Origin of the sequence: Streptomyces sp. TRM70350 (genome assembly GCF_019219825.1) — a bacterium.
GTDB lineage: Bacteria > Actinomycetota > Actinomycetes > Streptomycetales > Streptomycetaceae > Streptomyces.
In genome coordinates, this window is the sequence record NZ_JAHUXH010000007.1 from 284,045 (window position 1) to 338,454 (window position 54,410).

Sequence of the window (54,410 nt, forward strand, 5' to 3'; positions counted from 1 at the left end):
TGCCTCCCCGGCAGCCAGAAGGGGGACACACCATGCCAGCCCTCGCTCTCCTCTCCGCGGTCTTCGTCGTCGGCTTCGAGCAGATCGTCGCATGGCAGTACGGCGCGACCGGCGTGGTCGGCCTGCTCCTGCTCACCGTAGGAATCAAGGCGAAGAGCCCGGCCGTCAGCTCCATCGGGGCGGTCGTGCTCGCTCTCCTCGTGACCGGCCCCGCCAGGTGAACGACCCGCACCTCCGGGAGACGTCAGTTCATGAGCACCAACTCCGAACTGATCGTCTCCCACAGTGCGTTGAACCAGAGGTGCGACTGCTCGACGAACGCCGCGTCGCGCAGCCCGGCGCCCTGCTCGAAGGCGAACAGCATCGACCGGGTGCCCTCGGCGTCGTACAGCTGGAGCTGCTCGTGATCGATCTCCTCCTCGCGGCGCCTGAGCGTGTAGTACGCGAACAGCGCCTCCGTGCCGTTGAGCAGGTACAGCTTCACCGGCGGTGTGAACGGCAGGGCGCGAAAGGAGACCCGCACGTCGATCCCGTGCGTGGAGCGCAGCGCCAGCAGATTGTGCTGGAGCACCTGCCCCTGGGCGTTGCGCATCGCGAGCCACCGCCGGTGCAGCCGGTCGGCGTCCGCCGGGTCCACCGCTGCCGGGAAGGCGAGGTCGATGTCCCGGCTGGGCAGCAGGACCCGTACGTCGACCTTGGCCGGTTTCAGCTCACCCGCGTGGATCCGGCGCAGCGGCTCGCCCATCGAGAGCGTGAGCGATATCGAGGTCAGGCAGAGGGCCTCGATCGCCACGTGCGGGGCCGCGAAGGCGGCCGCTATCCGCGGGGCGAGCGCCACGGTGGTGGGCTGCGGCGGGGCTTCCGGACCGGCCGGCGCCCGCTCGGGGTCGGGGGCCACCGTCGCCGGGCTCCCTTTGGACACGTTGGTGAGCAGCCGCTCCTCCTGCAGGATGCGCAGGGCCTGGCGGACCGTCCCGCGATCCACGCCGAACTCCTCGGCCAGCTGGGCCTGGGTGGGCATGCGCCGGCCCGGCTGCAGGACCCGGTCCCTGATCCGGGCGCGCAGCACGTCGGCCACCTCGCGGTGTGACATCTGTGGCGGCTGTGGCCTCTTCCGTCCACTGACGGAGACGTGTTCCCGGTCCACAACCAAACACTACAACTTCCCGCCATCTTGTGGCAGTTCAGAGGTGGGTGGTTATGAGTCGCTTCCAAGTGGAGATACGTACAGTGGAGTTGGTCACCAACTTCGGCAACGTGGTCAAGAATCCCGAAGGTTGGCCACCAGGGCGGAGACCAGGAACACCATGATCGGCGGGCTGACCGGGCTCCCTTCCGGAGGGGAGCCGGGAGTTCGGTCGCTCGGCACAGTCACAACTGCACAGCGACAACTGAACAAGCAGAGTGCACAGCCACAACCGAAGAGCACGCTACGGATAGCGGAAACACGGAAAACACCCACCCGCCCCCCGGCAGGAAGGAGCACTCAGAACAGGTCCGGGCACCAAGGCCGCCTGGACGTGCGCAGCAGGGCGTCGGCCGAACGGGCGGCGCCCGCTCGTTCTTCCCGCACCCGGCCCAGCGCCGCCAGCCGCACCGCCGACTCGTCGCCCAGCCACAGCGCCGCCAGATCGGCGACGTCCAGCGTGAGGTCGGCGCTCTCGGTGCTCGGCGCGCAGGACGCGCCCTGCGCCGACGCCTGAAGCCGGTACCGCCCACCCGAGAGCCCTCCCGCGTCGACGACCTCCAGCACCAGCGACCCCGAGCCCTCGTACGTCCGCGCCTGAAGCGCCCGTACGACGTCCAGCACCCGCACCCACAGCCAGTCGGACTGCACGGTCAGCCGGGCGGCCCGCGGGTCCGGCAGGAGCAGCGGCAGCAGGTCGTCCGGGGCCCGCCAGCCCGACTTCACCTGCGTGATCCAGTCGATGGAGCACAGGAAGTGCCACAGGGCGCGCTCGGCGGCCGGTGTCACCGCGATCAGCCAGTTCACGTCGGCCGTGTTGTGCGGCTGTTTCCTGTGCCAGTTGTCGTCCGACTCGTAGGAGACCAGACCCTCGACCTCGCCGGTGGCCGAGCGGTACAGGGCGTAGTAGGGCTCGGTCCAGGAGCCGCCGAGGCGTACGGCGCCGGTGTTGACCCGCCACCACAGCTCGTCGCGGCTGACCGCGCCTGGCTGGGCCCGGCGCAGGCGCTCGTGCAGTTCGGGGCCGAGCTTGCGGACGTCCTCGGCGTCCACGAGGTCGATCCGCCCGCCGTCCGCCGGGCCCGACCAGCGGCGGTCGAGGCCGGTGCGGGTCACGTCGACGGTCCACTCGGCGGCCCAGGTGGCCGGGCCGAAGCCGTAGCGGCCGTAGATCGGGTACTCGGCGGCGATCAGCGTCGCGACGACGTCGCCGCGCTCCTTCGCCGCCGTCAGGTCCTGGGTCATCATGCGGCTGAGCAGGCCACGGCGGCGGTGCGTCGGGCTGACGGTGACGTTGGAGACGGCGTCGGCGGGCACGAAGGCGCCGCCCACGGCCGTGATCTCCTGCGCGAAGGAACGGAACGTCGCCACACACCGGTCCCCGTCGAACGCCCCCAGCAGCCGCCCCGGCACGAACTGGGGGCGCCGTGCCTCCACCTGCTCCTCGGTCAGCGTGGGCTCGCGCAGGAACCCGACGTTCATGGCGCGATGCCAGTCCTTGAACTCGGCTTCGGTGATCGGGCGTACGGGCAGCTCGTCGCGACGCGTCATGAGTGCACGGTAGGCATGCGACGGGGCGGGTGTCGCGGGGTTTTCTCCCGCCCCGGCCCCACCGCATCAAGCCGTCACATCAAGCCGTCACAAGCCGTCACACCAGTCCGTCACACCAAGCCGTCACACCAAGCCGTCACACCAAGCCGTCACACCAACAGGTCGTCGACCTGCGCCTCCCCCTCCCGATACCGCCGCGCGATCTCCGCACTGCACTGGTCCGTGGTCCGCTGCAGCCGCTGCCGCCGCCGGGAGACCTGCTGCTCGTACCGCACGAGCCGCCCCATCGCGGTGGTCAGCTCCAGGTCGGTACGCGCGTCCAGCGCGGACAGCTCGACCTCGGCCAGCATGTCCGCGGCCAGCCGCCGGTACTCCTCGTTGTGCGGGGTGCCCAGCGTGACATGGCGCGCGGAGGAGCGGTGCCGGGCCGGGGCGTCCGTGAGGATCTCCGGCAGCCGCTCGACCACCGACGGCTCGGCCGTGTCCGGGTCCACCGGGGACGCCGGGCCCCGGCGCGCCAGCTCCGCCCGCAGGATGTCGATCCGCCCCTGGAGCAGCCGTCGTACATAACTGAGATCCGCCTCGTCGCGCTGGGCGTCCCGGCGCAGGGTGCGCAGTTCGGCCAGGCTCAGCGCGGTCAGATCGGGCGCGGGCGGATCGGGCGGCAGCTGTGGGCTGTCGGTGCGTTGCACGGGTGGCCGGAGTGATTCCTGCGCTCCCGTGTGGGTCAACGAGACAGCCCCAGGCGGCTGCCCGGTACTCGGTGTTCTCATGTGCCTCTACCGTCCCCTCGACCGGCTGTGGCAACATCGTGCCACCCCAAGTGGCCGCTATGTGACCGAGTGCCCCCGAACAGCCCCAGATGGGGGCTTAGGGATCAAAAAGAATGCTGGTACGGACCAAAGAATGCTGGTACGGACCGCCTGCGAAGCCCGGTGATATCGCCCGGCATGATGGTCGTATGCGTGCAGTGGTGCAGAGGGTGGACGGCGCGAGCGTCGTTGTTGACGGCGAGACCGTCGGGGAGATCATCGGTGAGGGGCTGTGCGTCCTGGTCGGCGTGACGCACGAGGACACCAAGGAGAAGGCGGCGCAGCTCGCCCGCAAGCTGTGGTCGCTGCGGATGCTGCACGACGAGAAGTCGTGCAGCGACATCGACGCCCCGCTCCTCGTGATCAGCCAGTTCACCCTGTACGGCGACGCGCGTAAGGGCCGCCGCCCCACCTGGAACGCGGCCGCGCCCGGCGACGTGGCCGAGCCGCTGGTCGACGAGGTGGTCGCGCAGCTGCGCGCGTTGGGCGCGACGGTGCAGACGGGCCGGTTCGGCGCGCGGATGCGGGTGTCGCTGACGAACGACGGCCCGTTCACCGTCCTGCTGGAGATCTAGGACCGATCCAGGGGGACTTCAGGGTTCTACGACGACTTCCTGGGCCGCGGCCGTCGTGTCCGCCACCAGCGGCGCGTCCACCGGCACGTTCCGCTTCACCAGCGCCAGCGCCACCGGGCCGAGCTCGTGGTGCCGTACGGACGTCGTCACAAAGCCGATCTTGCGGCCGTCCGGGCCCTCGTCCGCGAGCCGCAGCTCGGTGCCGTGCGTCGGCAGGTGCACCTCGCTGCCGTCGAGGTGGAGGAAGACCAGCCGGCGCGGCGGCTTGCCCAGGTTCTGCACCCGGGCGACGGTCTCCTGCCCCCGGTAGCAGCCCTTCTGCAGATGCACGGCGGTGCCGATCCAGCCCAGTTCGTGCGGGATGGTGCGGTGGTCGGTCTCGAAGCCGAGCCGGGGCCGGTGCTGCTCGACGCGCAGCGCCTCGTACGCCAGGATCCCGACCGCGGGCCCGGCCTGCGCGGCGTACGCCTCCAGGTCGGCGCGCGGGAGGAAGAGATCACGGCCGTACGCCGTCTCCCGTACGACGACTCCCTCCGGCACCTCGGCGATGGAACCGGCGGGCAGGTGGACGACGGCGAAGTCGGCGGTGCGGTCGGTGACCTCGACCCTGTAGAAGAACTTCATGGACTCCAGGTACGCGATCAGCGCGTCCTGGGTGCCCGGTTCGACGTGGGCCCAGACGGTCGTGCCGTCGTCCACGAGGTAGAGCGCGTGCTCGATGTGGCCGTGCGCGGACAGGATCAGCGCCTCGGTGGCCTCACCCGGGGGCAGCTCGCTGACGTGCTGGGTGAGCAGCAGATGCAGCCAGCTCAGCCGGTCCTCGCCGGAGACGGTGACGACGCCGCGGTGGGAGAGGTCGACGAAACCGGTGCCGTCGGCGAGGGCGCGCTGCTCGCGGAACAGGTCGCCGTAGTGGGCGGCGACGCCTTCGTCCACCCCTTCGGCGGGGACGGCGCCGGGCAGGGACAGCAGGGGGCTTTTCATACGGCAAGCCTACGACGTGGTACTTGAACCCTTCAGGGAACAGTCCTGGCACCGGCCGAAGATCGCGAAGTGCTTCATGTCGGTGTCGAAACCGAACTGCCGGCGCAGCTTGGCCGTGAACTCCGCGGCCACGTCCACGTCGGCCTCGATGACGTTCTCGCAGTCCCGGCACACCAGGTGCAGGTGGTGGTGGCGGTCGGCGAGGTGGTACGTCGGCGCCCCGTGGCCCAGGTGCGCGTGGCTGACCAGCCCCAGCTCCTCCAGCAGCTCCAGCGTGCGGTACACCGTCGAAATATTGACCCCCGACGCCGTCTTCCTCACTTCCACGAGGATGTCGTCGGGGGTCGCGTGCTCCAGGGTGTCCACGGCTTCGAGCACGAGCTGCCGCTGCGGCGTCAGCCGGTAGCCGCGCTGCCTGAGGTCACTCTTCCAGTCGGTGCTCACCACACCCCGAGTCTAGGGCCACCCGGAGACCTACTTGAAGAAAGCGATCCCGTCGTCCGGGAGGTCGTCCGGCAGTGCCTTCGCCCAGCGCTCGACGTCCTCCGGGGTGACGACCTTCTTCAGCTGGGCCGACATGTACGGCCGCAGCTCGACTTGGGGGGTCTGCTTCTCGCCGACCCACATCAGGTCGCTCTTGACGTAGCCGTACAGCCGCTTGCCGCCGCTGTACGGGCGGGAGGCGGCAGTGCGCGCGACGGCGTCCGTGGCCAGGTCGATCTGCGGCTTCTGGTGGGCCAGCTCGCCGTACCAGATCTCGATGACACCGTCGTCGCGGGTCATCGTGACCTCGACCTTGCGGTCGGCGTCGATGCGCCAGAAGCCGTGCTCGGACTCCAGCGGCCTGACCTTGTTGCCGTCCTTGTCGAGCACCCAGGTCCGGGAGTGGTACTCCAGGAAGTCCCGGCCGTCGTGCGTGAAGGAGACCTCCTGCCCGAAGTTGCACTTCTCGGCGCCGGGGAAGTCGTGCACGCCCGCGCCCGCCCAGTTGCCGAGCAGGAAGGCGAGGGGGACGAGGTCCTTGTGGAGGTCGGACGGGATCTCGATCATGAGCAGCTCAGACGTCTCGGTGCGGGTGTGGGCGTGGGTCAGCGCTGGCCCTGGTACAGCTTCTTCACGGCCAGACCGGTGAAGGCGAGGACGCCGACGCAGACCAGGACCAGCAGAATTTCGAAGAAGAGGATCACGGGGTGCTCCTTGGTGAGCGGGGTGCGTGGTGCACAAGGCCGTGCTCCAGCTTACGCGGCGGGGGCACGGCCCTCTGTGTGAGGTACGCCCTCAGCCCGTACGAGCTGCCGACCTCCCGGCCGACGACGGCGACCCGATGGATCTTGATTACGATTCCATCATGGCGAAGAAGCTCGTGATCAAGGTGACGGCGGGGGCGGACGCCCCCGAACGCTGCTCGCAGGCGTTCACGGTCGCGGCGGTGGCCGTGGCGAGCGGCGTGGACGTCTCGGTCTGGCTGACCGGCGAGTCCGCCTGGTTCGCCCTGCCGGGCCGGGCGGCCGAGTTCGAACTGCCGCACGCCGCTCCGCTGCCCGACCTGATCGAGTCGGTCCTCGCCGCCGGCCGCCTCACCCTGTGCACCCAGTGCGCGGCCCGCCGCGACATCACGGAGAAGGACGTGATCGAGGGCGTGCGGATCGCCGGGGCGCAGGTGTTCGTACAGGAGGCGCTGGGGGAGGACACACAGGCGCTCGTCTACTGACCGGCAGCCCCAGCGGCCATCGGCGTCACCGCGGCTTCTTCTTGCCGTCCAGTTCGTCCCACCACTCGTCCGACTGGGGGTCACCGGAGGGGTCGTCCCACCAGCGGTCCTCCGGGCCCCGGCGGTTGGCGATCACCGCGGCGACGGGCGGGATCACCATCGCGACCACGCACATGCCGACGGCCACCGGTGTCGACCACAGCCGTACGACTCCCCAGGCCAGGACGAACAGCGCGATGCAGGTGCCCATCATGGCGAAGTAGACGTGCCGTCGCCGCGCGTACATGTCTCCAGCGTAGGTCCGCGCACACGGAAGGGCCGCGTCCCAGGTGTCCAACCCGCGGGACGCGGCCCTTCTGCTCAGCTGTTCGGCGCCGGGTCGTCAGACCGCGATCGCGACCTCCGCCAAGCCGCCCTTCTGGGCGACGACCGTGCGGTCGGCGGTGGCGCCACCGGGCACCAGGGCGCGGACGGTCCAGGTGCCCTCGGCCGCGTAGAAGCGGAACTGGCCCGTCGCGGAGGTCGGCACCTCCGCCGTGAACTCGCCGGTCGAGTCCAGCAGACGGACATAGCCCGTCACCGGCTCGCCGTCGCGGGTCACCTGACCCTGGATCGTGGTCTCACCGGGCTTGATCGTCGAGGCGTCGGGGCCGCCGGCCTTCGCTCCACACATGTCTTTCTCCAGAAGGGGTCTGACCGGAAGGTCGGTCGGGATGGATTACTTGTTGGCGCCGAGCTCGATCGGCACGCCGACGAGGGAGCCGTACTCGGTCCAGGAGCCGTCGTAGTTCTTGACGTTCTCCACGCCGAGCAGCTCGTGCAGCACGAACCAGGTCAGCGCGGAGCGCTCACCGATACGGCAGTAGGCGATGGTGTCCTTGGCCAGGTCCACGTTCTCCTCGGCGTAGAGGGCCTTCAGCTCCTCGTCCGACTTGAACGTGCCGTCGTCGTTGGCGTTCTTCGACCACGGGATGTTGCGGGCGGTCGGGACGTGACCCGGGCGCTGCGACTGCTCCTGCGGCAGGTGCGCCGGGGCGAGCAGCTTGCCGGAGAACTCGTCGGGCGAGCGGACGTCGACCAGGTTCTGCGAACCGATGGCGGCGACCACGTCGTCACGGAAGGCGCGGATCGAGGTGTCCTGCGGCTTGGCCCTGTACTCGGTCCTGGCCCGCTCCGGCACCTCCTCGACCAGCTCCCGGGCGTCCAGCTCCCACTTCTTGCGGCCACCGTCGAGCAGCTTGACGTTCTCGTGGCCGTAGAGCTTGAAGTACCAGTAGGCGTACGAGGCGAACCAGTTGTTGTTGCCGCCGTAGAGGATCACCAGCGTGTCGTTGGCGATGCCCTTCTCCGACAGCAGCTTCTCGAAGCCGGCCTGGTCGATGAAGTCGCGGCGGACCGGGTCCTGGAGGTCCTTGGTCCAGTCGATCCGGATGGCGTTCTTGATGTGGTTCTTCTCGTACGCGGTGGTGTCCTCGTCGACCTCGACAATGGCGATGTTCGGGTCGTCCAGGTGCTCCTGCAGCCAGTCGGCGTCTACCAGGACGTCGCTGCGGCTCATGCTTTCTCCTCCGGGGCAGTTGCGGCGGGGCGTGCGAGTGCGAGGGTGCGCTGGTGCCGGTACGGCCGACGCGGCGCACGAGTGCCCTCAGCAGGGCAGGGGGTGAAATGCGGAAGTCGAGGGCTTCCGCTCAGAAGGGGCGACAGAGCATGGCGGCAACGCGGCACAGGTCTACTGCCCGCCGCTTCGTGAGATCCGCCTGTCGCTTCATGGCGTCGAGCTTAGGGACGGTTGGGCGGGCGTGTCACCGGTGTGTCGAATGGTGAGACGTAATCGTCCGGGATATGGGAACGCAAAGCGCCCGGCACGCCGTGGCACGGCCTCCGGGCGCTTGCGTACGCCGTCACATCTGCGGTACGGACGGGGGTGTCTCGCCTGTCGGACAGACGGCTTGGTGTCCGGCCCGGTCCTACCCGGCCAGCCGCACGTTCGAACCCCGCACCGAGATCTCCACCCCGTTCTGCGCCGCCTCGACCTTGTCCAGCTGGACGCCGCCGGGGAGGTCGTCGATGGCCTGCTGGAAGTCGGTGATCTCACGGACCGAGCTCTCGGCGAGGTCCAGGCCCGCCAGGTCCGGCAGGGAGTCGGTGCGCACCTCGACGGTGTCGCCCTTGACGCTGACCGTGCTGAGCACGGACATCTGCCGGGTGCCGATGACGGGCGCCTCGGCCTCCAGCCCGACCTTGATCTTGCCGTTGCCGCCGTCGGACAGGCTCACCACGCGGGCGGTGATGCCGGGGGCGACCTCCGTGGGCTCGGACTTGGCGGCCTTGAGCAGCTCGTCGTAGGCGATGGTCGCCGTGCCGGTCGCGGAGGCGGCCGTGGCGGAACTGAAGTCGCCGGAGAAGTCGACGCCCTTCATGTTCGCCCGCAGGTCGTCGATCCGGATCCGCTCACCGTCGCCCGCGGCGGCCTCGTAGTCCTGGATGCCCACCTCGACGTCGTCCAGCGTGCCGCCGGCGACCTGGGTGAGGAACGGGAAGCCGTTGATGGACACCTCGGGCGTGGCGGACAGGCCCTCGGTGGTGCGCAGCCGGTCCGCGACCTCGCCCTCGGCGAAGTTGACCGCGAGCCGGTCGGCGGCCACGAACAGTCCGCCCAGGATCACGACGACGATCAGAAGTATTCGCAGCGCGCGCATGTTTCCCTACCCAGGCGGTCAGTCACGGACGACGGTCACCGTAACGCCAAAGGGAACACCCGCCGACACATTGTCGATCACCTGTGACAGGCGATACGTCAGACCAGCGCGCGCCCCAGCACCCACAGCACCGGCGCCGCCACGCTCAACGGCAGGGCCACACCCGCCGTGAAGTGGACGAACCGGGACGGGTAGTCGTAGCTCGCCACCCGGTGCCCGATCAGCGCACAGGCCCCGGCCGCCGCGCCGAGCAGCGCACCGCCGTTGCCCACGCCGGTCATGCCGCCCACCGCGATGCCCGCCCCGGCCGCCGCGAGCAGCGCGACGACCACGGAGGCCGGTGTGGGCAGCGGCAGCGCCCGGGCCAGGACCGCCACGGCGACCGCGGCGGCGCCGACGGTGACCGCGTCCGGCTCGGCGGCCAGATGGCCGGTCGCGATGATGGCCAGCGCGGCCGAGACGACCGTCGCCATCAGGCCGTACATCCGCGTGTCCGGGTCGGCGTGCGAGCGCAGTTGCAGCACGAGCGTCAGCAGCACCCACACCCCGAGCGTGCCGAGGATCGCGGCGGGCGCCTGCTCGCGCCCGGCGACCAGCAGCGCCACGTCGGCGGTCAGCGCGCCCGCGAACGCCAGCGCGATGCCCTGCCGGGCCGGCCACATGCCGTTCAGCCGGAACCAGCCCGCGGCCGTGACGGCCTGCAGCAGGACCAGCGGGACGAGCAGGGCGTACGAGCCGAGGGCCGCGCCACCGGCCAGCAGCAGGCCGAGCACCGCGGTGAGCGCGGCGGGCCGCAGCCCGGGCTCGATGATCGGGGAGCGCCCTTCGAGACGGGCCCGCTGAGCGGCCGTGAGCGGCGCCTCAGGGACCGGCTGGGGCTCCTCCTCGTACGACTGCCGCGCCCACTGCCCGCTCTCCGGGGGCTGCCGCGGGACGTACGCCGGGGTCGGCTGGGCCTGCGTGTCCCAGGTCTGGCCCTCCCACTGCTGGGTGTACTGGGCGGCGGCGTACGGCTGCTGGTACGGGGGGTGTCCCTGCTGGTACTGGGGGTGTCCCTGCTGGTACTGCGGGGTCTGCTGGTGCGGGGGCTGTCCCTGCTGGTACTGCGGGGTCTGCTGGTGCGGGGGCTGTCCCTGCTGGTACGGGTCGTATCCGCCGTCGTACATGCCCTCGTACGGCTGGTTGCTCATCGGTGTGGTCACCCTCCTGCGAACGGCGGGAGCACCTCGACCGTGCCGCCCTCGGCCAGCCGTACCGTCTCATGCCCGCGGGTTCCCACGGGGTCACCGTCGACGAGGAACGAGCATCGCTGCAGGACGCGCACCAGTTCCCCGGGGTGTCGCTCGCGCACGGCGTCGAGCGCCTCGGCGAGCGTGGCCGCGTCGAACGGCTCCTCGGCGATTCCGGCCGCGGCCTTCGCGGCCGCCCAGTAGCGCACCGTGACCTTTGCCATCTCGTCCTCTAGTCCATTGGTCCATCGCTCTGGTCAGTCGGCAGAACCGGCTGTGATGAACGCCAGGCTAGCCCGCCGCACCGACAGCCCAGTCCCCGATCCGGTCCAGGAGTTCGTCGGTGGCCGCGTGTTCGGCGTGGCCCATGCCGGGCTCCAGCCAGAGTTCGCCGTGGTCACCGGCGGCCGCGGCCAGCATGTGGGGGTGGTCGACGGGGAAGTAGCCGTCGCGGTCGCCGTGGACGATGAGCAGCGGCGTCGGCGCGATCCGGGGGACCGCCTCGACCGGCGAGAGCGGGACGGCGTTCCAGCCCCGGTGGTGGATCCGGGTGCGCAAGCCGTAGCGGCCCAGCAGGCGGCCCTCGGGGCGGGTCACCAGCCAGTGGACGCGGCGCATGGGGGCCGTACCCCGGTAGTACCAGCGGGCCGGGGCGCTCACCGACACCACCGCCTCGGCCTGCCGGCCGTGCAGGGCCGCGTGCCGGAGCACCACCGAGCCCCCCATGGAGAAGCCGACGGTCACCACGCGCGCGTGCCCCTGTTCCCGCGCCCACGCCACCGCCGCCGCCAGGTCGAAGACCTCACGGTCGCCGACGGTGGAGCGCCCGCCGGACGCCCCGTGGCCCCGGAAGGAGAACGTGATCACGGCGCCGTACCGCGCGAACGCCCTGGCGACCCGTCGTACGTGCGGCTTGTCCACATCGCCGGTGAAACCGTGCGCCACGACGAACGCCGGATGGCCGGAGGGCGGCGTCAGGGTTTCGTATACGGCCGCACCCGGTTCGTATACGGCGTCGATCCGCACACCGTCTGCGGTGTGCAGAAACGTCCGCAATGGTGCGGGTCTGCTCGCCCCGGGCGTCTCATACTTCGGACGAACGGTGGTGGATCGTGCCACTTGGCCTGCCGGACCGTTGCTCATGTGGGCTATTCTGCTGGGCAGAGGACTCGGGCAGCGTAGCCCCCGGGTCCTTTTGTGCTTTCGGAAGCGTTGTATACGAGGCGGAACACCGCAGGTGACCGCAGGTGTACGGGCCCCGGGAACGCAGAGCAGTGCCGCACCGCACAAACGTCCTCGCAGGGACCGAGGAGGAACCAGACGTATGAGTTCTCTGCTGCTCCTGACCAACGCCCTCCAGCCGTCGACGGAGGTGCTCCCCGCCCTCGGTCTGCTGCTGCACAACGTGCGCGTGGCACCGGCGGAGGGACCCGCCCTCGTCGACACCCCGGGCGCCGACGTCATCCTCGTCGACGGCCGGCGTGACCTCCCGCAGGTACGCAGCCTCTGCCAGCTGCTCCGCTCCACCGGCCCCGGCTGCCCCCTCATCCTCGTGGTGACCGAGGGCGGCCTCGCCGCCGTCACCGCCGACTGGGGCATCGACGACGTCCTCCTCGACACCGCCGGACCCGCCGAGGTGGAGGCACGCCTGCGCCTCGCCATGGGCCGGCAGCAGATCGTCAACGACGACTCCCCGATGGAGATCCGCAACGGCGACCTGTCCGTGGACGAGGCGACGTACAGCGCCAAGCTCAAGGGGCGCGTCCTCGACCTCACCTTCAAGGAGTTCGAGCTCCTGAAGTACCTCGCCCAGCACCCGGGCCGCGTCTTCACCCGCGCCCAGCTGCTCCAGGAGGTCTGGGGCTACGACTACTTCGGCGGCACCCGAACGGTCGACGTCCATGTACGACGGCTGCGCGCCAAGCTCGGCCCCGAGCACGAGTCGCTGATCGGAACCGTCCGCAACGTCGGTTATCGATTCGTTACGCCGGAGAAGGTGGACCGCGCCGCGGACGAAGCCAAGGCCAAGGCCGCCCGGCCAAAGCCGGAGGATGCGGACGAGACGGCCCCGCTGGGCGCCGCTGAGGTCCCGGCCGACGCGTAGCGCCCGCGCGGGCGCTCCTCAAGGGGTGCGCCCGCTCGCGCGCGGGCGGGCAGAAGGCGCCGTACGCCCTGCCCAGAGCCGGTCCATCCGCGTAGACTCCGCGCGTGGCCAAGGTGACTCGGGATGATGTGGCGCGGCTGGCGGGGACCTCCACCGCGGTGGTCAGCTACGTCATCAACAACGGACCCCGGCCGGTCGCCCCGGCCACGCGCGAGCGTGTCCTCGCCGCCATCAAGGAGCTGGGCTACCGGCCCGACCGGGTCGCCCAGGCGATGGCCTCCCGGCGCACCGACCTCATAGGCCTGATCGTCCCGGACGCCCGCCAGCCGTTCTTCGGCGAGATGGCGCACGCGGTGGAATGGGCCGCGGCCGAGCGCGGGAAGATGGTGCTCGTAGGGAACTCCGACTACGTCGGCGAGCGCGAGGTCCACTACCTGCGGGCGTTCCTCGGGATGCGGGTCTCCGGGCTGATCCTGGTCAGCCACGCGCTGAACGACCTGGCCGCCGCCGAGATCGAGGCCTGGGACGCCCGGGTCGTCCTGCTGCACGAACGCCCCGAGGCCATCGACGACGTCGCCGTCGTGACGGACGACCTGGGCGGCGCCCGGCTCGCCGTACGCCACCTGCTGGAACACGGCTACGAGTACGTCGCCTGTATGGGCGGCACCGCGCAGACCCCGGCCGTCGGTGACCCGGTCTCCGACCACGTCGAGGGCTGGCGGCGCGCCATGGCCGAGGCCGGGCTGCCCACCGAGGGACGGCTGTTCGAGGCGCCGTACAACCGCTACGACGCGTACCGGGTGGCCCTGGAGATTCTGTCGGGCCCGGATCGCCCGCCCGCCATCTTCTGCTCCACCGACGACCAGGCCATCGGCCTGCTGCGCGCGGCACGCGAGCTGCGGATCGACGTGCCCGGGGAGCTGGCCGTGGCCGGCTTCGACGACATCAAGGAGGCGGCGCTGGCGGATCCGCCGCTGACCACGATCGCCTCGGACCGGTCGGCGATGGCGCGCGCGGCGGTGGACCTCGTCCTCGACGACGGGCTGCGGGTGGCGGGGTCGCGGCGGGAGCGGCTGAAGGTGTTCCCGTCGCGGCTGGTGGTGCGGCGGTCGTGCGGGTGCACGTGACCGCTGTACGAGGCTGTATGAGGCGTCCCTGAGAGACGCCGCCGACCTGCGAGAAGCGGCTTTATATCGGGCATACGAGGTTCTGCCGGGCTTCTCAGGCGGCACTCAGGGAGCTCTCATGGTCGGGCGACAAGCTCATGGACATGACCGAGAGCTTCCGCCGCGACGGCGAGTACGAGAACCGTGAAAACCCGTACCAGGGCGGGCAGCAGCACGCCTCCTCTCCTGTCAACCCCGAGTGGCCGCCCCCGCCGCCGCCGCACCAGCCGACGGAGCCCGTGGCCGCGCCGCCCAGGGCGAGGAAGCGCAACCGGGGACCGGTCGCGCTGCTCGCCGCCGTGGCGATCGTCGCCGCGGCCGTGGGCGGCGGCACGGCGTACGGCATCCAGGAGCTGACCGGCACCGACACGGTGGCCTCCTCCAGCACCAGCACGAACGTCGTGCCGTCCAGCCAGAAGGGCACGGTCGCCGGGGTCGCCAGGGCGGTCAGCCCGAGCATCGTCGAGATCAACGCCACCTCGAACGCCGGTTCGTCCACCGGTTCCGGCGTGATCATCACCAGTGACGGCGAGATCATCACCAACAACCACGTGATCTCCGGTGCCTCCCGGATCAAGGTGACGACCAGCGACGGAAAGTCGTACACCGCCAAGGTCGTCGGCACGGACAGCAAGAAGGACCTCGCGCTGATCAAGCTGGAGGACGCCTCCGGCCTGAAGGCGGCCACCCTCGGCGACTCCGACGGCGTGCAGGTCGGCGACGAGGTCGTGGCGATCGGCTCACCCGAGGGCCTGACCGGCACCGTCACCAGCGGCATCGTCTCCGCCCTGAACCGTGACGTGACCGTCTCGACCGACGAGAGCCAGGGTCAGCAGCAGTGGCAGCAGGGCGGCGGCTGGCCGTTCGAGTTCGGCGGCCAGCAGTTCAACGGCGACACCGGGTCCTCCACGACGACGTACAAGGCGATCCAGACCGACGCCTCCCTCAACCCTGGCAACTCCGGCGGCGCGCTGATCGACATGAACGGCAACATCATCGGGATCAACTCCGCGATGTACTCGGCGGCGGACTCGTCGTCCGACGCGGGCAGCGTGGGGCTCGGGTTCGCGATTCCGATCAACACCGTCAAGGCCGATCTGGCGACGCTGCGGGCGGGTTCGACCGAGTAGGAGGACGGCATGATCAAGCAGGTGTTCCACGAGGTGCCCGGCGTGGGCGCGACGGACCTCGGACTGGCCCTTGAGGTGGCGTCCGAACGGCACGCCCCTCAGTCGGTGACCCGGGCCCAGGAGGTGGCGCCCGGCCCCGGCGCCGGGCGCCGTGCCTCCGCCCGCCGCCGCGTCACCGCCCGCGGCTAGGGCCTGTCCGGCGGATCAGGTCGCAGGGAAGCGTCGGCGACCGGCGACAACGCCGCAGGTGGGCGTGCCACGCCCCGCGTCTGCGGCATGATCCGCCGGACAGGCCCTGACCCTTTCCGGCACCGCCCGCAAACATGCGAGGCTGACACCGTCAGACTCCCCTCCACCGCATCCGAGGAACCCGAGCATGAGCCCCGCCGAAGGCGACCGTGACCCCCAGCGCATCCTCATCGTCGACGACGAGCCGGCGGTGCGCGAAGCACTCCAGCGCAGCCTCGCCTTCGAGGGGTACGCCACGGAGGTCGCGGTCGACGGCGCGGACGCCCTGGAGAAGGCGACCGCGTACCAGCCCGACCTGGTCGTCCTCGACATCCAGATGCCCCGCATGGACGGCCTGACCGCCGCGCGCCGCATCCGCGGCGCCGGCGACACGACGCCCATCCTGATGCTGACGGCCCGCGACACGGTCGGCGACCGGGTGACGGGACTGGACGCCGGGGCGGACGACTACCTGGTCAAGCCCTTCGAACTGGACGAGCTGTTCGCCCGTATCCGCGCCCTGCTGCGGCGCAGCTCGTACGCGGCGGCGGTGGCGGCAGCCGAGGCACAGCAGGACGAGGCGCTGGTCTTCGCCGACCTGCGCATGGACCTCGCGACGCGGGAGGTGACGCGGGGCGGGCGGCCGGTGGAGCTGACGCGCACGGAGTTCACCCTGCTGGAGATGTTCATGGCGCACCCGCGCCAGGTGCTCACGCGGGAGCAGATCCTGAAGGCGGTGTGGGGCTTCGACTTCGAGCCGTCGTCGAACTCGCTGGACGTGTACGTGATGTACCTGCGCCGCAAGACGGAGGCGGGCGGCGAGCCGCGGCTCGTGCACACCGTGCGGGGCGTGGGGTACGTCCTGCGGCAGGGCGGCGCGGAGTGAACGGGCTTTCCCGCCGGTTCCGCGCCCTTCCGATCCGCTCCCGGCTGGCGTTGCTGGTGGCGGCGGCGGTGGCGTTCGCGGTGGCGGCGGTTTCGGTGACGTGCTGGTTCATTGTGCAGGGGAAGCTGTACGGGCAGGTCGACGACGACCTCAAGAAGGCGTCGATCAGGATGCCCGGGCAGCTCCAGGACGCCCTCGACAACTGCACCGAGACCCCGTACGGCTCCGGCGTCTTCCGGAACACCTACTCCCAGCTGGTCCAGGAGGACGGCACCGTCTGCGTCCTGCAGGACTCCGCGGCAACGGTGAAGGTCACCCGGGCCGACACCGACGAGATCAAGAACGGGAACACCGGCGACATCTACTTCCGCAACGGCACGGCGGGGGACGGCACCGATGTGCGTGTGCTGACCCGGCCACTGGGCGCCACCACCACCGCCACCGGGGAGGCCGGGCCCAACGTCGGACTCGTCGTCGCCGTATCCCTGAAGAGCACCCAGAAGACCCTCAACGACCTCGCCCTGATCCTCCTCCTCGTCTCCGGCGTCGGTGTCGTCGGCGCCGGAGCCGCCGGTCTCGCGGTCGCCCGCGCGGGCCTGCGCCCCGTCGACAGGCTCACGGAGGCCGTCGAACACGTGGCCCGTACCGAGGACCTGAACGTCCGCATCCCGGTGGAGGACGACAGCGAGGACGAGGTCGCCCGCCTCTCGCACTCCTTCAACTCGATGACATCGGCGCTGGCCAGCTCCCGCGACCTGCAACAGCAACTCATCGCGGACGCCGGCCACGAACTCCGCACCCCTCTGACGTCCTTGCGGACCAACATCGAACTCCTCACCCGAAGCGAGGAAACCGGCCGCCCCATCCCCGAGGCCGACCGCAAGGCGCTGCTCGCCTCGGTGAAGGCCCAGATGACGGAACTGGCCGCGCTGATCGGCGACTTGCAGGAGCTGTCCCGCCCCGACACGGCCCAGCAGACGGGCAGGACACAGGTGATCGCCTTCCACGACGCCGTCGAGTCGGCCCTGCGCCGCGCCCGCCTGCGCGGCCCGGAGCTGACGATCACGGCGGACGTGCAGCCGTGGTACGTACGCGCGGAGCCGTCGGCGCTGGAGCGGGCGGTGGTCAACATCCTGGACAACGCGGTGAAGTTCAGCCCGGTCAGCGGCACGATCGAGGTCGTGTTGAACGACGGCACCTTGACCGTCCGCGACCACGGCCCCGGCATCCCCGCCGACGAACTCCCCCACGTCTTCGACCGCTTCTGGCGCTCACCGAGCGCCCGCGCCCTGCCGGGCTCCGGCCTCGGCCTGTCCATCGTGGCGCGTACGGTCCAGCAGGCGGGCGGCGAGGTCACGCTGGCCCGGGCGGACGGTGACGGCACGGTGGCCACCGTACGACTGCCGGGGGCGCCTACTCCGCCGCCGGAGAGGATGTAGGCGGGTCGGTCGCCTGCCAGACGATCTCATACTGGTTCGACGCACATGCTCTCCGGTAGATCGTGATCGGCATCGATCCCACGGAAGTACGGGTCCTTGGCGGTGACCAGCTCGGCGCGAGCCCCGTCAGCCTCACGATCCGCAGCGTGGGCAACAAGGGCGCTTCGCGTCGCCTTCCGCCATCCACGTTTTTGCCGCCCCCGGCAACCATCCACCTCCCAGCGGCAACTCACCAGCGACCAGCCCCTCCCACGGAACGGACCCGCGCATGAGTGAGCTCCGCCGCAAGCCCCGTCACCGTCACCGTCGGCGCAGAAACGCCCTCCTGATCGGCGTCCCCGCCGCACTCGCCGCCGCCGCGACCCTCGCCTACGGCACCGTCTTCGGCGTGTTCGGCGACGACGTGCAGACCACCGCGCAGGCCGCCGCCCCGTCCTGGGCCACCGCCACCGCCGACGGGTTCGCCTCCGTCAACAGCCTGGGTCAGAACGGTACTTACGGCGGGCGCGACGGCAGGACCGTCACCGTGCGGACGCCGGCCGAGCTGGAGAAGTACGCCACCGCCGCCGAGCCCTACGTGATCGTCGTCGCCGGGACCATCAACATGTCCCCCGTCGGCAAGGAGATCAAGGTCGCCTCCGACAAGACCATCGTCGGGGCCGGGACCGCCGGGCACATCGTCGGCGGTGGGTTCTTCCTCGGCAACGGCGTTCACAACGTGATCATCCGGAATCTGACCATCCGGGACTCGTACCAAGGCGTCTGGAACGACAAGGACCACGACTTCGACGCCATCCAGATGGACGGCGCCCACCACGTCTGGATCGATCACAACGACCTTCGGCACATGGCCGACGGCCTCATCGACGTCCGCAAGGACAGCACCAACATCACCGTCTCCTGGAACAAGCTGAGCGACAACAACAAGGCCTTCGGCATCGGCTGGACCCAGAACGTCGTCACCGACATCACGATCCACCACAACTGGATCCGCGAGACCGAGCAGCGCAACCCGTCCACCGACAACGCCGCCCACGCCCACCTCTACAACAACTTCCTGGAGGACACGGCGGGCACCACCATCGCCTCCTCCTACGGCAACTACGCCCGCGGGAAGACCAACATGGTCCTGGAGAACTCCTACTTCCAGCGCTTCAGGAACCCCGTCATCAGGGACAGCACCGCCACCCTCGTCCAGCGCGGCAACGTCTTCTCCGGCACCAGCGGCCGCAACGAGAGCGGCGGCGGCAGTGGCTTCGATCCGAAGCGTTACTACGGCTACCGCCTCGACAACGCCTCCGACGTCCCCGCGCTTCTCAGGTCCGGCGCCGGCCCTCGTACGTCCATCGGTACGACCACCAGGGCAGCGGCCGCCACCACCCTCACCGTCGCCAAGGACGGCTCCGGCCAGTACTCCACCGTCCAGGCCGCCGTCAACGCCGTCCCCGCGAACAACCCCTCCCGCGTCGTCATCGCCGTCAAGCCGGGCACGTACCGCGAGACCGTCAAGGTGCCGTCCAACAAGCCGCACGTCACCATCCAGGGCACCGGCGGCAGCCGTAAGGACACCGTCATCGTCCACGACAACGCCGCCGGGACGCCCAGGCCCGACGGTTCGGGTACGTACGGCACCAGCGGCAGCGCCACCGTCGCGGTCGAGGCCGACGACTTCCAGGCCCGCAACCTGACCATCACCAACGACTTCGACGAGAGGGCGAACCAGGGCCTCAGCGGGCATCAGGCCGTCGCACTGCGCACCGCCGCCGACAAGGTGTTCCTGGACAGCATCATCGTCAACGGCGACCAGGACACCCTCCTGCTCGACACCGCCGCCAAGGACCGGCTCGGCCGGGTCTACATGACCAACTCCTACGTCACCGGGAACGTGGACTTCGTCTTCGGGAGGGCCACCGCCGTCATCGACCGGTCCGTCCTCACGCTGAAGAAGCGGTGGAACGGGACCTCCGCCGGGTACATCACCGCGCCGAGCACCGCGGCCGACCGCAAGGGCTTCCTCATCAACCGTTCGACCGTGAACGGCGACGTCTCCGCCGCGAGCTTCTACCTCGGCCGCAACTGGCACGCCGGGGGCGACGCGTCGCTCCGCCCGCAGACCACGGTCCGCAACAGCACCCTGAGCGCCGCGATCAAGTCCACGCCGTGGTCCGACATGGGCGGCTTCTCCTGGAAGAACGACCGGTTCGCCGAGTACCGGAACACCGGCCCCGGCGCCGGATCCGCCAGCACCGACCGCCCGCAGCTCACCGACGCCCAGGCCACCGGCCAGGAGGTCACCGACTGGCTGGGCGACTGGACACCTACGGCGTCCTGACGGACCCGTCCGCCGGGCGCAGATGACCGACAAGTGCCCGGAACCGGCCCCACGCCTGAGGGAGCGTCCCGTCGCCCAACCGGTAGTGCAGGGCGGGTTCGGCGGCGTGACCGAGCGGCACGGGCGTGGGGCCGTGAGGCGGGCACTCGGCATGCGACCGGCCGACCCGCCGGGCCTCGTCACGGCCGAGCGTGAAGGTGACGGGCACCGGCGGCGCCTCGGCGTGCGCGGGAACGGTGAGGTCGCGGCGGCCCGCGCGCAGGGACGTGAGCAGTGTGACGAGACCGTGGCCGACGTCGAGTTCGGCGGCGAGCCCCTCCATGGCGTGCAGGGGCGGCGGCTCGTCCTCGCCGTATCCGAGCGCGACGGCGATGTCCTCCTCGACGCCCGCCGGTGTGCGCCGCACCCGGACCGTGGCCAGGGCCGGGCGATCGGAGTGCCCGACGGCGATCAGCCAGGTGGGCCGGGGTGCGCGGGACCGGGCCAGGTCTGTCAACCCCCTTGTCGACCAAGGCACGTTGACCGGTTCGGCGGTACTCCACCCGGTGGGCGCGGTGCCCGTCAGGTGGCGGAAACAGGTCTCCAGCGCGCGGCCGAGGACCAGGTCCGGGTCGGCGGGGTGACGGGTGCGAAGAGTCAGCAGCAGCTGGCGCTCACCCGTCCCGGCACCGACCGTGAAGGCCCCGGCGACCGGCGTGGTGCCCTGCTCATCGCGTACGGGGGTGAAGATGCCGCCCTTCCAGTGCAGCACGGCACCGGACAACCCGTCGTAGTAGCCGTGGTCGGGGTCCTGGACGACCCAGCGGTTGGGCAGGCCGCGCAACGCGGTGCGGTTGGGCAGGGTGAGACGTGCGGTGGGCGGGGTGACGATCTGCAGGGCGCGGTCGCTCTCGGTCGCCGTGCGCAGGGCGTCGGAGAGCCAGCTGGTCAGGGGGACCAGGGGGCGGTCCTGGATGACCACGGCAGTTCTCGGGGTGAGGACGTCGATGGCGGGGCCGCCGGTGGCGGGCGCCGCGGCGGCGGAGACGTCCGTGGTCAGGGGGACGACCTCGGTGGTGGCGGCCTCGGCCGGCCAGACCGTGCCGCCCAGGGCGGTGACCAGACGCCCGGCGAAGGAGCCCGCGAGGCGTCCGGCCTCCGGGACGGCCGTGGAGGCACGAGCCTCGGTCCACCACACCGGCCCAGCCTGCCCGGCACCGTCCACACCGTCCAGCAGGCGGGACGTCTCGCCCGGAACCTGGACCAGGATGGGGGCCTCCACGGAGACGAGGGGACGGCCGTTGGGGTCGCAGAGCTGGACGACGGCGCCGTCGGCGAGGGTGTGCACGCCCAGGTCGGGGCCACCGGCGTACAGGCCCGCCAGCAGCGCGCGCACGTCCGGCATCGTGGGGGTGAGGGCGATGACGTCCTTGGTCACAGGGCCTCTTCGGCGGCTTCGGTCGGCGCGTCGCGGAGGTGACGGCGGCGTACGGTGACGGACTCAAGGAGTTGGCTGTCGTAGTCCTGGGCCGTCATGTCGGGAATTCGCCCAACCAGCTCCGCTTCAGCAAGTGCAGGGGCAGATACTCCGAATCGACCTCGACAGGACGACCAGCGTCGTAGGCGAGGCAGGCGAGGGCGACATCGCCGTCACTCGTCTCCTGGCGCTCCTCGACATCCGCCGTCCAGTACTCCTTGTGCAGTCGTACGGCCTGCACGAGGGCCTCGCTGAACCTCCCGTGATCCTGGCTGATGAAGCGGTAGAACACGTTGATCGGCGGATAAAGGACCTTGAGCATCAGCTCCCTGTCGACGAAGCGAAGCTGGTCGGGATCCGTCTTGTCGAAAGCGGCGACCAGCTTCTCGCCCAGCCCGGGGCGCTCCAGCCAGTACGTCTGGAGGGCATCGACCCAGTCGTAGATGTACTCCTCGAACACCGCACCCGAGGCACGCAGCGTCTCGACCGGCACCTGGCACAGCTGGGTCATCCGGCCCTGGTCACGACAGATCACCGCGAGCCAGAAAGCGTCCAGCCAGGTCCCCGCGTCCACGAAGTGCCGGATCCCCACGGCCGGGAAGGTGCGCACCTTGTGAGCGATCACGCACTCGACGGTCGACCCTTCGGGAGCGGTCGCCGAGGCAAAAAGCGCCGAGCCGACCTGCATGGCCGTGGTCCAGGCTTCCCAGGTTTCCAGGAGTTCGGCGGTGGGGTCGAGGGAGCACTGGAGTTTGGCGGTGTGCAGAGCACCGCTGAAGGTCATGCCGAAGCTGTCCGGCCACTCCTCAAGCTCATCGATGTCCTTGACGACTCTGTCGTTGAGCTCTTGCCGAAGCCGGTTCGGATCCGGGTGGCCAACCGCTTCGGTCGGCCGGGAAATCCTCGTCGCCATGAACCGTTTCCTCATTTTTGGCCACCGCTGCCGCCGATCCGACCGGCCGACGCGCACACCGACGAACTGCAGCTCGTCGGCCGTGCCCGCCATGAACTCCGCGAGCGCGGCCGCCACCAGCCCGCCCTGACTCGCGTACTCGCCGCTCGCCCCACCCGGAGCAAGCGTCCCGGCCGACGTGGCCGCACCTTCCATGTCGTCCGCGTACGCCTGGGCGATCTCCTCCAGGACCGTCATGACGTCCCCCACATGGGAGACCACGGTCGCGACGCCGGACGGACTGACGTCCCAGCCAGTCAATGCAACCCCCCGTGCATCATTAATCCCCCGCGATCTCGAACATACTGTCGCGCAAGGAGTTGCAAACGCAACGCGATTACAGGGGGAGTTGGCCGGATCCAGCCACTCAGAGGGTGAGGCTCAGTCGGTCCTCATGTCCGTCACGAACGCCGTCCACGAGGCTGCCCCGAACACGATCAACGGGCCGTCCGGGGCCTTACTGTCCCGGACGGGAACTATGCCGGGGTAGCCGTCGGCCACCTCGACGCAGTTGTTGGCCCCCCCGTCGCTGTAGCTCGACTTGCGCCATACGGCGGCGCTGAGATCGGGGGTGTGCTTCATGATCTGTGCTCCTCCAGTACGTCCCTGACGAACGCGAGCGAGTCCGACGGGGACAATGCCAGGTCCCGGAGCCGATCGTAGGACAGTCGGTGCCGCAGGACGCCGTCCGGTTCCTCGGTCAACTCACCCCGGGTGTTGCCCTCAACGTAGGCAACACCACCTCCGTCCTTCTGCCACAGCAGGGTCAGCGATCCATGCATGTGGTGATGGACCCCGGCGGCGAAGGGCAGCACCTGGAGCGTCACGTTCGGCCACATCGCCACGGCCTCGATGCGCAGCAGCTGGTCCTCCCAGGTCTTGGGTAGGGCAGCGGGGCGGCGGAACGCGTACTCGTCCATGATGATGCGGACGTTGGGCTCCGGCTTCTGCTGCAGCACGTATTGCCGTCCGATGCGAGCCGCCACCTGCTCCTCGCCCCAGTCGTCGTCCTCCAGTGTTGTCTGGGGGCCGGACAACGCCTCCCGGGCGAAGTCCTCGGTCTGCAGAAGTCCCGGCACACCCGGCGTGAACATCCACATGATGCGCGCCGTCGCCTCCAGCTTCATGAACTCCTTGTACTGGTCCTTGAACGCATCCAGCCGCGCGATCCTCCAATGCCTGACCAGCAGATCCCCGGCCCCGTAGTACCCGTCCAAGTCCTCCATGACCGTCACCTTGGACAGCCGCTCACCCGACTCCAGGCGGCTCAGGTAGCTCTTGTCGTATCCCGTCTCCTCGGCCAGTTGCCCCAGCGACTTCCCGGCCTTCTCCCGGAGGAACTTCAACGTCCGCCCCAGTACGGCCCGCCCCGACTGCCGCTCCCCGTCAACCACTTCGGCCACGTCACCCCTCCTCGTTGCCCAGGGCCCGCAGACAACCCTCGCCCCCTTCCGAAGCGTACGGGCAAGCAGTGACGATCGGGGCACGATCGGTAATCACCGCTCGTCAAAGCCGCCGTGACCCAAAGGACTCCCCATGCCCCACCCCCTCCGCCTCCTCCCCTGGACCACCCCCGAAGGCAAGCCCTGCTACCTCAGCCCCGACCGCGACCGCGGACTCCTCTCCCGGCTGGCCGATGACATCGAGGACGCTCAGATCAGCTCCGGTGAGCAGGTGTTGGCCGGCGCCAGGGCCGTCCTCTCCGACCAGAAGGCGGGCGAGCGCGCGGTGCGGTTCGCGCTCACGCGGGCCACCGAGTCCCTGGAGGACGTACTCCGGGTCGCGGTCAGCCGGGGTGCGCGCATCGAGGTGGGCGAACAGTGACCCCCTCACGACATCCCGATCGAGTGATCCGAGGCCATCGCCCCTGGTCAGCCCTGTCGCCGTATCTACCGTGATCGCGTTGCTTGTGCCCCGAGCACACCCAGCCCAGACTTGAGGAGGAGGTGCCGCCGTGACCGCTCTCGCACATGAGAGGCCCGAGACCATGTCCGAGGTTCAGGCAGAACCCATGAACGTACCCGACCTGGACGAGGTCCTGTGGCAGGCGTGGAAGGCCATGGAACTCCCCGAGGGCTACCGCGCTGAGATCATCGAGGGAGCCATCGAGGTGTCGCCCACCGGTCGCTTTTCGCATGCCCAGGTCGTCAACCGTCTGCGGGACGCGCTGGCGATCTTTCTGCAGGACAGTGAGTACGGCGCCTGGAACGACACGAATGTCATCCACGCGCGCAGGGCGTGGATTCCGGATGGGCTCGTAGCCCCCCGGGACGCTGAGCTGATCGAGGCGGAGGACGGCCTCGGTATCAAGGCTTCCGCGGTCCACGTCATCGTCGAAGTCGTCTCTCCGGGAGGGCGGAACCAGGAACGGGACCGGGTGAAGAAGCGTCGCGAGTACGCACGCGCCGCTGTCCCCGTCTACGTCATCATCGACGACTACGACAGTCACGGCACCGTCACCGTTCTCACCGAACCTGAGCCCGACAAGGCCGACTGGGTCGGAGTCCACCGCGTCCCCTACGGCACCGAGGTCACGATCTCCGAAGGCCCCGCCAAGGGATTCGTGATCGATGAGGCGATCACCGGGCCGAAGCGGAGTTAGCGAAAAGCGGAGCCCCGGATCCGCTCCGGAGCCCCGCTTCGGGTCAGGCCAAAGCAACCGTCAGCGCACGACCGTGATCCGGTCCGCCTTCGGCGGCGCGATCGGGTTCGTGGCCGACGAGTTCGCCGTCAGGTACTTCTCCAGCGCCGCCAGGTCGTCCCCGCCGACGAGGTCGTTCGTGCCCTGACCCAGCGTCGGGAAGCCGTCGCCGCCGCCCGCGAGGAAGCTGTTGGTCACGACGCGGTACACCGCCGACGGGTCGATCGGCGCGCCGTTCAGCCTCACCGAGTCCGCGAGCACCCGGTCCGCGCCCGTCTTCGTCAGGTCCAGGGTGTACGTCAGTCCGGCGGACGGCTGAAGCACCTTCGGCGCGGCCGCGTTGGCGCCGCTCACCTGCTCCTTGAGGACCTGGATCAGCTGGGCCCCGGTGAAGTCCTGCAGGTTGACCGTGTTGGCGAACGGCTGGACCGTGAAGCCCTCCGCGTACGTCACCACACCGTCGCCCTCACCGGCCTTGGCCGCGTAGGTGAGCGGAGCCCGGATGCCGCCCGGGTTCATCAGCGCCAGATCCGTCTCCGGGTCCAGTTCCTTGCCGTACGCGAGCTGCGCGTCGGCGATCAGGTCACCGAGGGGGGACTCCGTGCCGGTGTTGGTGATGTCGGCGGAGATGTGGCCGATGGCGCGGTTGCCGATGGGGGCGGCGAGGGTGTTCCACTTGCTGATCAGCTCGGTCATGTCCGGCGCCTTGGGGACGTCCCGGGTGACCACGTGGTTCGCCGACTTCACGGCCGTACGGGCGATGTCACCCGTCCACCGGTCGTACGTCAGGGTGGTGTCGGTGTAGAGGCGGCCGAAGGAGGCCGCGGAGGTGACCATACGGGGCTTGCCCGACGGGTCGTTGACGGTGCACACGTACGCCGCGTGGGTGTGGCCGGTGACCAGCGCGTCGACCTGCGGGGTGACGTTCTTGGCGATGTCGACGATCGGGCCGGAGATGCCGTCGCCCGCGCCCGGCGAGTCACAGTCGTAGTTGTACGCCGAGGAGGCCGGGAAGCCGCCCTCGTGGACCAGGGCGACGATCGACTTCACGCCCTGCCGCTGGAGGACCTTGGCGTACTTGTTGATCGTCTCGACCTCGTCCTTGAACACCAGGCCCTTCACGCCCTCGGCGGAGACGATGTCGGGGGTGCCCTCCAGGGTCACGCCGATGAAGCCGACCTTGACGCCGTGCTTCTTCCACACCCAGTAGGGCTTGAGGATGGGCCTCTTGGTCTTCTCGTCGAGGACGTTGGCGGCGAGGTAGGGGAAGTCGGCGCCCTTGAACTTCTTGTCGGTGTAGCAGCCGTCGGTGGGGTGGCAGCCGCCGTACTGAAGCCGGGCCAGTTCCCTGGCGCCCTCGTCGAACTCGTGGTTGCCGACCGCCGTGACATCGAGGTCGAGCTTGTTCAGCGCCTCGATGGTGGGCTCGTCGTGGAACAGGCCCGAGATCAGCGGGGAGGCGCCGACCATGTCGCCGCCGGCCGCGGTGATCGAGTACTTGTTGCCCTTGCGCGCCTCACGCAGGTGCGTGGCCAGGTACTCGACGCCGCCCGCGTCGATCGTCTCGGACGTGCCGTCCTCGTGCACGTGCGTGACCCGGCCGGAGGAACCGGTCGGGGGCTCCAGGTTGCCGTGCAGGTCGTTGAAGGACAGCAACTGCACGTCCTGGTAGCGGCTCGGCCGGTGGCCACCGCGGTGGTCGTCGGCGCTCGCGGTCGACGGCAGCGCGGCCGCCAGCGCGCCGACGGTGGTGAGTCCGGCGGCTGCGGCGAGCAGCCGGGTGGTACGGCGTCTGCGGTGCGGGTGCGGCTGCGAAGTGGCCGGCATGTGCCCCCCTGGTGGGTCAGCTGAGGTTCATGGGACGTGGCTCTGTCCGGCCGCAGCCTAAGGTCAACGCGCGTAGCGCGACAGGGGGTTCCTGGTTACATCCTGGTATCCGCACGGGCTTTCGCACCGGTTTCCCCCCGCGCTCCCCGTACCGCCACTTTGCCGCCCCCGCCCCGTACCCTCATAGGCATGACCAGCGACGACAGCGCACGGCCCGGCGGCCCCCTCTCCCGCTCCATCGAGACCTGCGCCGCGCTCACCCCGGAGCAGACCGAGGCCGTCCTCGACCTGCTCGCGACGGCCGCGCGGGGCGACGGCCAGCAGGCGGTGTCCGAGCAGGGCCGGCTCCAGATCCGCGGCGGCGCCCGTGAGGGCGTGGCCCATCTGCTGCTCACCGTCGCCGACCAACTCGTCGGCTACGCCCAGCTGGAGGACACCGACCCGGTGGAGGCGCCGGCCGCCGAACTGGTCGTCCACCCCGCGCACCGCGGCCACGGACACGGCCGCGCCCTCGGCTCCGCCCTGCTCGCCGCGTCCGGCAAGCGGCTGCGGGTGTGGGCCCACGGCGGCCACGCCGCCGCCCGGCACCTGGCCCAGGTGCTCGGCCTCACCCTGTTCCGCGAACTGCGCCAGATGCGGCGCCCGTTGGCCGGACTGGACCTGCCGGAACCGGCACTTCCGGAGGGCGTGACCGTGCGCACCTTCGTGCCGGGGCAGGACGACGCGGCCTGGCTCGCCGTCAACGCCGCCGCCTTCGCCCACCATCCCGAGCAGGGCTCGCTCACCCAGCGGGACCTCGACGACCGCAAGGCCGAGCCGTGGTTCGACCCGGAGGGCTTCTTCCTCGCCTTCCGCGGCGACGAACTCGTCGGCTTCCACTGGACGAAGGTGCACGCCGAGGAGCAGCTCGGCGAGGTGTACGTGCTCGGGGTCGCGCCGGGCGCGCAGGGGACCGGGCTCGGCAAGGCGCTCACCTCGATCGGCCTGCGGCATCTGGCGGCGCAGGCGCTGCCGACGGCGATGCTGTACGTCGACGCCGACAACAAGGCGGCGGTGAGCGTGTACGAGCGGATGGGCTTCACGACGTACGAGACGGATCTGATGTACCGCACCGAGACGTGAGACATATCCGCACATGAAAGGGCGATGAGGGCGGCCGTCTTGACGCCGCCCCCCTCCTTGCACCACCCTTTCACTACTCAATTAGTGAAAGGGTGGTGTCCGAGTGGTCGAGTACCGCATCGACCGGCGCAGCGGCGTCGCCACCTACGTCCAGATCGTCCAGCAGACCAAGCAGGCCCTGCGGCTGGGCCTGCTGCAGCCCGGCGACAAGCTGCCCACGGCCCGTGAGGTCGTCGAGGCCACCGCCATCAATCCGAACACCGTCCTCAAGGCCTACCGCGAGCTGGAACGCGAGGGCCTGGTCGAGGCGCGGCGCGGCCTCGGCACGTTCGTCCGGCGGTCGCTGGGCGCCGCCCCGGCCGACTCCCCGCTGCGGGCGGAGCTGGTGGCGTGGGCGGTGCGGGCGCGCGGGGCGGGGCTGGAGCGGGAGGACGTGGCCGCGCTCTTCGCCGCCGTACTCGATGAGCAGTTCGCGCTCGATGAGCAGTTCACGCAGCACCAGGGACACAAGGGGGACCAGGCATGACCGACACCGCCATCGAGGCGGCCGCGCTGGGCAAGAGGTTCCGACGGCGGGGACGGCGGGCGCTGGACTCCTGCACCTTCCGCCTCCCCACCGGCGCCGTCTGCGCCGTCGTCGGCCCCAACGGCGCCGGCAAGTCGACCCTCCTCGCCCTGGCCACCGGGCTGATCGCCCCCACCGAGGGCACCCTCACCGTCCTCGGCGGCACCCCCTCGCAGGCCCGCGAGCGCCTGGCGTACGTCGCCCAGGACAAGCCCCTGCACCCGCAGCTCACCGTCGGCGAGACCCTGCGCCTGGGCCGCGAGCTCAACCCCCGGGTCTGGGACGCGGCCGTCGCCGAGCGGGTCGTCGCGGGCGGCGAGCTGGACCCGGACGCCAGGATCCGCGCCCTGTCCGGCGGCCAGCGCAGCCGGGTCGCGCTCGCCCTCGCGCTGGGCAAGCGGCCCGAACTGCTGCTGCTCGACGAACCGATGGCCGACCTCGACCCGCTCGCCCGGCACCAGCTGATGGGCACGCTGCTGGCCGACGCCGCCGAGCGCGGCACCACGGTCGTGATGTCCTCGCACGTCGTCGCCGAGCTGGAGGGCTCCTGCGACCACCTGCTCCTGCTCGGCGGGGGCCGGGTCCGCCTGTCCGGCCCGCTGGACGACCTGCTCGCCGCGCACACCCTCGTCACCGGCCCGGCGACCGGCGACCTCGGCCCGCACACCGTCGTCGAGTCCCGCACGACCGGCCGCCAGCTCACCGCCCTGGTCCGGCCGCGGGGCCCGGTCGGCGGCGACTGGGAGACGGCCGAGCCGTCCCTGGAGGAGCTGGTGCTGTCCCATCTGCGTTCCCCCGAGGCGCCGGAGCTCCGCCTCGACGCCCCCGAGGAGGCCGCCGCATGACCGCCGTGACCGTCCCCGCGCGCAGTGGCCGCCTGCACGGCCTGACCTGGGCGATGTTCTGCCTGCACCGCTCGGCGCTGTGGTTCTGGGTGATGCTGGTGGCCGTCGCCGCGGGCGCCCTGCTGTGGGCGTACGGGCCCGGCGTGGCCGCGGCCGAGGAGGCGTACCGGAAGCTGGACTGCGGCCTCGGGCAGTGCGACACGAGCGTCTCCGCCTTCCAGCGCTACGAACTCGCCGCCACCGTCGGCAGCGGCCTGCTCACCGTGGCGCCGGTCCTCATCGCCGCCTGGGCGGGCGGCTCACTGATCGGCCGCGAGCTGGAGCAGGGCACCGCCCGGCTGGCCTGGACCCAGTCCGTGACACCGGTCCGCTGGCTGGCGGCGAAGCTCGCCGTCCCCGCCGCCCTGATCACCGCGGGCACCCTGCTCCTGACCCTGCTGCACCGGCTGCTGTGGTCGGCGGACGGGACCCTGCGCGCGGCGACCGGCACACGCGACTGGTACGGCAGCGTCACCTTCACCGCCAACGGCACCCTCGCCACCGCCTACGCCCTGCTCGCGCTGGCCGTCGGCGCGCTCGCCGGTCTGCTCACGCGCCGCACCACGGCGGGACTCGGCGTCGGCGTGCTGGGCCTGCTGACCCTGACGGTGGCCGTGTCCGAGCTGCGCCCGCGGCTGTGGCCGACCGAGACGGTGACCGGCACCACCGGCTACCCCGCGATCGGCGGAGCACTCGTCGACGAGGGCGCCCTCACCGCCACCGGCGCCCGCGTCCGGGACCCGCTGTGCATCGACGACGCAAAGTGCCTCGCCGACCACGACATCGTCGGCTTCTACCGCGACCACCACCCCACGTCCCACTTCTGGCCACTGCAGCTGGTGGAGACCGGCATCGTCCTCGCCGTGACCGCCCTCGCGGTCCTGGCCGCCTTCCAGCTGCTGCGCCGCCGCACCAGGTGAGCGGCGGGCGGGCGGGCGGCGCACTCTGAGGGTGCGAGTACGCCGTCCCCGTCGGCGATGACGCCGGGGAGCCGCCCCCCGCTATCCCGCACGTCATGTCGCCGTAACCATTGATTCAGCCAGGCTTGCGACGCTCGGCCAATGACGCCCGCTGTGCCAGAGCCTTCGCCGCCCCCCGGGGGCCTCGCGGGGAACGGGGCCGCGACGATCCCGCCCGCTCGGTCCGACGCGCCCGTTTCGCCCCAGGCGCGGAACAATGGGGCCATGAGCCAGCAGAACGCCCCGGCAGAGGTCCAGCACGTACAGCCCTCCGTGGGCTCCATCGCCGCGCACCGCCCCCACACGGTCTCGGCCACGGTCTCCGACCTGGAACCCGACATCGATGCCGACCTCGACGCGTACGAGGACGCGCAGGTCGACGGCGTCCAGCTGCCGCAGGGCCGGTTCCTCGACCGGGAGCGCAGCTGGCTGGCGTTCAACGAGCGGGTCCTGGAGCTCGCCGAGGACCCGAACACGCCCCTGCTGGAGCGCGCCAACTTCCTCGCGATCTTCGCCAGCAACCTGGACGAGTTCTTCATGGTCCGGGTGGCGGGCCTGAAGCGCCGTATCGCCACCGGCGTGGCCACCCGCTCCGCCTCCGGACTGCAGCCGATGCAGGTGCTGGAGATGATCTGGGCCCGCTCGCGCGAGCTGATGGCCCGGCACGCCGCCTGCTACCACGAGGACGTCGCCCCCGCGCTGGCCGAGGAGGGCATCCACCTGGTCCGCTGGAGCGAGCTGACCGAGAAGGAACAGGCCCGCCTGTTCACGCTCTTCCGGCACCAGATCTTCCCGGTGCTGACCCCGCTGGCCGTGGACCCCGCGCACCCGTTCCCCTACATCTCCGGCCTGTCCCTGAACCTGGCCGTCGTGGTCCGCAACCCGGTCAGCGGCCACAAGCACTTCGCCCGCGTCAAGGTGCCCCCGCTGCTCTCCCGCTTCCTGGAGGCCGCCCCCGGCCGGTACGTCCCGCTGGAGGACGTCATCGCCGCGCACCTGGAAGAGCTCTTCCCGGGCATGGAGGTGCTGGAGCACCACGCCTTCCGGCTGACCAGGAACGAGGACCTGGAGGTCGAGGAGGACGACGCCGAGAACCTGCTCCAGGCGCTGGAGAAGGAGCTCATGCGGCGCCGGTTCGGCCCGCCGGTCCGCCTGGAGGTCGAGGAGTCCATCGACCGCGAGGTGCTGGACCTGCTGGTGCGCGAGCTGAAGATCAGCGAGGCCGAGGTCTATCCGCTGCCCGGCCCGCTCGACCTCACCGGCCTGTTCCGCATCCACAGCCTGGACCGGCCCGAGCTGAAGTACCCGAAGTTCATCGCCGGCACCCACCGCGACCTGGCCGAGGTCGAGTCCGCGTCCGCGCCCGACATCTTCGCCGCGCTGCGCGCCAGGGACGTCCTGCTGCACCACCCGTACGACTCCTTCTCCACCTCCGTGCAGGCGTTCCTGGAGCAGGCGGCGTCCGACCCGGACGTCCTCGCCATCAAGCAGACCCTGTACCGGACCTCCGGCGACTCGCCCATCGTGGACGCGCTGATAGACGCCGCCGAGTCCGGCAAGCAGGTCCTCGTCCTGGTCGAGATCAAGGCCCGCTTCGACGAGCACGCCAACATCAAGTGGGCGCGCAAGCTGGAGGAGGCCGGCTGCCACGTGGTCTACGGCCTGGTCGGCCTGAAGACCCACTCCAAGCTGTCGCTGGTGGTCCGCCAGGAGGGCGACACGCTCCGGCGCTACAGCCACGTCGGCACCGGCAACTACCACCCGAAGACGGCCCGCCTCTACGAGGACCTCGGCCTGCTCACCGCCGACCCGCAGGTCGGCGCGGACCTGTCCGACCTGTTCAACCGGCTGTCCGGCTACTCCCGACGGGAGACCTACCGCCGGCTGCTGGTCGCCCCCAAGTCCCTGCGCGACGGCCTGATAGCGCGGATCGACAAGGAGGCCCAGCACCACCGTGCCGGACGTCCCGCCTACGTCCGCATCAAGGTCAACTCGATGGTCGACGAGGCGATCGTCGACGCCCTGTACCGCGCGTCCATGGCGGGCGTGCCGGTCGACATCTGGGTGCGCGGCATCTGCGCGATCCGGCCGGGTGTGACGGGCCTGTCGGAGAACGTCCGGGTCCGCTCGGTGCTCGGCCGCTTCCTCGAACACTCCCGGATCTTCGCCTTCGGCAACGGCGGCGAACCCGAGGTGTGGATCGGCAGCGCCGACATGATGCACCGCAACCTCGACCGCCGTATCGAGGCCCTGGTCCGCGTCGTCGACCCGGCGCACCGCGCCGCGCTCAACCGGCTCCTGGAGACCGGCATGGCCGACTCCACCGCCTCCTGGCACCTGGGCCCGGAAGGCGAGTGGACCCGGCACGCGGTGGACGCGGACGGCCAACCCCTGCGCAACATCCAGGAGATGCTCATAGACGCCCGGAGGCGCCGGCGTGGCACAGCAACACCTTGACCCGACGGACCCGATGGCCGGGCCGGTGACAGGAGACGCCCTCGCGGGCTACCTGCGCGCCCAGGCCACGGAGTTCCTCCGTGCGCTCCGGCAGCACCGGGAGAACGGTGTCGGAGCCAACCACCACAACGGCACGGAGGAGACCGTCGACGCGGCCCGAGCCCTGCGCCGCTCGGCCCGCCGCATCAGCGGCAGCCTGCACACGTTCCGTCCGCTGCTGGACACCGACTGGTCGGAGGGCATGCGCCCGGAACTGGCCTGGCTCTCGGGGACTTTGGCCCTGGAACACGCCTACGCGGCCCGCCTGGAGCGGCTGCTGCAGGCCCTGCACCGGTTGTCGGGGGCGACGTTCCCGTCCCAGTCGGTGACCACGGCGGCGGCAGGCGTGGCCGCGGGCAACCGGGCCACCGGCGCGGCGAAGGCCGGCCCGGCGGCACCTCCCACCGCCGGTCCCCCGGCGGCCCCGGAGCGCGGCAACCTCACCGTGGGCGCGGCCAAAGCGGGCGCCCTGCTAGAACGCCAGCTCACCCTCGCCCGGACCCGGGCCCACTCCAGCGCCCTGCAGGCGCTCGGCTCCTCCCGCTTCCACGCGGTCGCCGACAAGGTCGCCGTCCTGGCCAGCGAGGTCCCGCTCACCCCCGCCGCGGCCACCGCCGACCTGCGTCCGCACGCCGCGGCGGCCGAGGAGCGCCTCACCGACGCGGTGGCCGCCCTGCCCCTGGTCATCGCGGGCCACCCGTACAACGCGGAGGCCCTGATCCACGGCCTCTCCCCGGACCCCGCCCCGCACCCGCAGGACGCCCCCTGGCACCAGGTCCGCCTCCTGCTGCGGCTGCACCGCTACGCCCGCGAGGTCCTCCACGGCGAGAACGCGCCGGTCGACGTCCGCCTGCTGGCCGCGGGACAGGCCCTCAACCGGCACCGCGACGCCTCCGAGGCGGCGGCGGCAGCCGCGGCAGCGGCCCGTACGCCGCGCATCGCACCGGCGACGGCGTACGCGCTCGGCGTGCTCCACGCCGACCAGCGGCACGAGGTGGAGGCGGCCCGGTTCGAGTTCCAGCAGTCCTGGCAGAAGCAGACGGTAGGCACGTCCTGAGCGCACGAGGGGGCGGTGAACAGCCGTTGACCGGTACGAAGGACACCCCGGTCCAGGCGGCCGGGTGCGTCCTGTGGCGCCGTTCCCCCGTCGACGGGGGACTGGAGGTCTGTCTGGTCCACCGCCCGAAGTACGACGACTGGTCCCACCCCAAGGGCAAGCTGAAGCACGGTGAGGACCCGCTGGCGGGCGCGCTGCGGGAGGTCGAGGAGGAGACCGGCTACACCGCGGCGCCCGGCGCCGAGCTGCCCACCCTGCACTACCTGGCGAACGGCCGCCCGAAGCAGGTCCGTTACTGGGCGGCCGAGGCCACCTCGGGCGGCTTCACACCGAGCACCGAGGTCGACCGCATCCTGTGGCTCTCCCCCACGGCGGCCCGGCCGCGCCTGACCCAGCCCCGCGACCGCGAACTGGTGGACGAACTGCTGGCGACCATGCGCCACGCCTGAGAACCGGCGGGACGGTCAGGATCCGGCCACATGCCCCGCCGCGTCGGTCCGGGCCAGACTCCGCGCCCGGCGCGCGGGCCCACGCCAGCCGCAGACGCAGCGGGCCACACAGAAGGGCCCCTGCTCGACGGTGCTGGTGCGATGCGCCGGACGGTCCTGGCCTGGGGACAACCGATCCTGCTCTGTCACCCCGACGACGTTACCGAGGCCAGGTGAACAGCCGGCCAGGCCGTAGTAAGCGTATTCCACACGCCCGCCCGAGCTCCCCCGCGAACCCGGCGCAGAGCACTCCCCGCGCACGCCTCCACCACCCCGGGCCCCGCGTGACGGCTCTACCTACCCGTCGTTAACCGGAACAACAGGGGGCCCGAGACGAACGTACGGCTGGGGGTAGGCAGACGATGGCGGAGCAGTACGGCAGGACGGGCGGAACGGTCGTGGCGGCAGGACTGACGGCCTGCGTCTGCCTTCTCGCCTCCGGATGCACGGGCGGCGCCGCCGCCGAGGACGCCCGCCCGGCCGACCCGGTCCGCACCCTGCACCGCGCCGCCGACACACTGGTCGACGCGGGCACGTCCAAGGCCCGGACGTCGATGGAGATGGCGACCGGCGGCACCCGCGTCACCATCCGCGGCGAGGGCGTCTACGACTACACCCGCCAGCGCGGCCGACTGAAGGTCATGCTCCCCCAGGACCCGTCCGGCCAGAGCGAGCACCGTCCGATCACCGAACTCCTCGCGCCGGGCGCCCTCTACATGAAGAACCGAGGCGCCGGGGTCCCCGCGGACAAATGGGTGCGCGTCGACACCTCGACCCTCTCGGACGGAAACCTGGTCACCGGCGGCGCCACGGACCCCTACGCCGCCGCCGAGGTGCTGCGCGGCACCCGCACCGCGCAGTACGTCGGCCGTACCGAGATCGCGGGCACCGAGGTGAACCACTACCGGGGCACCGCCGACCTCGCCCAGGCCGCCAGGACCGCGTCCCCGGGGGGCCGGGCCTCGCTCGCGGCGGCGGCGAAAGGGTTCGCCACGGCCGAGGTCCCGTTCGACGTGTTCCTCGACGACGAGGGCCGCATCCGCAAGGTCAGGCACCGCTTCAGCTTCGTCAACGGCCGGCAGCAGGCCACCGTGGCGGTCGCGTCGACGACCCTGCTCTACGACTTCGGCGCCCCCGTCGACGTACGCCTGCCGCCTGAGGAGGACATCTACGCGGGCCGGATCGCCGAGGAGTGACCGGCGCGAACTAGCCCGTCCGTGCCATGCGCGCCGTGTAGGCCACTCCCTACTCTAGGAAGCCGGTGACGGCAGAGAAGAGGTGATGCACGTGGCTCCGGTCGGCGGTACGGCAGTTCAGGACCACGTGGCCCTCGCCGAGATCGAGCTGTGCGGAGAGCTGATCATCGCGGCCTCCGCGGCGGACGAGGACCGACTGAGCCTGGAGAGCATCGACGAGGTCCTGAGGGTGGCCGAAGAACGCGGGAACGACTCCCCCGGCACGTGATCACGTGCGCAACAACCGCCCGATCGCCTTCGTCGCCTCCTCGACCTTGGCGTCGATCTCGTCCCCGCCCTTCAGCGCGGCATCGGCGACGCAGTGCCGCAGATGCTCCTCCAGCAACTGCAGGGCGAAGGACTGCAGGGCCTTCGTGGACGCGGACACCTGCGTGAGTATGTCGATGCAGTAGACATCCTCATCGACCATCCTCTGCAACCCACGGATCTGCCCCTCGATCCTGCGCAGCCGCTTCAGATGCTCGTCCTTCTGCTTGTGGTACCCGTGGATGCCCCGGTCATGGTCGGTCACCACGCCCTCGCCGGCCTCGGTGGTCGTCATCACGCACCCTCCATCCACATACCCCTACTGGGTATATCGTACCGAACTTTGCCGGGTATGGGCCCCTTGGCCCCCGCCCGGAGCCGGCCACCGAACCGCCCCCGTACAGATGCACGGAATTCATGGGTGACACTGGAGGACGGCCCATTAGCCGTGGCCGGATGATGCGCCTAGCATCAGCCTGTCCGACACCGAAGCACCCCGAGGACCCCACGTGCGCTTTCGTCTGACCCCCAGGGAGACGAGCTTCTACGACATGTTCGCCGCATCCGCGGACAACATCGTCACCGGCTCGAAACTCCTGATGGAACTGCTCGGGGCGGACGCTTCCGCCCGGGCCGAGATCGCAGAGCGTATGCGGGCAGCGGAACACGCCGGTGACGACGCCACACACGCGATCTTCCACCAGCTGAACTCCTCGTTCATCACGCCCTTCGACCGCGAGGACATCTACTCCCTCGCGTCCTCCCTCGACGACATCATGGACTTTATGGAGGAGGCCGTCGACCTCGTCGTCCTCTACAACGTCGAGGAACTCCCCAAGGGCGTCGAGCAGCAGATCGAGGTCCTCGCCCGCGCCGCCGAACTGACGGCCGAGGCGATGCCCCACCTGCGCACCCTGGACAACCTGACCGAGTACTGGATCGAGGTCAACCGCCTGGAGAACCAGGCCGACCAGATCCACCGCAAGCTGCTCGCCCATCTCTTCAACGGCAAGTACGACGCGATCGAGGTCCTCAAGCTCAAGCAGATCGTGGACGTACTGGAGGAAGCGGCCGACGCGTTCGAGCACGTGGCGAACACGGTGGAGACCATCGCCGTCAAGGAGTCCTGACCCGTCCATGGACACCCTCGCCCTGGTCGTGACCATCCTGGTCGCCCTCTTCTTCACCTACACCAACGGCTTTCACGACTCGGCGAACGCGATCGCCACGTCCGTGTCGACGCGCGCCCTGACACCGAAGGCCGCCCTCACCATGGCCGCGGTCATGAACCTGGTCGGCGCGTTCCTCGGCAGCGGCGTGGCCAGAACGGTCAGCGAGGGCCTGATCGAAACGCCCCAGGGCTCCACGGGCATGGGCATCCTCTTCGCCGCCCTCCTCGGCGCCATCACCTGGAACCTCGTCACCTGGTACTTCGGCCTCCCGTCCTCCTCCTCGCACGCCCTCTTCGGCGGCATGGTGGGCGCGGCCCTGGCCGGCGGCACGCAGGTCTACTGGGACGGCGTCCTGGACAAGATCATCATCCCCATGTTCGTCTCCCCCGTCGTCGGCCTGATCGTCGGCTACCTGGTGATGACGGCGATCATGTGGATCTTCCGCCGGGCCAACCCGCACAAGACCAAGCGCGGCTTTCGCATAGCGCAAACCGTCTCCGCGGCCGGCATGGCCCTGGGCCACGGCCTCCAGGACGCCCAGAAGACGATGGGCGTCGTCGTCATGGCCCTGGTCATAGCCGACGTGGAGGACTACGGCGACCCGATCCCTCTCTGGGTCAAGATCGCTTCCGCCCTCATGCTCTCCCTCGGCACCTACGCCGGCGGCTGGCGCATCATGCGCACACTGGGCCGCCGCATCATCGAACTCGACCCGCCGCAGGGCTTCGCCGCCGAGACAACCGGCGCGGCGATCATGTTCACCACGGCGTTCATCTTCAGGGCCCCGATCTCCACGACCCACGCCATCACGTCGGCCATCATGGGCGTCGGCGCGACCAAGCGCGTGAACGCGGTCCGCTGGGGCGTGGCCAAGAACATCATCCTCGGCTGGTTCATCACAATGCCCGCAGCGGCAGCGGTAGCGGCGTGCGCATTCGGGCTCGTACACCTGGCGTTCCTGTAGCCCCTGCCCGCCGCTGCACCTGGCCCTAGCGTTACGCAGCCCGGCGTTGCGGGGTTGCCACCCATGCCGCCCTGGGCGGCACGAATGCCCGCGGATTGCGCGGCAGCGTGCACACCCGGATCACGCGGCAGCGCGGACCCGCCAGCTGCGCAGGCACGCATGCTGCAGCAGCCACCACGCGCGCCACCGCGACAGCCGCACGTAGGCCACGCCACCACGCACGCCACGCCACACCACGCCGCCACGCCACACCACGCCGCCACGCAAGCCACGCACGCCACGGCGACAGCCGCACTCGCGCACGGACGGAAGGGGACGTGTCGGGGGGTGTCCGCCCGCAGCGGTTGGCGCGTCAACACGGGTGAGTTGATAAGAGACCGATTCCGCGCCGTTCCGAGGACGGACACCCCCCGGCGCGGCCCCGACCCACCACCCGGCACCAGGCGCTACGCGCACCCCCACCGAACAGGCACAGGCCGCCGCAGGCACCCGCAGGCACGCAGGCACGCAGGCACGCAGGCACGCAGGCACCCGCCAGGCACCCGGAGACAGCCAACGACGGGGGCCCGCCCCCGGGAGCCAGGGGCGGGCCCTTTGGGTCCTCGCGGTGGCACCGCCATGCAGCACCGCGAGGAGTCGATGCGTCAGCCGAAGCGACCGGAGATGTAGTCCTCCGTCGCCTGCACCGACGGGTTGGAGAAGATCCGCTCCGTGTCGTCGATCTCGATCAGCTTCCCCGGCTGCCCCACCGCAGCAAGGTTGAAGAACGCCGTCCGATCGGACACACGCGCAGCCTGCTGCATGTTGTGCGTCACGATGACGATCGTGAAGCGCTCCTTCAGCTCCCCGATCAGATCCTCGATCGCCAGCGTCGAAATCGGGTCGAGCGCGGAACACGGCTCGTCCATCAGCAGCACATTGGGCTCAACCGCGATCGCCCGCGCGATGCACAGCCGCTGCTGCTGACCACCGGACAGCCCGGACCCGGGCTTGTTCAGCCGGTCCTTGACCTCGTTCCAGAGGTTCGCCCCCTTGAGCGACCTCTCCACGACGTCGTCCAGCTCGGACTTCTTGTACGACCCCAGCAGCTTCAGCCCCGCCGCCACGTTGTCGTACACCGACATCGTCGGGAACGGGTTCGGCCGCTGGAACACCATGCCGACCTCACGCCGCACGGACACGGGGTCGACCCCCGCCCCGTACAGGTTCTCGTCGTCGAGCATGACCTTGCCCTCGACCCGCCCGCCCGGCGTCACCTCGTGCATCCGGTTGAGCGTGCGCAGGAAGGTGGACTTGCCACATCCGGACGGCCCGATGAAGGCCGTGACCGAACGGGGCTCAATGGTCATCGAGATGTCCTCGATGGCCCGGAACGAACCGTAGTAGGCGCTGAGGCCGCTGACATCAATGCGCTTGGCCATGTGTGAAATCACTGCTTCTTTCAGAAATCGGTCGCTGAGTGGCCGCGTCAGCGACCGGTCTTCGGGGACTTCCAGCGGGCGATGCCGCGGGCCGCGAGGTTCAGGATCATCACGAACGCGATCAGCGTGAGGGACGCCGCCCAGGCGCGGTCGTACGCCGCACCGTAACCCGCGCTGTTCGCGTACTGCTGGTAGATGTACAGCGGCAGTGCCTGCTGCGGGCCCTCGAAGGGGTTGTTGTTGATGAAGGAGGTACCCCACACCAGCAGCAGCACCGGGGCCGTCTCACCCGCGATACGGGCGATCGCCAGCATGATGCCGGTGGTGATGCCGCCGAGGGAGGTCGGCAGGACCACCTTGAGGATCGTGCGCCACTTGGGCACGCCGAGCGCCAGGGACGCCTCGCGCAGCTCGTTCGGGACGAGCTTGAGCATCTCCTCCGTCGAGCGCACGACGACCGGCATCATCAGGATCGCCAGCGCGCACGAGCCCGCGAAACCGAAGGGCTGCATCTCGAAGAACAGCATCACGCTGAGGATGAACAGACCGGCGACGATCGACGGGATACCCGTCATGACGTCGACGAAGAAGGTGACGGCCCGGGCCAGGTTGCCGCGCCCGTACTCCACGAGGTAGATCGCGGTGAGCACACCGATCGGCGCCGCGATGAGCGTGGCCAGACCGACCTGCTCAAGGCTGCCGATGATCGCGTGGTAGATACCGCCGCCGGGCTCGGAGTCGGCGACCAGGCCCATCGAGTGGGTCAGGAAGTAGCCGTCCAGGACCTTCACGCCACGCTTCACGGTCTCGTAGACCAGGGAGGCGAGCGGAATCACGGCGAGCAGGAAGGCGACCCAGACGAAGGAGGTCGCGAGGCGGTCCTTGGCCTGCCGCCTGCCCTCGACGCTCGACGAGACGACGAACGTGGCGAGGACGTAGATGATGGCGGCGATCAGGCCCCACTGGACCCTGCTGTGGAGGCCGCCGACGAGGCCGATGCCCACCGCGAGGGCCAGGGAGCCACCGGCGATCGCCCACGGGGCCCACTTGGGAAGGCTGGCGCCGCGCAGGGTGCTGGTACGCGCTTCGGTGACGATGCTCATGCGTTGGCCCCCGAGTACTCCTTGCGGCGGGCGATGATCGCCCGGGCCGCGCCGTTGACCAGCAGGGTGATGACGAACAGGACCAGACCGGAGGCGATCAGCGCGTCCCGGCCGAACTCCGTCGCCTCACCGAACTTGCTGGCGATGTTCTGGGCGAACGTACCGCCGCCCGGGTCGAGGAGGCTCAACTGGATGACGTAGGTCGGGGAGAGCACGGTCGCGACGGCCATCGTCTCGCCGAGCGCGCGGCCGAGGCCGAGCATCGAGGCGGAGATCACGCCGGAGCGGCCGAACGGCAGCACGGCCATCCGGATGACCTCCCAGCGCGTGGCGCCGAGGGCGAGGGCCGCCTCCTCGTGCGTCTGCGGGACCTGGCGGAAGACCTCGCGGCTCACGTTGGTGATGATCGGCAGGATCATGATCGCGAGCAGGATGCCCACGGTGAGCATCGACCGGGGGGCGCCGCCCTCCCAGGAGAAGATGCCGGTCCAGCCCAGGTACTGGTCGAGCCAGCCGAAGAGGCCGTTCATGTGCGGTACGAGGATCAGGGCACCCCACAGGCCGTACACGATGGACGGCACGGCGGCGAGCAGGTCGATCACGTAGGCGATGGGACCGCTCAGCCGGCGCGGGGCGTAGTGGGTGAGGAAGAGCGCGATGGCGACCGCGACCGGAACCGCGATGACCATGGCGATGATCGAGGACACCACGGTGCCGAACGCCAGGACGGCGATGCCGAAGACCGGCGGGTTGGCGTTGGTGTTCCACTCGAAGGTGGTCAGGAAGTTGCCCTCGTCCTGGCTGATGGCGAGGGCGGCACGCCAGGTGAGGAAGACGGCGATCGCGCCCATGATCGCCAGCAGCAGGATGCCCGACCCACGGGAGAGACCGAGGAAGATCCGGTCCCCGGGCCGGGTGGCGCCACGAGCCGCGCGCTTCTGCTCGGTGACGGTGGGCTGCGGTGTGGGGGGTGAGGCGTCAGTGCTCTTGGTAGTTATGTCCATCGAGTTCTCCGGTCTGCGGAGCCGTACATCGTGTACGGCTCCTGGCGGCGGTGCACCGGACGGTGCGGTCCGGTCCCGCGCGGGGCGGGACCGGACCGCACCTCAGCTCAGCTCAGGCCCGCGATGGTCTCGCGGATCTTGGTGATGATGTCCTCGGGCATCGGGGCGTAGTCGTTCTCAGCGAGGATCTGCTGCCCCTCCTCGCTGGCGATGTAGCTCAGGAAGGCCTTGGTGGCGGGCAGGGTGTCCGCCTTGTTGCCCTTGTCGCAGACGATCTCGTACGTGACCAGGGTGATCGGGTAGGCGCCCTCGGCCTTGGTCGCGTAGTTGAGCTCCATCGCCATGTCCTTGCCGGTGCCGACGACCTTGGCGTCGGCGATGGCCTTGGTGGCGTTCTCGACGGTGGCCTCGACCGGCGTGCCGGAGCCGTTGTCGATGGCGACCGTCTTGATGCCGTCCTTGGCGTACGACAGCTCGAAGTAGCCGATGGCGCCGTTGGTCTGCTTCACCTGCTGGGCGACGCCGGAGGACTGCGCGGCGGCCTGGCCGCCCTTGGCCTGCCAGGTCTTGCCGCCCTCGTACTTCCAGTCGCTGGGGGCGGCGGCCTTCAGGTACGCGGTGAAGTTGTCCGTGGTGCCGGAGTCGTCCGAGCGGTGGAAGGCCTGGATCTTGAGGTCGGGCAGGTCGACGTCCGGGTTCAGCTTCTTGATCGCCGGGTCGTTCCAGTTGGTGATCTTGCTGTCGAAGATCTTGGCGAGGGTCGGCGCGTCGAGGACGAGGCTGTCGACACCGGAGATGTTGAATCCGATGGCGACCGGGCCACCGACCATCGGCAGGTTGATGCCCTGACCGCCGTCGGCGCAGGCCGTGCCCTTGGTGGCTGCGACCTCCTCGGAGTCCAGCGCGGAATCCGAACCGGCGAAGGGAACCTGGCCCTGCGTGAACGCGGTGACACCGGCGCCGGAGCCGCCGGCCTTGTAGTTGATCTGGATGTCCGGGCACGCGGCCGTGAAGTTCTTGACCCAGGCGTCGATCGCGTTCTTCTGCGCGGACGAGCCGTCCGAGAGGATCTGACCCTTGGCGTCCATGCAGTCGATGGAACCGGCCTGCGCGCTGTTGGTGGCGCCGCCGCCACCGTTGCTGCCGGTGTCGTCGGAGCCGCACGCCGTGAGGGCCAGGGCGCCGGAGACGGCGAGAGCACCGAGGGTGAGGGCCCGCCGGTTCATGCGCTGAAGCTTCACTTTCGGGAATTCCTTCCAGGAGCCGCCGTCCTGATCGGCGGCGTGCGAAGTTCGGTCGATGCGGGCGCGCATGCGAGCACGCCCGTCATCGGTAAGGCCGAAATTAGGCAGATCAGGTGAAGCCGCCTATGGCCGAAAGTGAACGGAGGGTGAACCCCTGCGGTCGGCATGGTTAGGTCACGGAATGCTTACGGGGAGAACACGCGCAGGTCCCGGCCGAGGCCCGCACCGGCGCGCGCATCATCGGCCACTCCCGGGAACCCCGCCAGGGACGAACATATACGGCATCCCGAATGAAGTTACACGGACCGCAACTGTACGGGGCAACCCGGATGGACGACAGGGGCGACCACAGGATTTATGGTGGTCATGAATCTGTTCGGTTCCTGTCCCGATCTTCGGGGGCCGCCATGCGAGTCGAACTGATCCAACGGGCCGCCAACGTGCTCTTCGACGTGCCGGACGAGATGCACGAGGAGATCATCACGCTCATCGACGCGGTCACCAGGGACGCGCAGACCCGGGCCCCGAACCTGGCCGCAGCGTTCGGCGGGTGGTGCTGGCTCGTCTACACCGTCCACGGCGACGTGATCGAAGTGCTGGACGTCGGCTGCGCGTGGTGAGGGTCGATCGTTCAGACCGACCGGTGTCCGCTCCCCAGGTGGGAGGCGAACCAGTGCCGAGCCGCAGCGGCGATCTCCTCAAGGGCCCCTGGCTCATGGAAGAGATGCGTGGCGCCCCGCACGACGTGGACCTCGCTCGGGGCGCTGAGCTGCGCGGCCCCTTCCTGGCTGATGCGCGGGTCCGTCTCGTCGTCGCCGCCGATGATGAACAGCACGGGGGCCCGGACGCGCTGCAGCGCGTCGTACGTCAGGTCCGCACGCCCGCCTCGGACGACCACGGCCGAGACGCGTTGAGGCCGCTCGGCAGCTGCCAGGAGAGCCGACGCGTCGGCGCCGAACAGACCCACCGGTACGCCGGCCGTCTCCGGCCGCTGGTCCAGCCAGTCGATGGCGGCCACCAGCCGCTGGGCCAGGAACGGGACGTCGAAGAGATGCCAGGCCGAGCGTGCGTCTGCCCGCTTCTCCAGTTCGGTGAGGAGATCGAGGAGGAGCGTGCCCATTCCTGCCCGGTGGAGCGCGTCGGCGAGCGCGCGGTCGCGCGAGCTGCCCCGGGAGCTGCTGCTGCCCTCGGCGATGACAACCACTGACCGCACCGGGCCGGGGACCACCAGATCACCGGCGAGCGGGGCCCCGCTCGCGGGCACCAGGACCAAGTCGGAGATCATCTGCTTTCTCCCGAGCTATCGCTGGGGGACGGCGAGTTCACGGCCGCGGTAGAAGCCCTCCCGCTCCTCGACGACGTACGGGGCCATGGCCGCACGCCGCTGCTCCTCCGGCTCGGAGTCCCGCCAGGAGTCGCACACCTCCTTGGAGTCCCAGAACGACACACCGGTGATCTCCTGCCCGTCCTCGGACCAGTAGGCGAAGGCGCGGCGCAGACCCTGCGGGTAGGGATCGGGGCGCCATGCGTTCTCGAACTCCTCCAGGCTGCCCGGCCGAAGGCGGCGTGTCGTCACCCAGACGAAGTGCTCATCCATCGCAGCCTCCTCCACGACGCGGGTCGGTTCGACGACCCTCTCAGAACCACCGTAGGACCGAGGCACCGCTCGCGCCTGCGCGGCCGTCGCCGCGATCGGGCGGGGGCCGATGTGCATCTGTGACCTGGATCGGTCAAAGTGAACGTAGCGAATGGTGGAATTGAGCCGACTTACGCAATGTTCCCCATTTAGTGCTGTACGTCTGTTTCTTCCCGGCTTCGGGCAGGACAGGCGCGGTTCGTGCAGGGAAGGTGAACGGCTACGGGCATTCCTCTCCGGCCGCAGCTGACGGTGCCAGGGCTGTCACCGGCACGCGGCGTGGGTGTCGAGGCGAGCCGGGCGGTCGTCCGTCTGGCCCGGCTCCCGCTCGACCTGGCCGCGGAGAGCGTCGGGCAGCTGACCGGGCTGGTCGGCCGTGCCCTGCACGGGCGGCCGACGGGCCCGGCCGATCCGCTGCCCGCCGATTCGGGGATTCCGGTGCTGTTGGTGCACGGGTTGGCCGACGGCGCATCGGTCGTCCCGCCGCTGGAGCGCGAGCTGCGCGGCGACGGCGTGGGCCCCTTCATCCCGGTCGCCTGCAACGCGTTCGGTCCGGACATCCGCACGGCGGCCCGGTCGCTGGGCGACCAGGTCGAGCCGGCGTGTGCGAACGGCGCGGGGCGGGCCGCGGTCGTGATCGGGTACAGCCTGGGAGGGTTGATCGCCCGCTACTACGTGCAGCGGCTCGGCGGTGACGCGTACGTGCCGCTGGTGATCACGCTCGCCACGCCGCACGGCGGGACCGCCACCGCCCTGCTGGCCCCGGCCCATCCGCTGCTGCGCCAGCTACGGCCGGGAAGCGGGCTGCTGGCCGAACTCGCCGAGCCCGCCGCGGGATGCGGCACGCGGTTCGTGGCCTTCTACAGCGACCTGGACGAGGCCGTCATCCCCGCCGCCAGGGGCCGCATCGACCATCCGGACCTCAGGGCCCGCAACGTGCTGGTGCCGGGCGTCGGCCACCTGACGCTGCCCCTGCACCGGCCGGTGGTCAACGAGATCCGCGCGCTGCTGGCCGCGGCCCAGGTCACGTTCGCCGTATGTCCCCCCGACGGCGACTCTCCGTAGCGGGGTGGGTCGGTCGCCCGCGGCACCACCGCCGTTTCCCGTGACAGCGAGGGCAAAGGGGAGGACTCTGAAGGAGAGCCGGTAAAGACGTCAGCACCTGTGCGGACGGACGCCCATGGTCTCTTCGTCCAGCCCCGGGAGCGGGGCGACGGTACGCCCGTATCGTCCCGACGACGAACCCGGGGTGCGCGCACTGATCGATGCCGACCGGCTGCCCGGACAGCCGCCCTGCACCCCGGAGAGGCTGGCCGCCGCGCGGCACGGCCTTGTTCCCCCGGCCGGGTGGGCGGTACCGGCTCGGCCGCAGATCAGTGTGCTGGCCGGTGCCGGGGGTCGCCCGCAGGGGGTCATCGCCTATCTGTCGTGGGCCGATGCGCACACCGGGGTGATCTGCTGGGCCCATGCCCACGAGGATCCGCCCGCCCTGCGTGCCCTGATCGGGCACGTCCGGGGCGCGCTCGGCCGCTGCCCGCTGATCGAGGCCTTCGTCAGCGGTCCGCCAGGTCCGCTGGGACCGGGTGGTCTGCCCCGCGCCCACCGCGGCGCCACCCATGACGCTCTGCTGCGCAGCGGCTTCACCGGCCGCTGCCAGGGCCGCTACTTGTACTGCGCGCTGTCTGCCGGGCTCCCGCCGGCCGAGCCGGTCGCCGACGTCGTCCGCTGCGACTTCCCACCGGGGCAGCGGCTGATCGTCCGCGAGGCGGCCGAGCCGGTCGCAGAGGCCGTGGTGAGCGCGGGACCCGACCGCACCGCGACGGTGTACTGGATCGAGACCCTGCCCGACCACCGCCACCGCGGCCTGGGCCACGAACTGCTCGGCCAGGCCCTTGCCCTGCTGGCCGAGCAAGGTGCCACCGAGGTCGCTCTCGTGGTCGACGACCCCCCGCACCCCGGCCGGGACAGTCAGGCCGCGCCCCGGCTCTTCGACTCCTTCGGCTTCACCCTCGTCGACCGGTTGTGGACCTATCAGTGCCGACACCCCGCCTCGCGCGGTCGGCCGCGCGAGGCCGGGGTGTGGCAGCGGCCCTGAAAGGGCCGGTCAGGCGGGGATGCGTTCGGCGGCGGAGAGGATGCTGGAGCGGGCCTGGTGGCGACGCTCGTAGGTCAGCACCCGCCGGGTGAGGCTCTCCTCCGCGTCACCGAGCCGCTTGACGATCTCGTCCTCGTCCATGCTGTCGTAGCCGGGCCAGGGCTCCGGACCGAGCAGGTCGGTGATCCGGCTCAGAATCGCGGGGCGGGCGGCGTGGGCACGCTCATAGGCGCCGACCGTGGCCAGGTCCCGCTGAGCGAGGTGCGGGAGGCGCTCCAGGATCGTCCTGGTGCTGAGCCTGCGGTAGTCGGGGATCGGCAACTCGAAGTCCCTGATGAGGGCTCCCTCGGGCGGTCCCTGGAGCCGGTCCGCACCCGGCATGCGTTCGGCCGTCTCCCGCAGCCAGCTGCTCCAGGCGCGCACTCCCTGGGCGGCGCCCGTGTTCCGGCCGTCGGCGGTCTGGGCGGCCACCACCGCTGCCTCGGCGCGCTGCTCAAGGCTGTCGCCGAGCTCTTCCAGCGCCTCCTCGTGGTCGCGGCGGATGGAACTGAGCAGCTCCGAGCTGGCGGCGTCATGGGCCTCCTGGGCGATCCGCTCGGCGGCTCGGCAGATGGCAACGGAGTACGCGGTGATCGCGTACTCGTCCTCGACGTTCTTCAGCAGCTGGTGCTCCGTTGCCGGTCCCCGGCCCCGGAACACGGCGCTGGGGACGGCCATGGTCACGATGAGGGGCAGCCGGGCGGCTTGCCCGGTCAGGCGCCAGGCGTTTCCCAGAACGCTCTGCATCAGCCCGGGGGAGTACAGGCTTCCGAGTCGTTCGTCGATGCGGTAGATGTGCCCCCGGGCGTCGCCGGCGCGGCGCTCCAGGAGTTCCCGGTACTCCCCGGCGGGCGTGCCTGCGAGGTGGGCGTTGAAGCGGTTGGCCAGCGCTACTTCGGTCTTGCGGACCTCGCGCAGTGCCGGAACGAGCATGTCTGAAGCTACGGCCATCACGTTTCCTTCGGCTAGTCCGATGCTCGGCATGGATCGGCCGGTAACCGGCCCGGCCCTGTCCCACAGTGACCGCAAATGACCACTTTTGCATCTTCACGCCCGCCGACCGCACCAGCACCGCCGACGTCCCGCTGCACCACCCCGCGCTGACCGACTTCCTCGCACCCTGGCCCCGAGTGCGGAACCCGCGCCCTTCAGGAGCCGTCTCGTCTCACGTAAACGGTGGGAGCGGGAGGCACGCATGGAACGGCGTACGTTCATCGGGGGCGGGGCCGCCGCGGTCGTGGGGATCGCGTCGGCGGTGGCGTGCGGCGGCGGTTCCGGCACCGCCACGGCCACTCCCACCGCAGGCCGAGGCACCTCGGCGACGGGCCCCGGGGGCCGTACGACCGCCGCCACGGCCGCCGCCAACTGGTCGGCACTCGCCCGCGACCTCGACGGCACCCTGGTCCGCCCCGGCGACGCCGCCTGGCCGACCGCCCGCCGGCTCTACAACACCCGCTTCGACACGCTGAAGCCCGCCGCCGTCGCCTACGTCGCCCACCCGGACGACATCAGCACCACCCTCGCCCACGCCCGCGCCCACGGCATCCGCGTCGCGATCCGCAACGGCGGTCACTCCTACGCCGGCTGGTCGTCCGGGAACGGCCGCCTGATCATCGACGTCTCCCGGCTCAACCGCGTCCGCGCCAGTGGCACCACCGCCGTCGTGGGCGCCGGCGCCAAGCTGATCGACGTCTACCGATCCCTCGCCGCCAAGGGCGTCACCATCCCCGCCGGCTCCTGCCCGACGGTCGGCGTCTCCGGCCTGGTGCTCGGCGGCGGCCACGGGGTCGTCTCCCGGGCGTACGGCCTGACCTGCGACAGCCTCACCCAGGCCACCCTGGTCACGGCGAACGGCAAGCGGATCACCGCCGACGCCGCCACGCACAAGGACCTCTTCTGGGCGCTGCGCGGCGCGGGCAACGGCAACTTCGGCGTCGTGACGGAACTGCACTTCCGCACCCACCCGGCCCCGCAGGCGGTCTCGGCGTATCTGACCTGGCCGTGGAGCAAGGCCGCCGCGGTGGTGAAGGCCTGGCAGGAGTGGGGGCCGGCGCAGCCCGACGAGATCTGGTCGTCCCTGCACCTGGCGAGCGCGGCCGGCGGCACCCCCACCGTCTCGGTCGCCGCCTTCTCCCTGGGCACCTACCGCGAACTCCAGAACGCCGTGGACCGCCTGGCCGCCCGAGTCGGCTCCTCGGCCTCCCACGTCTCGCTCAGGCGCCGCTCGTACGAGGAGTCGATGGAGGTCTACGCCGGGTGCTCCTCCTTCGCCACCGACGCCCAGTGCCACCTCCCCGGCACGACCCCCGGCCGCTCGCCCGCGGGCGCCCTGGGCCGCGAGACGTACGCCGCCCGCTCCGACTTCTTCGACCGCTCACTCCCGGCGGCCGGCATCCGCACCCTGCTGGCCCAGATGACGTCGGTACGCGGCGGCGCGGGCAGCATCGCCTTCACGGCGCTGGGCGGCGCGATCAACCGGGTCTCCCCCACGGCCACGGCCTTCGTCCACCGCCGCTCCCGCATGCTGGCCCAGTACCTCGCGTCCTGGCGAGCGGGCACGTCCGGCACCACGGCCCAGTCCTGGCTGACCTCGGCCCACGGCGCGATGCGCCCGTACGCGTCGGGAGCGGCGTACCAGAACTACACGGACCCCACGCTGAAGAACTGGCGGACGGCGTACTACGGGGACGCGGCCGCACGCCTGACACAGCTCAAGCGGGTCTACGACCCCAGCCGGGTGTTCACCTACCCACAGGCCCTGTAACGCGGGAGCCGCGCCTACGCCGCCAGATCCCGCTCCTCGGCCCCCGTGGAGTCCTCGGGCCCCGTGGACCCCTCAGCCCCCGTGGACTCCTTCCGAGCCCCCGGAATCAGAGGTTCCCGCCCCTCGGCCACCGACCGCCGCCGCACCAGCCACCCCGCCCGGGGCGAGCGCTCCACGGCCTTCATCATCGGCGTCAGCAAGGCCATGGCCACCGGCGACAGCAACAGCGCGACCGCCGTACCCAGCGCGAACCCGCCCACGACGTCCGTCGGGTAGTGCACACCCATGTACACCCGGCAGAACCCCTCGACCAGCGCCAGAGCGATCCCCACGAGCCCGAAGGTCCGATGGGCGACGAACAACCCCACGCCGAGCGCCATCGCGATGGTCGCGTGATCGCTCACGAACGAGAAGTCGGTCTTCCCGGAGATCAGGACCTCCAGCCCCTCATGCTGAAGGAAGGGGCGGGGCCGCTCCACGAACCCCCGTATCGGCACGTTCACCAGCACCGCGATGCCCGCGGCCAGCGGCGCCCACACGAGCGCGGCGACGGACCCCGCCGCCTCCTCGCCGGAGATCCCGCGGCGCCGCCGCACGGTCCACCAGCACCACAGCACCAGCAGCACCATGGCGAGCAGCAGCCCGTACTCCCCGACGAACTCCACACCCCGGTCGAACCACCGCGGTGCGTCCTTGGCCAGGCCATTGATGTCGTAGAGCAGCTCGACGTCGGGGTTCGACCCGGATTGCGCGAGTCCAGCCATGATGCAGCGGCCCCTTCGTCGTCTGTCGGGCGCATCCGTGCATGCGCCGCTCCGCCACCCCCGTGGTCCGTAGATCCGTGTCCGGCTACGTCAACAGGAACGCACGGCCTCCGTCACTACGTTCCACATTCCACTGAATGATCACGTAGACGTTATCGAAGAGAGACACATCGCCGCAGCTCAGGGGTGGGGTTCACGCTCTGCCCCACTCCTCCTCAGACCGCCGAGGGCAGCGCTTTCGCGCCATCTTCCGTGACCCGGGTGGCACCGAAGTAGTCGGGGGTGTCAATCGGGTCGAACCGGATCACGGCACCCGGCCGAGGCGCGTTGATCATGTACCCGCCACCGACATAAATCCCCACATGCCGGATGGCCCGGGAGTTGGTGAGGTCGTCCGAAAAGAACACCAGATCCCCGGGCAGCAGCTCGTCCCGATCCGGATGCGGCCCGGCGTTGTACTGGTCATTGGCGACCCGGGGCAGGGTGATCCCCACACTCTCGTACGCCGCCTTGGTCAGCCCCGAGCAGTCGAACCGACCGCCCTGCTCCGGCGTACCGTTGCCGCCCCACAGATACGGCGTCCCGAGCTTCTCCTGCGCGTAGTGAATGGCCCCGGCGGCCTGCTCGGACGGATCGACCCGCCCGACGGGCGCGGCGAAGCTCTTCTCCAGGGTGGTGATGACCCGGACGTAGTTCTGGGTCTCCTTGTACGGCGGCACGCCCCCGTACTTGATGACGGCGTACGCCCCCGCGTTGTACGCGGCGAGCATGTTCTTCGTCGCGTCCCCCGGCACGTGCTTCACGTACTTCGCGAGCGTGCAGTCGTACGAAGCGGCCGACGGAATGGCGTCGTTGGGGTCCCACACATCCCGGTCCCCGTCCCCGTCCCCGTCGATGCCGTGCGTGGCCCAGGTCCCCGGGATGAACTGCGCTATCCCCTGCGCCCGCGCCGGACTCTGCGCCCTCGGATTGAACCCGCTCTCCTGGTACAACTGCGCGGCGAGCAACGCCGGATTGATGGCCGGGCACAGATTGCCCCACTTCTGCACGAGCGCCTGATAGGCGGCGGGCACAGACCCCTTGGCCAGCTTCCGCCCGGCCCCGGTGACTCCGTTGACGAGGTCCCCGGCGACGACGTACACCCCGACGACGAGCACCATCACAAACGCGACCCCGGCACCCGCTACGGCGACCGCCACGACCCACGCCTTACGCACCGTCAACCGCTCCTCACCGACTGGGAGTACGCCCGGGTCAGTGTAGAGGCGGGGGGTCGGCTACGGGGGTGTTCACGCGGAAGGAGAAACGGAGGGGGTCTGCTTCCCCGTCATCCGGTGCGGTCGCTCTCCTGAGCCACACGGGGCGAAGGGCCGTAGACCGGAAGACCATCGGTGAGAATCTCGACGTCCCACGGCTCCGGCAACCGCACGGACTCCCCGAACCTCCCCGGAAGTACGTCCCGGTAGGCGCCGTTGTCCGGATGGGTGTGCAGGGCCCAGGTGCCGTTCCGGGGGTCGATGACGAGGAGGATGGGGACACGAGCGACCGCATACCAGTCGGCCAGTCCCGGATTGCGCGGGACTTCTCCGACTGGGAGATGACCTCGACGGCCAGCGCGGTGTCCGCCGGCGAGGCGAGCCAGTCGTCGTCCTCCTCCCATTCCGTGGGCAAGGCGACGAGGTCAGGTGTTACATAGTGTCCGTCGAGGCACCTCGCTCCCTTCGCGCTGGGTCATGCGCGACCCCGACTGCGCCTACCACGAGGAGGCCGACCGCCCGCAGCGACGCGCCGACCGGGTACGCACGGTCCCCTCCCTCAGGCCCGCGCCGCATCCGCCAGGGGAAACGGAAAACGCGCGTCCGTCAGTTCCTCCGACGCCGCCCAAAGTCGCCGAGCCGCCTCCGGATCGCTCGCCGCTGCCGAGCGCCCCGCCAGCGTGGGGGCGCCGCGCATTTCGCCGAGGCCGTCCGGGCCCACGAAGCTCGCACCCGGCAGGTCCATGACCGCCGCGTACAGCGTCGGCAGGGCGCCGGCCCTGTCGTCCTGGGCGAAGAGCTTGTTGCCGAGCTGCATGACGGCGCGGGACACGGGGTTGGCCGCGTGGCTCTGCAGGTTGGTGGCCGCGTAGCCGGGGTGGACGGCGAGGGCGCGGACCCGTGAGCCGGTCTCCGTCAACCGGCGCTGGAGTTCCAGGGTGAACAGCAGGTTCGCCAGCTTGGACTGGGCATAGGCGCGGACCGGGGTGTACCCCTTCGTCAGGTTCAGGTCGTCGAAGTCGATGACACCGGTGCCGAAGCGATGGGCGCCCGACGACACGGTCACGACGCGGTCGGTGACGTACGGCAGCAGCAGGTTCGTCAGCGCGAAGTGACCGAGATGGTTCGTGCCGAACTGCATCTCGAAGCCGTCCTTGGTCCGCTGCTCGGGCAGCATCATCACGCCCGCGTTGTTGATGAGCAGATCCAGCGGACGGTCGCCCCAGCCCTGCGCGAACTCCCGCACCGACGCCAGGTCGGCGAGGTCCAGCCGCCGGACCTCCGTACTGCCGCGCACGGTCGCGGCCGCCGTCCGCCCGCGCTGCGGATCCCGCACCGCGAAGACGACATGCGCTCCCGCACCCGCCAGCGCGTCGGCGGCCGCGAGGCCGATACCGCTGTTGGCGCCCGTGACGACAGCCGTCCGGCCGGTGAGGTCGGGAAGCCGGCTCACGTTCCACTTACTCGCGTTCCTCTTGGTAGCCATGGCCTCAATGTAGGCATCGACAACAATGCTGTCAATGACAACAAAGATGGCAACGCCAACAAAGCTGACGACGTCAACATCGAGATACGATGATGCGCATGCCCGAGACCCGCCCCTACCACCACGGAGACCTGCGCGCCGCCCTGCTCGCCGGAGCGGAACGCACCCTGCGGGCGAAGGGCGCCGCCGCACTGTCCCTGCGTGAGCTCGCCCGCGAGACCGGCGTCAGCCACGCCGCCCCGGGCCGGCACTTCAAGGACAAGCAGGCCCTGCTCGACGCCCTCGCCCTCACCGGCTTCGAGCGCCTGACCCACACCCTGGAGGCCGCGGACGACCCCGCCCTGCCCATCGAGGAGCGGCTCACCGCGCTCGCCCGCGCCTACCTCGGCTTCGCCATCGACAACGCCGCGCTGGTGGAGCTCATGTACGCCCGCAAGCACGACCCGGACGTCTCCGAGCAGCTCGCCGCCGCGGTGGAACGCACCATCACGCCGTTCCTCCACCTGATCGCGGACGCCCAGCAGCGCGGCGAGATCGTCCCGGGCGATCCCGAACGCATCACCCTCCTCGCGGGCGCCGGCCTGCACGGCATCGCCGCCTTCACCGCCAACGGCACCTTCCCGCCGCAGGAGGCGCTCGACAGCATCGGCGACGTCGTCCACCACCTGCTGCACGGCCTGCGCCCGCGCTGACCCCTCGTCACCACCCGACGGTCCTACGGCTATAGCCTTCACCCGGAGAACCCGGAGAACCCGGAGAACATCGGCACGACCCCTCACCCCACCCACCACCCGAAGCGGGCCCGGCCGTAAAGAGGCTCAACGACGGCACCACATCGCAGGTTCCGCTCCCGCATCGTTGCCCGGCGTGACCTGCCGTGATACACAGAGTGACCAAACGTGGTATTCGCACGAAACCCGCCAAGCAATGACGCCAAGTCGACATACGACGGCGCCATCGTCGGCGAGAATGAGGCCTGACCTCTGCGCACCGCAGGGGACTGCGGAACTACCCAACAGGGGCGGTGACTTACATGATCTTTGCGGCCGACGAGGGAGACATCAACACCATCATCGGCGGGATCGCTCCGGACTGGGGCCCCTTCGGCAGCCTGGGCAACGAGGCCAGGGTGATGATCGAGGTGGTGATGGCGGTCGCCATCCTCATCTGCCTCGGCATCGCCATCTGGGGGGCCGCCAAACAGCGCATCGGCGCGACGGCCCTCCGGGACACCTTCAGCGCAGAACAGGGCAAGGGCCTCATCATCGCCGGCCTCACCGGAGTCTTCATCATCGGCTCCCTCGGCACGCTCTTCACCATCGTGTACGGCATGGCGGTGTAAGCCCCACCACGTCCTCTCCGGGCGCGCCCGGTCTCCCCTACCCCACCCGCCCGTCGTGCCCACCGGCTGAGGTTGCGTTTCCCTGATGTCCCTGATGTCGAGTCACCACACCGCGCCCGCGCGGGAACCGTCGCGGCTA

59 protein-coding genes are annotated in these 54,410 nt (G+C 70.4%); 29 read left to right on the plus strand and 30 right to left on the minus strand.

What is annotated here, in order from left to right:
* Window positions 1-32: 32 nt before the first annotated feature.
* Window positions 33-221 (plus strand): hypothetical protein, encoded by a 189-nt coding sequence (locus KWI83_RS14530; RefSeq protein ID WP_218514765.1) that lies wholly within the window; start codon window positions 33-35, stop codon window positions 219-221.
* A 23-nt stretch (window positions 222-244) separates the two neighbouring features.
* Here the strand turns inward: KWI83_RS14530 and KWI83_RS14535 are convergent, their stop codons facing one another.
* The 3 genes from KWI83_RS14535 to KWI83_RS14545 form a co-directional block, all read right to left on the minus strand.
* Window positions 245-1,093 (minus strand): winged helix-turn-helix domain-containing protein, encoded by an 849-nt coding sequence (locus KWI83_RS14535; protein WP_218514766.1) that lies wholly within the window; start codon window positions 1,091-1,093, stop codon window positions 245-247.
* Window positions 1,094-1,486: 393 nt separating this feature from the next.
* Complete coding sequence (locus KWI83_RS14540; RefSeq protein ID WP_218514767.1) at window positions 1,487-2,737, minus strand: GNAT family N-acetyltransferase; 1,251 nt, start codon at window positions 2,735-2,737, stop codon at window positions 1,487-1,489.
* A 149-nt stretch (window positions 2,738-2,886) separates the two neighbouring features.
* Window positions 2,887-3,510 (minus strand): aerial mycelium formation protein, encoded by a 624-nt coding sequence (locus KWI83_RS14545; RefSeq protein ID WP_218514768.1) that lies wholly within the window; start codon window positions 3,508-3,510, stop codon window positions 2,887-2,889.
* A gap of 188 nt (window positions 3,511-3,698) precedes the next feature.
* Between KWI83_RS14545 and dtd the strand changes: the two genes are divergently transcribed.
* A complete protein-coding gene (gene dtd / locus KWI83_RS14550) occupies window positions 3,699-4,124 on the plus strand; it encodes a D-aminoacyl-tRNA deacylase (RefSeq protein ID WP_218514769.1) in 426 nt (141 codons plus the stop codon).
* An 18-nt stretch (window positions 4,125-4,142) separates the two neighbouring features.
* On the opposite strand, the gene KWI83_RS14555 is transcribed toward dtd, so the two are convergent.
* From KWI83_RS14555 to KWI83_RS14565, 3 genes are read right to left on the minus strand one after another with little or no spacing between them, the layout of a single operon-like run.
* Window positions 4,143-5,108, minus strand: coding sequence for a folate-binding protein YgfZ (locus KWI83_RS14555; RefSeq protein ID WP_218514770.1), 966 nt, complete (start codon window positions 5,106-5,108; stop codon window positions 4,143-4,145).
* 9 nt (window positions 5,109-5,117) lie between these two features.
* Window positions 5,118-5,555 carry a Fur family transcriptional regulator gene (locus tag KWI83_RS14560; protein ID WP_218514771.1) on the minus strand — a complete coding sequence of 146 codons (438 nt, stop codon included), beginning with the start codon at window positions 5,553-5,555 and terminating at the stop codon, window positions 5,118-5,120.
* Window positions 5,556-5,582: 27 nt separating this feature from the next.
* Window positions 5,583-6,158 (minus strand): FABP family protein, encoded by a 576-nt coding sequence (locus KWI83_RS14565; protein ID WP_218514772.1) that lies wholly within the window; start codon window positions 6,156-6,158, stop codon window positions 5,583-5,585.
* Between the two features lie 298 nt (window positions 6,159-6,456).
* On the opposite strand from KWI83_RS14565, the gene KWI83_RS14570 reads away from it, so the two are divergent.
* Entirely contained in the window at window positions 6,457-6,819 is a 363-nt protein-coding gene (locus KWI83_RS14570; protein ID WP_218514773.1) for a DsrE family protein, read from the plus strand.
* 25 nt (window positions 6,820-6,844) lie between these two features.
* Here the strand turns inward: KWI83_RS14570 and KWI83_RS14575 are convergent, their stop codons facing one another.
* From KWI83_RS14575 to KWI83_RS14605, 8 genes are all read right to left on the minus strand, one after another.
* Window positions 6,845-7,105 (minus strand): DUF3099 domain-containing protein, encoded by a 261-nt coding sequence (locus tag KWI83_RS14575; RefSeq protein ID WP_218514774.1) that lies wholly within the window; start codon window positions 7,103-7,105, stop codon window positions 6,845-6,847.
* 96 nt (window positions 7,106-7,201) lie between these two features.
* The gene (locus KWI83_RS14580) at window positions 7,202-7,492 is read right to left on the minus strand and encodes a DUF1416 domain-containing protein (protein WP_039654704.1); all 291 of its coding nucleotides are present in this window, start codon (window positions 7,490-7,492) and stop codon (window positions 7,202-7,204) included.
* Window positions 7,493-7,537: 45 nt separating this feature from the next.
* Window positions 7,538-8,377: a sulfurtransferase gene (locus KWI83_RS14585; protein ID WP_218514775.1), complete on the minus strand. Its 840-nt coding sequence runs from the start codon at window positions 8,375-8,377 to the stop codon at window positions 7,538-7,540.
* A gap of 130 nt (window positions 8,378-8,507) precedes the next feature.
* Entirely contained in the window at window positions 8,508-8,588 is an 81-nt protein-coding gene (locus KWI83_RS40265; protein ID WP_350751515.1) for an Ms5788A family Cys-rich leader peptide, read from the minus strand.
* A 198-nt stretch (window positions 8,589-8,786) separates the two neighbouring features.
* A complete protein-coding gene (locus KWI83_RS14590; protein WP_218514776.1) occupies window positions 8,787-9,518 on the minus strand; it encodes a DUF2993 domain-containing protein in 732 nt (243 codons plus the stop codon).
* Between the two features lie 98 nt (window positions 9,519-9,616).
* Window positions 9,617-10,708: a hypothetical protein gene (locus KWI83_RS14595; protein WP_218514777.1), complete on the minus strand. Its 1,092-nt coding sequence runs from the start codon at window positions 10,706-10,708 to the stop codon at window positions 9,617-9,619.
* Window positions 10,709-10,716: 8 nt separating this feature from the next.
* A complete protein-coding gene (locus KWI83_RS14600; RefSeq protein WP_218514778.1) occupies window positions 10,717-10,971 on the minus strand; it encodes a MoaD/ThiS family protein in 255 nt (84 codons plus the stop codon).
* A 67-nt stretch (window positions 10,972-11,038) separates the two neighbouring features.
* Window positions 11,039-11,890: an alpha/beta hydrolase gene (locus tag KWI83_RS14605; RefSeq protein WP_218514779.1), complete on the minus strand. Its 852-nt coding sequence runs from the start codon at window positions 11,888-11,890 to the stop codon at window positions 11,039-11,041.
* 181 nt (window positions 11,891-12,071) lie between these two features.
* Between KWI83_RS14605 and KWI83_RS14610 the strand changes: the two genes are divergently transcribed.
* The 7 genes from KWI83_RS14610 (at window position 12,072) to KWI83_RS14640 (ending at window position 20,032) form a co-directional block, all read left to right on the plus strand.
* On the plus strand, window positions 12,072-12,851 hold the full coding sequence (locus KWI83_RS14610; protein ID WP_218514780.1) for a response regulator transcription factor: 780 nt from the start codon (window positions 12,072-12,074) through the stop codon (window positions 12,849-12,851).
* A 104-nt stretch (window positions 12,852-12,955) separates the two neighbouring features.
* Entirely contained in the window at window positions 12,956-13,978 is a 1,023-nt protein-coding gene (locus KWI83_RS14615; RefSeq protein ID WP_218514781.1) for a LacI family DNA-binding transcriptional regulator, read from the plus strand.
* Between the two features lie 143 nt (window positions 13,979-14,121).
* Window positions 14,122-15,147 (plus strand): S1C family serine protease, encoded by a 1,026-nt coding sequence (locus KWI83_RS14620; protein ID WP_218514782.1) that lies wholly within the window; start codon window positions 14,122-14,124, stop codon window positions 15,145-15,147.
* A gap of 9 nt (window positions 15,148-15,156) precedes the next feature.
* The gene (locus KWI83_RS14625; protein ID WP_218514783.1) at window positions 15,157-15,336 is read left to right on the plus strand and encodes a hypothetical protein; all 180 of its coding nucleotides are present in this window, start codon (window positions 15,157-15,159) and stop codon (window positions 15,334-15,336) included.
* A 187-nt stretch (window positions 15,337-15,523) separates the two neighbouring features.
* Entirely contained in the window at window positions 15,524-16,261 is a 738-nt protein-coding gene (locus tag KWI83_RS14630; protein ID WP_218514784.1) for a response regulator transcription factor, read from the plus strand.
* Window positions 16,258-17,700, plus strand: coding sequence for a cell wall metabolism sensor histidine kinase WalK (locus KWI83_RS14635; RefSeq protein ID WP_218514785.1), 1,443 nt, complete (start codon window positions 16,258-16,260; stop codon window positions 17,698-17,700). Before KWI83_RS14630 ends, KWI83_RS14635 begins: the two co-directional genes overlap by 4 nt.
* A gap of 268 nt (window positions 17,701-17,968) precedes the next feature.
* Window positions 17,969-20,032 (plus strand): pectinesterase family protein, encoded by a 2,064-nt coding sequence (locus KWI83_RS14640; protein ID WP_218514786.1) that lies wholly within the window; start codon window positions 17,969-17,971, stop codon window positions 20,030-20,032.
* On the opposite strand, the gene KWI83_RS14645 is transcribed toward KWI83_RS14640, so the two are convergent.
* The 4 genes from KWI83_RS14645 to KWI83_RS14665 all read right to left on the minus strand — a co-directional run bounded on the left by KWI83_RS14645 (window position 20,019) and on the right by KWI83_RS14665 (window position 23,843).
* The gene (locus KWI83_RS14645) at window positions 20,019-21,449 is read right to left on the minus strand and encodes a DUF6177 family protein (protein WP_218514787.1); all 1,431 of its coding nucleotides are present in this window, start codon (window positions 21,447-21,449) and stop codon (window positions 20,019-20,021) included. The genes KWI83_RS14640 and KWI83_RS14645 overlap by 14 nt on opposite strands.
* A gap of 94 nt (window positions 21,450-21,543) precedes the next feature.
* On the minus strand, window positions 21,544-22,701 hold the full coding sequence (locus KWI83_RS14650; protein WP_256362234.1) for an Imm49 family immunity protein: 1,158 nt from the start codon (window positions 22,699-22,701) through the stop codon (window positions 21,544-21,546).
* 120 nt (window positions 22,702-22,821) lie between these two features.
* Window positions 22,822-23,022 carry a DUF397 domain-containing protein gene (locus KWI83_RS14660; protein WP_218514788.1) on the minus strand — a complete coding sequence of 67 codons (201 nt, stop codon included), beginning with the start codon at window positions 23,020-23,022 and terminating at the stop codon, window positions 22,822-22,824.
* Window positions 23,019-23,843, minus strand: coding sequence for a helix-turn-helix transcriptional regulator (locus tag KWI83_RS14665; RefSeq protein ID WP_218514789.1), 825 nt, complete (start codon window positions 23,841-23,843; stop codon window positions 23,019-23,021). The genes KWI83_RS14660 and KWI83_RS14665 overlap by 4 nt, the downstream gene beginning before the upstream one ends.
* 133 nt (window positions 23,844-23,976) lie before the next feature.
* On the opposite strand from KWI83_RS14665, the gene KWI83_RS14670 reads away from it, so the two are divergent.
* Together KWI83_RS14670 and KWI83_RS14675 are read left to right on the plus strand one after the other, a co-directional pair.
* The gene (locus KWI83_RS14670) at window positions 23,977-24,264 is read left to right on the plus strand and encodes a hypothetical protein (RefSeq protein ID WP_218514790.1); all 288 of its coding nucleotides are present in this window, start codon (window positions 23,977-23,979) and stop codon (window positions 24,262-24,264) included.
* A 187-nt stretch (window positions 24,265-24,451) separates the two neighbouring features.
* Complete coding sequence (locus tag KWI83_RS14675; protein ID WP_218514791.1) at window positions 24,452-25,042, plus strand: Uma2 family endonuclease; 591 nt, start codon at window positions 24,452-24,454, stop codon at window positions 25,040-25,042.
* Between the two features lie 60 nt (window positions 25,043-25,102).
* Here KWI83_RS14675 and KWI83_RS14680 read toward each other — a convergent pair whose 3' ends face one another.
* Complete coding sequence (locus tag KWI83_RS14680) at window positions 25,103-26,908, minus strand: bifunctional UDP-sugar hydrolase/5'-nucleotidase (RefSeq protein ID WP_218514792.1); 1,806 nt, start codon at window positions 26,906-26,908, stop codon at window positions 25,103-25,105.
* A gap of 189 nt (window positions 26,909-27,097) precedes the next feature.
* On the opposite strand from KWI83_RS14680, the gene mshD reads away from it, so the two are divergent.
* The 9 genes from mshD to KWI83_RS14725 all read left to right on the plus strand — a co-directional run bounded on the left by mshD (window position 27,098) and on the right by KWI83_RS14725 (window position 35,943).
* Complete coding sequence (gene mshD, locus KWI83_RS14685; RefSeq protein WP_218514793.1) at window positions 27,098-28,030, plus strand: mycothiol synthase; 933 nt, start codon at window positions 27,098-27,100, stop codon at window positions 28,028-28,030.
* 103 nt (window positions 28,031-28,133) lie between these two features.
* Entirely contained in the window at window positions 28,134-28,556 is a 423-nt protein-coding gene (locus KWI83_RS14690) for a GntR family transcriptional regulator (protein WP_218514794.1), read from the plus strand.
* Window positions 28,553-29,440 (plus strand): ABC transporter ATP-binding protein, encoded by an 888-nt coding sequence (locus tag KWI83_RS14695; RefSeq protein ID WP_218514795.1) that lies wholly within the window; start codon window positions 28,553-28,555, stop codon window positions 29,438-29,440. The genes KWI83_RS14690 and KWI83_RS14695 overlap by 4 nt, the downstream gene beginning before the upstream one ends.
* Complete coding sequence (locus KWI83_RS14700) at window positions 29,437-30,399, plus strand: ABC transporter permease (RefSeq protein ID WP_218514796.1); 963 nt, start codon at window positions 29,437-29,439, stop codon at window positions 30,397-30,399. The genes KWI83_RS14695 and KWI83_RS14700 overlap by 4 nt, the downstream gene beginning before the upstream one ends.
* A 141-nt stretch (window positions 30,400-30,540) precedes the next feature.
* Window positions 30,541-32,895 (plus strand): RNA degradosome polyphosphate kinase, encoded by a 2,355-nt coding sequence (locus tag KWI83_RS14705; RefSeq protein WP_374106300.1) that lies wholly within the window; start codon window positions 30,541-30,543, stop codon window positions 32,893-32,895.
* Entirely contained in the window at window positions 32,876-33,991 is a 1,116-nt protein-coding gene (locus KWI83_RS14710; protein ID WP_218514798.1) for a CHAD domain-containing protein, read from the plus strand. Before KWI83_RS14705 ends, KWI83_RS14710 begins: the two co-directional genes overlap by 20 nt.
* A 26-nt stretch (window positions 33,992-34,017) precedes the next feature.
* Entirely contained in the window at window positions 34,018-34,440 is a 423-nt protein-coding gene (locus KWI83_RS14715; RefSeq protein ID WP_218514799.1) for an NUDIX hydrolase, read from the plus strand.
* 401 nt (window positions 34,441-34,841) lie between these two features.
* The gene (locus tag KWI83_RS14720; RefSeq protein WP_218514800.1) at window positions 34,842-35,675 is read left to right on the plus strand and encodes a hypothetical protein; all 834 of its coding nucleotides are present in this window, start codon (window positions 34,842-34,844) and stop codon (window positions 35,673-35,675) included.
* A gap of 85 nt (window positions 35,676-35,760) precedes the next feature.
* Window positions 35,761-35,943: a hypothetical protein gene (locus KWI83_RS14725; RefSeq protein ID WP_218514801.1), complete on the plus strand. Its 183-nt coding sequence runs from the start codon at window positions 35,761-35,763 to the stop codon at window positions 35,941-35,943.
* On the opposite strand, the gene KWI83_RS14730 is transcribed toward KWI83_RS14725, so the two are convergent.
* Window positions 35,944-36,276, minus strand: coding sequence for a metal-sensitive transcriptional regulator (locus KWI83_RS14730; protein ID WP_230885534.1), 333 nt, complete (start codon window positions 36,274-36,276; stop codon window positions 35,944-35,946).
* A 214-nt stretch (window positions 36,277-36,490) separates the two neighbouring features.
* Here KWI83_RS14730 and KWI83_RS14735 point away from each other — a divergent pair, with 214 nt between their 5' ends.
* Window positions 36,491-37,111: a DUF47 domain-containing protein gene (locus tag KWI83_RS14735; protein ID WP_053759661.1), complete on the plus strand. Its 621-nt coding sequence runs from the start codon at window positions 36,491-36,493 to the stop codon at window positions 37,109-37,111.
* A gap of 7 nt (window positions 37,112-37,118) precedes the next feature.
* Window positions 37,119-38,117, plus strand: a complete 999-nt coding sequence (locus KWI83_RS14740) for an inorganic phosphate transporter (RefSeq protein ID WP_218514802.1) — start codon at window positions 37,119-37,121, stop codon at window positions 38,115-38,117.
* A gap of 644 nt (window positions 38,118-38,761) precedes the next feature.
* Here KWI83_RS14740 and pstB read toward each other — a convergent pair.
* The 4 genes from pstB to pstS form a co-directional block, all read right to left on the minus strand.
* Window positions 38,762-39,538: a phosphate ABC transporter ATP-binding protein PstB gene (gene pstB, locus KWI83_RS14745; RefSeq protein ID WP_218514803.1), complete on the minus strand. Its 777-nt coding sequence runs from the start codon at window positions 39,536-39,538 to the stop codon at window positions 38,762-38,764.
* Between the two features lie 47 nt (window positions 39,539-39,585).
* Complete coding sequence (gene pstA / locus KWI83_RS14750; RefSeq protein ID WP_218514804.1) at window positions 39,586-40,641, minus strand: phosphate ABC transporter permease PstA; 1,056 nt, start codon at window positions 40,639-40,641, stop codon at window positions 39,586-39,588.
* Window positions 40,638-41,645 carry a phosphate ABC transporter permease subunit PstC gene (gene pstC, locus KWI83_RS14755; protein WP_218514805.1) on the minus strand — a complete coding sequence of 336 codons (1,008 nt, stop codon included), beginning with the start codon at window positions 41,643-41,645 and terminating at the stop codon, window positions 40,638-40,640. The genes pstA and pstC overlap by 4 nt, the downstream gene beginning before the upstream one ends.
* 107 nt (window positions 41,646-41,752) lie before the next feature.
* The gene (gene pstS, locus KWI83_RS14760; protein ID WP_218514806.1) at window positions 41,753-42,886 is read right to left on the minus strand and encodes a phosphate ABC transporter substrate-binding protein PstS; all 1,134 of its coding nucleotides are present in this window, start codon (window positions 42,884-42,886) and stop codon (window positions 41,753-41,755) included.
* 410 nt (window positions 42,887-43,296) lie between these two features.
* Between pstS and KWI83_RS14765 the strand changes: the two genes are divergently transcribed.
* The gene (locus KWI83_RS14765; RefSeq protein WP_218514807.1) at window positions 43,297-43,509 is read left to right on the plus strand and encodes a hypothetical protein; all 213 of its coding nucleotides are present in this window, start codon (window positions 43,297-43,299) and stop codon (window positions 43,507-43,509) included.
* A gap of 11 nt (window positions 43,510-43,520) precedes the next feature.
* On the opposite strand, the gene KWI83_RS14770 is transcribed toward KWI83_RS14765, so the two are convergent.
* On the minus strand, window positions 43,521-44,174 hold the full coding sequence (locus tag KWI83_RS14770; RefSeq protein WP_218514808.1) for a dienelactone hydrolase family protein: 654 nt from the start codon (window positions 44,172-44,174) through the stop codon (window positions 43,521-43,523).
* Between the two features lie 15 nt (window positions 44,175-44,189).
* Window positions 44,190-44,486 carry a hypothetical protein gene (locus KWI83_RS14775; RefSeq protein WP_218514809.1) on the minus strand — a complete coding sequence of 99 codons (297 nt, stop codon included), beginning with the start codon at window positions 44,484-44,486 and terminating at the stop codon, window positions 44,190-44,192.
* 318 nt (window positions 44,487-44,804) lie between these two features.
* On the opposite strand from KWI83_RS14775, the gene KWI83_RS14780 reads away from it, so the two are divergent.
* Together KWI83_RS14780 and KWI83_RS14785 are read left to right on the plus strand one after the other, a co-directional pair.
* A complete protein-coding gene (locus KWI83_RS14780; protein WP_218514810.1) occupies window positions 44,805-45,590 on the plus strand; it encodes a lipase in 786 nt (261 codons plus the stop codon).
* Window positions 45,591-45,774: 184 nt separating this feature from the next.
* Window positions 45,775-46,620, plus strand: a complete 846-nt coding sequence (locus KWI83_RS14785) for an N-acetyltransferase (RefSeq protein WP_218514811.1) — start codon at window positions 45,775-45,777, stop codon at window positions 46,618-46,620.
* Window positions 46,621-46,629: 9 nt separating this feature from the next.
* Here KWI83_RS14785 and KWI83_RS14790 read toward each other — a convergent pair whose 3' ends face one another.
* Complete coding sequence (locus KWI83_RS14790; RefSeq protein WP_218514812.1) at window positions 46,630-47,610, minus strand: hypothetical protein; 981 nt, start codon at window positions 47,608-47,610, stop codon at window positions 46,630-46,632.
* 244 nt (window positions 47,611-47,854) lie between these two features.
* Here KWI83_RS14790 and KWI83_RS14795 point away from each other — a divergent pair, with 244 nt between their 5' ends.
* Window positions 47,855-49,423, plus strand: coding sequence for an FAD-binding oxidoreductase (locus KWI83_RS14795; RefSeq protein WP_218514813.1), 1,569 nt, complete (start codon window positions 47,855-47,857; stop codon window positions 49,421-49,423).
* 14 nt (window positions 49,424-49,437) lie between these two features.
* Here the strand turns inward: KWI83_RS14795 and KWI83_RS14800 are convergent, their stop codons facing one another.
* The 3 genes from KWI83_RS14800 to KWI83_RS14810 all read right to left on the minus strand — a co-directional run bounded on the left by KWI83_RS14800 (window position 49,438) and on the right by KWI83_RS14810 (window position 52,929).
* Window positions 49,438-50,187 carry a phosphatase PAP2 family protein gene (locus tag KWI83_RS14800; RefSeq protein WP_218514814.1) on the minus strand — a complete coding sequence of 250 codons (750 nt, stop codon included), beginning with the start codon at window positions 50,185-50,187 and terminating at the stop codon, window positions 49,438-49,440.
* A 215-nt stretch (window positions 50,188-50,402) separates the two neighbouring features.
* The gene (locus KWI83_RS14805; protein ID WP_256362235.1) at window positions 50,403-51,410 is read right to left on the minus strand and encodes a bifunctional lytic transglycosylase/C40 family peptidase; all 1,008 of its coding nucleotides are present in this window, start codon (window positions 51,408-51,410) and stop codon (window positions 50,403-50,405) included.
* A 592-nt stretch (window positions 51,411-52,002) separates the two neighbouring features.
* Complete coding sequence (locus tag KWI83_RS14810; protein ID WP_218514816.1) at window positions 52,003-52,929, minus strand: oxidoreductase; 927 nt, start codon at window positions 52,927-52,929, stop codon at window positions 52,003-52,005.
* Between the two features lie 89 nt (window positions 52,930-53,018).
* Between KWI83_RS14810 and KWI83_RS14815 the strand changes: the two genes are divergently transcribed.
* Both KWI83_RS14815 and KWI83_RS14820 read left to right on the plus strand, forming a co-directional pair.
* Window positions 53,019-53,621 carry a TetR/AcrR family transcriptional regulator gene (locus tag KWI83_RS14815; RefSeq protein ID WP_218514817.1) on the plus strand — a complete coding sequence of 201 codons (603 nt, stop codon included), beginning with the start codon at window positions 53,019-53,021 and terminating at the stop codon, window positions 53,619-53,621.
* Window positions 53,622-53,962: 341 nt separating this feature from the next.
* On the plus strand, window positions 53,963-54,271 hold the full coding sequence (locus tag KWI83_RS14820; protein ID WP_218514818.1) for a hypothetical protein: 309 nt from the start codon (window positions 53,963-53,965) through the stop codon (window positions 54,269-54,271).
* The last annotated feature ends 139 nt before the right edge of the window (window positions 54,272-54,410 follow it).

What these genes read in the sequence shown, in the direction of transcription:
- KWI83_RS14530 (WP_218514765.1), top strand. Translation starts at nt 33, where the DNA reads ATGCCAGCCCTCGCTCTCCTCTCCGCGGTCTTCGTCGTCGGCTTCGAG.
- KWI83_RS14535 (WP_218514766.1), bottom strand. Translation starts at nt 1,093, where the DNA reads ATGTCACACCGCGAGGTGGCCGACGTGCTGCGCGCCCGGATCAGGGAC.
- KWI83_RS14540 (WP_218514767.1), bottom strand. Translation starts at nt 2,737, where the DNA reads ATGACGCGTCGCGACGAGCTGCCCGTACGCCCGATCACCGAAGCCGAG.
- KWI83_RS14545 (WP_218514768.1), bottom strand. Translation starts at nt 3,510, where the DNA reads ATGAGAACACCGAGTACCGGGCAGCCGCCTGGGGCTGTCTCGTTGACC.
- dtd (WP_218514769.1), top strand. Translation starts at nt 3,699, where the DNA reads ATGCGTGCAGTGGTGCAGAGGGTGGACGGCGCGAGCGTCGTTGTTGAC.
- KWI83_RS14555 (WP_218514770.1), bottom strand. Translation starts at nt 5,108, where the DNA reads ATGAAAAGCCCCCTGCTGTCCCTGCCCGGCGCCGTCCCCGCCGAAGGG.
- KWI83_RS14565 (WP_218514772.1), bottom strand. Translation starts at nt 6,158, where the DNA reads ATGATCGAGATCCCGTCCGACCTCCACAAGGACCTCGTCCCCCTCGCC.
- KWI83_RS14570 (WP_218514773.1), top strand. Translation starts at nt 6,457, where the DNA reads ATGGCGAAGAAGCTCGTGATCAAGGTGACGGCGGGGGCGGACGCCCCC.
- KWI83_RS14575 (WP_218514774.1), bottom strand. Translation starts at nt 7,105, where the DNA reads ATGTACGCGCGGCGACGGCACGTCTACTTCGCCATGATGGGCACCTGC.
- KWI83_RS14580 (WP_039654704.1), bottom strand. Translation starts at nt 7,492, where the DNA reads ATGTGTGGAGCGAAGGCCGGCGGCCCCGACGCCTCGACGATCAAGCCC.
- KWI83_RS14585 (WP_218514775.1), bottom strand. Translation starts at nt 8,377, where the DNA reads ATGAGCCGCAGCGACGTCCTGGTAGACGCCGACTGGCTGCAGGAGCAC.
- KWI83_RS40265 (WP_350751515.1), bottom strand. Translation starts at nt 8,588, where the DNA reads ATGAAGCGACAGGCGGATCTCACGAAGCGGCGGGCAGTAGACCTGTGC.
- KWI83_RS14590 (WP_218514776.1), bottom strand. Translation starts at nt 9,518, where the DNA reads ATGCGCGCGCTGCGAATACTTCTGATCGTCGTCGTGATCCTGGGCGGA.
- KWI83_RS14595 (WP_218514777.1), bottom strand. Translation starts at nt 10,708, where the DNA reads ATGAGCAACCAGCCGTACGAGGGCATGTACGACGGCGGATACGACCCG.
- KWI83_RS14600 (WP_218514778.1), bottom strand. Translation starts at nt 10,971, where the DNA reads ATGGCAAAGGTCACGGTGCGCTACTGGGCGGCCGCGAAGGCCGCGGCC.
- KWI83_RS14605 (WP_218514779.1), bottom strand. Translation starts at nt 11,890, where the DNA reads ATGAGCAACGGTCCGGCAGGCCAAGTGGCACGATCCACCACCGTTCGT.
- KWI83_RS14610 (WP_218514780.1), top strand. Translation starts at nt 12,072, where the DNA reads ATGAGTTCTCTGCTGCTCCTGACCAACGCCCTCCAGCCGTCGACGGAG.
- KWI83_RS14620 (WP_218514782.1), top strand. Translation starts at nt 14,122, where the DNA reads ATGACCGAGAGCTTCCGCCGCGACGGCGAGTACGAGAACCGTGAAAAC.
- KWI83_RS14625 (WP_218514783.1), top strand. Translation starts at nt 15,157, where the DNA reads ATGATCAAGCAGGTGTTCCACGAGGTGCCCGGCGTGGGCGCGACGGAC.
- KWI83_RS14630 (WP_218514784.1), top strand. Translation starts at nt 15,524, where the DNA reads ATGAGCCCCGCCGAAGGCGACCGTGACCCCCAGCGCATCCTCATCGTC.
- KWI83_RS14640 (WP_218514786.1), top strand. Translation starts at nt 17,969, where the DNA reads ATGAGTGAGCTCCGCCGCAAGCCCCGTCACCGTCACCGTCGGCGCAGA.
- KWI83_RS14660 (WP_218514788.1), bottom strand. Translation starts at nt 23,022, where the DNA reads ATGAAGCACACCCCCGATCTCAGCGCCGCCGTATGGCGCAAGTCGAGC.
- KWI83_RS14670 (WP_218514790.1), top strand. Translation starts at nt 23,977, where the DNA reads ATGCCCCACCCCCTCCGCCTCCTCCCCTGGACCACCCCCGAAGGCAAG.
- KWI83_RS14675 (WP_218514791.1), top strand. Translation starts at nt 24,452, where the DNA reads ATGAACGTACCCGACCTGGACGAGGTCCTGTGGCAGGCGTGGAAGGCC.
- KWI83_RS14680 (WP_218514792.1), bottom strand. Translation starts at nt 26,908, where the DNA reads ATGCCGGCCACTTCGCAGCCGCACCCGCACCGCAGACGCCGTACCACC.
- mshD (WP_218514793.1), top strand. Translation starts at nt 27,098, where the DNA reads ATGACCAGCGACGACAGCGCACGGCCCGGCGGCCCCCTCTCCCGCTCC.
- KWI83_RS14695 (WP_218514795.1), top strand. Translation starts at nt 28,553, where the DNA reads ATGACCGACACCGCCATCGAGGCGGCCGCGCTGGGCAAGAGGTTCCGA.
- KWI83_RS14700 (WP_218514796.1), top strand. Translation starts at nt 29,437, where the DNA reads ATGACCGCCGTGACCGTCCCCGCGCGCAGTGGCCGCCTGCACGGCCTG.
- KWI83_RS14705 (WP_374106300.1), top strand. Translation starts at nt 30,541, where the DNA reads ATGACGCCCGCTGTGCCAGAGCCTTCGCCGCCCCCCGGGGGCCTCGCG.
- KWI83_RS14720 (WP_218514800.1), top strand. Translation starts at nt 34,842, where the DNA reads ATGGCGGAGCAGTACGGCAGGACGGGCGGAACGGTCGTGGCGGCAGGA.
- KWI83_RS14725 (WP_218514801.1), top strand. Translation starts at nt 35,761, where the DNA reads ATGCACGTGGCTCCGGTCGGCGGTACGGCAGTTCAGGACCACGTGGCC.
- KWI83_RS14730 (WP_230885534.1), bottom strand. Translation starts at nt 36,276, where the DNA reads ATGACGACCACCGAGGCCGGCGAGGGCGTGGTGACCGACCATGACCGG.
- KWI83_RS14740 (WP_218514802.1), top strand. Translation starts at nt 37,119, where the DNA reads ATGGACACCCTCGCCCTGGTCGTGACCATCCTGGTCGCCCTCTTCTTC.
- pstB (WP_218514803.1), bottom strand. Translation starts at nt 39,538, where the DNA reads ATGGCCAAGCGCATTGATGTCAGCGGCCTCAGCGCCTACTACGGTTCG.
- pstA (WP_218514804.1), bottom strand. Translation starts at nt 40,641, where the DNA reads ATGAGCATCGTCACCGAAGCGCGTACCAGCACCCTGCGCGGCGCCAGC.
- pstC (WP_218514805.1), bottom strand. Translation starts at nt 41,645, where the DNA reads ATGGACATAACTACCAAGAGCACTGACGCCTCACCCCCCACACCGCAG.
- KWI83_RS14765 (WP_218514807.1), top strand. Translation starts at nt 43,297, where the DNA reads ATGCGAGTCGAACTGATCCAACGGGCCGCCAACGTGCTCTTCGACGTG.
- KWI83_RS14770 (WP_218514808.1), bottom strand. Translation starts at nt 44,174, where the DNA reads ATGATCTCCGACTTGGTCCTGGTGCCCGCGAGCGGGGCCCCGCTCGCC.
- KWI83_RS14775 (WP_218514809.1), bottom strand. Translation starts at nt 44,486, where the DNA reads ATGGATGAGCACTTCGTCTGGGTGACGACACGCCGCCTTCGGCCGGGC.
- KWI83_RS14790 (WP_218514812.1), bottom strand. Translation starts at nt 47,610, where the DNA reads ATGGCCGTAGCTTCAGACATGCTCGTTCCGGCACTGCGCGAGGTCCGC.
- KWI83_RS14795 (WP_218514813.1), top strand. Translation starts at nt 47,855, where the DNA reads ATGGAACGGCGTACGTTCATCGGGGGCGGGGCCGCCGCGGTCGTGGGG.
- KWI83_RS14800 (WP_218514814.1), bottom strand. Translation starts at nt 50,187, where the DNA reads ATGGCTGGACTCGCGCAATCCGGGTCGAACCCCGACGTCGAGCTGCTC.
- KWI83_RS14810 (WP_218514816.1), bottom strand. Translation starts at nt 52,929, where the DNA reads ATGGCTACCAAGAGGAACGCGAGTAAGTGGAACGTGAGCCGGCTTCCC.
- KWI83_RS14815 (WP_218514817.1), top strand. Translation starts at nt 53,019, where the DNA reads ATGATGCGCATGCCCGAGACCCGCCCCTACCACCACGGAGACCTGCGC.
- KWI83_RS14820 (WP_218514818.1), top strand. Translation starts at nt 53,963, where the DNA reads ATGATCTTTGCGGCCGACGAGGGAGACATCAACACCATCATCGGCGGG.